The 57,671-nt window shown below is 39.1% G+C and carries 53 protein-coding genes, 1 pseudogene and 1 other annotated feature (1 of these 55 running past the window's edge); of the genes and pseudogenes, 17 read left to right on the top strand and 37 right to left on the bottom strand.

Annotation, left to right across the window (positions count from 1 at the left end; genetic code table 11):
* The 3 genes in view from BMZ99_RS05115 to BMZ99_RS05105 are tightly spaced (at most 4 nt apart) and all read right to left on the bottom strand, a layout consistent with a single transcriptional unit that may run on beyond the window.
* On the bottom strand, positions 1 to 198 hold the start of the coding sequence (locus BMZ99_RS05115) for a [FeFe] hydrogenase, group A (protein ID WP_090933599.1). Its footprint begins 1,485 nt before the window's first position; 198 of the gene's 1,683 nt are visible here — the first part of the coding sequence; the start codon lies at positions 196 to 198; its stop codon lies off the left edge, out of view.
* A gap of 4 nt (positions 199 to 202) precedes the next feature.
* Entirely contained in the window at positions 203 to 2,080 is a 1,878-nt protein-coding gene (nuoF, locus tag BMZ99_RS05110) for an NADH-quinone oxidoreductase subunit NuoF (RefSeq protein WP_281246749.1), read from the bottom strand.
* Positions 2,077 to 2,553 (bottom strand): complex I 24 kDa subunit family protein, encoded by a 477-nt coding sequence (locus BMZ99_RS05105; protein ID WP_090933597.1) that lies wholly within the window; start codon positions 2,551 to 2,553, stop codon positions 2,077 to 2,079. The genes nuoF and BMZ99_RS05105 overlap by 4 nt, the downstream gene beginning before the upstream one ends.
* Positions 2,554 to 2,772: 219 nt before the next feature.
* On the opposite strand from BMZ99_RS05105, the gene BMZ99_RS05100 reads away from it, so the two are divergent.
* From BMZ99_RS05100 to BMZ99_RS05090, 3 genes are all read left to right on the top strand, one after another.
* Positions 2,773 to 3,507, top strand: coding sequence for a GNAT family N-acetyltransferase (locus BMZ99_RS05100; RefSeq protein WP_090933595.1), 735 nt, complete (start codon positions 2,773 to 2,775; stop codon positions 3,505 to 3,507).
* 130 nt (positions 3,508 to 3,637) lie between these two features.
* Positions 3,638 to 4,006, top strand: a complete 369-nt coding sequence (locus BMZ99_RS05095; RefSeq protein WP_090933593.1) for an ArsR/SmtB family transcription factor — start codon at positions 3,638 to 3,640, stop codon at positions 4,004 to 4,006.
* A 10-nt stretch (positions 4,007 to 4,016) separates the two neighbouring features.
* On the top strand, positions 4,017 to 6,590 hold the full coding sequence (locus BMZ99_RS05090) for a heavy metal translocating P-type ATPase (protein WP_090933591.1): 2,574 nt from the start codon (positions 4,017 to 4,019) through the stop codon (positions 6,588 to 6,590).
* Positions 6,591 to 6,697: 107 nt separating this feature from the next.
* Here BMZ99_RS05090 and BMZ99_RS05085 read toward each other — a convergent pair whose 3' ends face one another.
* Both BMZ99_RS05085 and BMZ99_RS05080 read right to left on the bottom strand, forming a co-directional pair.
* Complete coding sequence (locus BMZ99_RS05085; protein ID WP_090933589.1) at positions 6,698 to 7,018, bottom strand: DUF1540 domain-containing protein; 321 nt, start codon at positions 7,016 to 7,018, stop codon at positions 6,698 to 6,700.
* A 12-nt stretch (positions 7,019 to 7,030) separates the two neighbouring features.
* A complete protein-coding gene (locus BMZ99_RS05080) occupies positions 7,031 to 7,573 on the bottom strand; it encodes an NADH peroxidase (RefSeq protein WP_090933587.1) in 543 nt (180 codons plus the stop codon).
* 193 nt (positions 7,574 to 7,766) lie between these two features.
* Here BMZ99_RS05080 and BMZ99_RS05075 point away from each other — a divergent pair, with 193 nt between their 5' ends.
* From BMZ99_RS05075 to BMZ99_RS05065, 3 genes are all read left to right on the top strand, one after another.
* Complete coding sequence (locus BMZ99_RS05075; RefSeq protein ID WP_090933585.1) at positions 7,767 to 8,534, top strand: NRDE family protein; 768 nt, start codon at positions 7,767 to 7,769, stop codon at positions 8,532 to 8,534.
* A gap of 113 nt (positions 8,535 to 8,647) precedes the next feature.
* The gene (locus BMZ99_RS05070; protein ID WP_090933583.1) at positions 8,648 to 9,610 is read left to right on the top strand and encodes an L-lactate dehydrogenase; all 963 of its coding nucleotides are present in this window, start codon (positions 8,648 to 8,650) and stop codon (positions 9,608 to 9,610) included.
* A gap of 319 nt (positions 9,611 to 9,929) precedes the next feature.
* Positions 9,930 to 11,897, top strand: a complete 1,968-nt coding sequence (locus BMZ99_RS05065; RefSeq protein WP_090933581.1) for a methyl-accepting chemotaxis protein — start codon at positions 9,930 to 9,932, stop codon at positions 11,895 to 11,897.
* 145 nt (positions 11,898 to 12,042) lie between these two features.
* Here BMZ99_RS05065 and BMZ99_RS05060 read toward each other — a convergent pair whose 3' ends face one another.
* The 3 genes from BMZ99_RS05060 to BMZ99_RS05050 form a co-directional block, all read right to left on the bottom strand.
* Complete coding sequence (locus BMZ99_RS05060; protein ID WP_090933579.1) at positions 12,043 to 12,273, bottom strand: GlsB/YeaQ/YmgE family stress response membrane protein; 231 nt, start codon at positions 12,271 to 12,273, stop codon at positions 12,043 to 12,045.
* 93 nt (positions 12,274 to 12,366) lie between these two features.
* Positions 12,367 to 12,654 (bottom strand): sll1863 family stress response protein, encoded by a 288-nt coding sequence (locus BMZ99_RS05055; RefSeq protein WP_090933577.1) that lies wholly within the window; start codon positions 12,652 to 12,654, stop codon positions 12,367 to 12,369.
* Positions 12,655 to 12,708: 54 nt separating this feature from the next.
* Positions 12,709 to 13,614: a hypothetical protein gene (locus BMZ99_RS05050; RefSeq protein WP_090933576.1), complete on the bottom strand. Its 906-nt coding sequence runs from the start codon at positions 13,612 to 13,614 to the stop codon at positions 12,709 to 12,711.
* A 403-nt stretch (positions 13,615 to 14,017) separates the two neighbouring features.
* On the opposite strand from BMZ99_RS05050, the gene BMZ99_RS05045 reads away from it, so the two are divergent.
* Positions 14,018 to 14,917, top strand: coding sequence for a DMT family transporter (locus BMZ99_RS05045; RefSeq protein ID WP_090933574.1), 900 nt, complete (start codon positions 14,018 to 14,020; stop codon positions 14,915 to 14,917).
* A gap of 74 nt (positions 14,918 to 14,991) precedes the next feature.
* On the opposite strand, the gene BMZ99_RS05040 is transcribed toward BMZ99_RS05045, so the two are convergent.
* The 3 genes from BMZ99_RS05040 to ald form a co-directional block, all read right to left on the bottom strand.
* Positions 14,992 to 15,492, bottom strand: a complete 501-nt coding sequence (locus BMZ99_RS05040; protein ID WP_090933572.1) for a YbhB/YbcL family Raf kinase inhibitor-like protein — start codon at positions 15,490 to 15,492, stop codon at positions 14,992 to 14,994.
* Between the two features lie 134 nt (positions 15,493 to 15,626).
* On the bottom strand, positions 15,627 to 17,744 hold the full coding sequence (locus BMZ99_RS05035) for an amino acid permease (protein WP_090933570.1): 2,118 nt from the start codon (positions 17,742 to 17,744) through the stop codon (positions 15,627 to 15,629).
* Between the two features lie 268 nt (positions 17,745 to 18,012).
* Positions 18,013 to 19,134, bottom strand: a complete 1,122-nt coding sequence (gene ald / locus BMZ99_RS05030; RefSeq protein WP_090933569.1) for an alanine dehydrogenase — start codon at positions 19,132 to 19,134, stop codon at positions 18,013 to 18,015.
* A 405-nt stretch (positions 19,135 to 19,539) separates the two neighbouring features.
* Between ald and BMZ99_RS05025 the strand changes: the two genes are divergently transcribed.
* Complete coding sequence (locus BMZ99_RS05025) at positions 19,540 to 21,114, top strand: sigma 54-interacting transcriptional regulator (RefSeq protein ID WP_090933567.1); 1,575 nt, start codon at positions 19,540 to 19,542, stop codon at positions 21,112 to 21,114.
* A 33-nt stretch (positions 21,115 to 21,147) separates the two neighbouring features.
* On the opposite strand, the gene tyrS is transcribed toward BMZ99_RS05025, so the two are convergent.
* Positions 21,148 to 22,395 (bottom strand): tyrosine--tRNA ligase, encoded by a 1,248-nt coding sequence (gene tyrS, locus BMZ99_RS05020; RefSeq protein WP_090933565.1) that lies wholly within the window; start codon positions 22,393 to 22,395, stop codon positions 21,148 to 21,150.
* 47 nt (positions 22,396 to 22,442) lie between these two features.
* Positions 22,443 to 22,661, bottom strand: a binding site (T-box leader).
* On the bottom strand, positions 22,659 to 23,174 hold the full coding sequence (locus BMZ99_RS05015) for a MarR family winged helix-turn-helix transcriptional regulator (protein ID WP_090933563.1): 516 nt from the start codon (positions 23,172 to 23,174) through the stop codon (positions 22,659 to 22,661). It overlaps the preceding feature by 3 nt.
* A 235-nt stretch (positions 23,175 to 23,409) precedes the next feature.
* On the opposite strand from BMZ99_RS05015, the gene BMZ99_RS05010 reads away from it, so the two are divergent.
* On the top strand, positions 23,410 to 23,889 hold the full coding sequence (locus BMZ99_RS05010) for a nuclear transport factor 2 family protein (protein WP_090933560.1): 480 nt from the start codon (positions 23,410 to 23,412) through the stop codon (positions 23,887 to 23,889).
* A 66-nt stretch (positions 23,890 to 23,955) separates the two neighbouring features.
* Entirely contained in the window at positions 23,956 to 24,582 is a 627-nt protein-coding gene (locus tag BMZ99_RS05005) for an NAD(P)-dependent oxidoreductase (protein ID WP_090933558.1), read from the top strand.
* 59 nt (positions 24,583 to 24,641) lie between these two features.
* On the opposite strand, the gene BMZ99_RS05000 is transcribed toward BMZ99_RS05005, so the two are convergent.
* The 5 genes and pseudogenes from BMZ99_RS05000 to BMZ99_RS04980 form a co-directional block, all read right to left on the bottom strand.
* Complete coding sequence (locus tag BMZ99_RS05000) at positions 24,642 to 24,986, bottom strand: winged helix-turn-helix transcriptional regulator (protein ID WP_217645050.1); 345 nt, start codon at positions 24,984 to 24,986, stop codon at positions 24,642 to 24,644.
* Positions 24,987 to 25,010: 24 nt separating this feature from the next.
* Positions 25,011 to 25,379, bottom strand: coding sequence for an arsenate reductase family protein (locus BMZ99_RS04995; RefSeq protein WP_090933554.1), 369 nt, complete (start codon positions 25,377 to 25,379; stop codon positions 25,011 to 25,013).
* 402 nt (positions 25,380 to 25,781) lie between these two features.
* Entirely contained in the window at positions 25,782 to 27,404 is a 1,623-nt protein-coding gene (locus tag BMZ99_RS04990; RefSeq protein ID WP_090933552.1) for a sensor domain-containing diguanylate cyclase, read from the bottom strand.
* Positions 27,405 to 27,526: 122 nt separating this feature from the next.
* Positions 27,527 to 28,890: pseudogene (locus tag BMZ99_RS04985) on the bottom strand (amino acid permease).
* A 34-nt stretch (positions 28,891 to 28,924) separates the two neighbouring features.
* The gene (locus tag BMZ99_RS04980; protein WP_090933550.1) at positions 28,925 to 29,389 is read right to left on the bottom strand and encodes an Lrp/AsnC family transcriptional regulator; all 465 of its coding nucleotides are present in this window, start codon (positions 29,387 to 29,389) and stop codon (positions 28,925 to 28,927) included.
* Positions 29,390 to 29,802: 413 nt separating this feature from the next.
* Between BMZ99_RS04980 and BMZ99_RS04975 the strand changes: the two genes are divergently transcribed.
* The 4 genes from BMZ99_RS04975 (at position 29,803) to BMZ99_RS04960 (ending at position 33,537) form a co-directional block, all read left to right on the top strand.
* The gene (locus tag BMZ99_RS04975; protein ID WP_090933548.1) at positions 29,803 to 30,843 is read left to right on the top strand and encodes an energy-coupling factor ABC transporter permease; all 1,041 of its coding nucleotides are present in this window, start codon (positions 29,803 to 29,805) and stop codon (positions 30,841 to 30,843) included.
* A gap of 82 nt (positions 30,844 to 30,925) precedes the next feature.
* The gene (gene cbiQ, locus BMZ99_RS04970) at positions 30,926 to 31,738 is read left to right on the top strand and encodes a cobalt ECF transporter T component CbiQ (protein WP_090933546.1); all 813 of its coding nucleotides are present in this window, start codon (positions 30,926 to 30,928) and stop codon (positions 31,736 to 31,738) included.
* Complete coding sequence (locus tag BMZ99_RS04965) at positions 31,735 to 32,487, top strand: energy-coupling factor ABC transporter ATP-binding protein (protein ID WP_090933544.1); 753 nt, start codon at positions 31,735 to 31,737, stop codon at positions 32,485 to 32,487. The genes cbiQ and BMZ99_RS04965 overlap by 4 nt, the downstream gene beginning before the upstream one ends.
* 132 nt (positions 32,488 to 32,619) lie before the next feature.
* Positions 32,620 to 33,537, top strand: coding sequence for a protease complex subunit PrcB family protein (locus BMZ99_RS04960; RefSeq protein WP_090933542.1), 918 nt, complete (start codon positions 32,620 to 32,622; stop codon positions 33,535 to 33,537).
* Between the two features lie 87 nt (positions 33,538 to 33,624).
* On the opposite strand, the gene gnd is transcribed toward BMZ99_RS04960, so the two are convergent.
* From gnd to BMZ99_RS04940, 4 genes are all read right to left on the bottom strand, one after another.
* Complete coding sequence (gene gnd, locus BMZ99_RS04955; protein ID WP_090933540.1) at positions 33,625 to 35,034, bottom strand: decarboxylating NADP(+)-dependent phosphogluconate dehydrogenase; 1,410 nt, start codon at positions 35,032 to 35,034, stop codon at positions 33,625 to 33,627.
* A gap of 172 nt (positions 35,035 to 35,206) precedes the next feature.
* Positions 35,207 to 35,857 (bottom strand): HAD family hydrolase, encoded by a 651-nt coding sequence (locus BMZ99_RS04950; protein ID WP_090933538.1) that lies wholly within the window; start codon positions 35,855 to 35,857, stop codon positions 35,207 to 35,209.
* Between the two features lie 182 nt (positions 35,858 to 36,039).
* Positions 36,040 to 36,498, bottom strand: a complete 459-nt coding sequence (locus BMZ99_RS04945) for a chemotaxis protein CheX (RefSeq protein ID WP_090933536.1) — start codon at positions 36,496 to 36,498, stop codon at positions 36,040 to 36,042.
* A 2-nt stretch (positions 36,499 to 36,500) separates the two neighbouring features.
* Positions 36,501 to 37,352 (bottom strand): response regulator, encoded by an 852-nt coding sequence (locus BMZ99_RS04940; protein WP_090933534.1) that lies wholly within the window; start codon positions 37,350 to 37,352, stop codon positions 36,501 to 36,503.
* 273 nt (positions 37,353 to 37,625) lie between these two features.
* Here BMZ99_RS04940 and BMZ99_RS04935 point away from each other — a divergent pair, with 273 nt between their 5' ends.
* Entirely contained in the window at positions 37,626 to 39,122 is a 1,497-nt protein-coding gene (locus BMZ99_RS04935; RefSeq protein WP_090933532.1) for an AMP-binding protein, read from the top strand.
* A gap of 127 nt (positions 39,123 to 39,249) precedes the next feature.
* Positions 39,250 to 40,575 carry a hexokinase family protein gene (locus tag BMZ99_RS04930; RefSeq protein ID WP_090933530.1) on the top strand — a complete coding sequence of 442 codons (1,326 nt, stop codon included), beginning with the start codon at positions 39,250 to 39,252 and terminating at the stop codon, positions 40,573 to 40,575.
* Positions 40,576 to 40,656: 81 nt separating this feature from the next.
* On the opposite strand, the gene BMZ99_RS04925 is transcribed toward BMZ99_RS04930, so the two are convergent.
* The 15 genes from BMZ99_RS04925 to BMZ99_RS04855 all read right to left on the bottom strand — a co-directional run bounded on the left by BMZ99_RS04925 (position 40,657) and on the right by BMZ99_RS04855 (position 56,830).
* Entirely contained in the window at positions 40,657 to 42,189 is a 1,533-nt protein-coding gene (locus BMZ99_RS04925; RefSeq protein WP_090933528.1) for an AbgT family transporter, read from the bottom strand.
* A gap of 92 nt (positions 42,190 to 42,281) precedes the next feature.
* Positions 42,282 to 43,472, bottom strand: a complete 1,191-nt coding sequence (locus BMZ99_RS04920) for a M20 metallopeptidase family protein (protein WP_090933526.1) — start codon at positions 43,470 to 43,472, stop codon at positions 42,282 to 42,284.
* A 142-nt stretch (positions 43,473 to 43,614) separates the two neighbouring features.
* Positions 43,615 to 44,937, bottom strand: a complete 1,323-nt coding sequence (locus BMZ99_RS04915; protein ID WP_090933524.1) for a helix-turn-helix domain-containing protein — start codon at positions 44,935 to 44,937, stop codon at positions 43,615 to 43,617.
* A gap of 247 nt (positions 44,938 to 45,184) precedes the next feature.
* Positions 45,185 to 45,400: a hypothetical protein gene (locus tag BMZ99_RS04910; RefSeq protein WP_007937929.1), complete on the bottom strand. Its 216-nt coding sequence runs from the start codon at positions 45,398 to 45,400 to the stop codon at positions 45,185 to 45,187.
* Positions 45,401 to 45,430: 30 nt separating this feature from the next.
* Positions 45,431 to 46,045 (bottom strand): hypothetical protein, encoded by a 615-nt coding sequence (locus BMZ99_RS04905; RefSeq protein ID WP_090933522.1) that lies wholly within the window; start codon positions 46,043 to 46,045, stop codon positions 45,431 to 45,433.
* Complete coding sequence (locus tag BMZ99_RS04900; RefSeq protein WP_090933520.1) at positions 46,042 to 48,159, bottom strand: heavy metal translocating P-type ATPase; 2,118 nt, start codon at positions 48,157 to 48,159, stop codon at positions 46,042 to 46,044. The genes BMZ99_RS04905 and BMZ99_RS04900 overlap by 4 nt, the downstream gene beginning before the upstream one ends.
* On the bottom strand, positions 48,156 to 48,683 hold the full coding sequence (locus BMZ99_RS04895; protein ID WP_090933518.1) for an HMA2 domain-containing protein: 528 nt from the start codon (positions 48,681 to 48,683) through the stop codon (positions 48,156 to 48,158). The genes BMZ99_RS04900 and BMZ99_RS04895 overlap by 4 nt, the downstream gene beginning before the upstream one ends.
* Before the next feature lie 4 nt (positions 48,684 to 48,687).
* Complete coding sequence (locus tag BMZ99_RS04890; protein ID WP_175490479.1) at positions 48,688 to 49,185, bottom strand: HMA2 domain-containing protein; 498 nt, start codon at positions 49,183 to 49,185, stop codon at positions 48,688 to 48,690.
* 226 nt (positions 49,186 to 49,411) lie between these two features.
* Positions 49,412 to 49,987 (bottom strand): pyridoxal 5'-phosphate synthase glutaminase subunit PdxT, encoded by a 576-nt coding sequence (gene pdxT / locus BMZ99_RS04885; RefSeq protein WP_245754824.1) that lies wholly within the window; start codon positions 49,985 to 49,987, stop codon positions 49,412 to 49,414.
* 21 nt (positions 49,988 to 50,008) lie between these two features.
* The gene (gene pdxS, locus BMZ99_RS04880) at positions 50,009 to 50,890 is read right to left on the bottom strand and encodes a pyridoxal 5'-phosphate synthase lyase subunit PdxS (protein ID WP_090933514.1); all 882 of its coding nucleotides are present in this window, start codon (positions 50,888 to 50,890) and stop codon (positions 50,009 to 50,011) included.
* Positions 50,891 to 51,124: 234 nt separating this feature from the next.
* The gene (locus BMZ99_RS04875; RefSeq protein ID WP_090933512.1) at positions 51,125 to 51,817 is read right to left on the bottom strand and encodes an NAD(P)-binding domain-containing protein; all 693 of its coding nucleotides are present in this window, start codon (positions 51,815 to 51,817) and stop codon (positions 51,125 to 51,127) included.
* 218 nt (positions 51,818 to 52,035) lie between these two features.
* Positions 52,036 to 53,325, bottom strand: a complete 1,290-nt coding sequence (locus BMZ99_RS04870; protein WP_090933510.1) for a DUF445 domain-containing protein — start codon at positions 53,323 to 53,325, stop codon at positions 52,036 to 52,038.
* Between the two features lie 15 nt (positions 53,326 to 53,340).
* Complete coding sequence (locus BMZ99_RS04865) at positions 53,341 to 54,582, bottom strand: DUF445 domain-containing protein (protein ID WP_090933508.1); 1,242 nt, start codon at positions 54,580 to 54,582, stop codon at positions 53,341 to 53,343.
* A complete protein-coding gene (locus tag BMZ99_RS04860; RefSeq protein ID WP_090933506.1) occupies positions 54,579 to 54,965 on the bottom strand; it encodes a YkvA family protein in 387 nt (128 codons plus the stop codon). The genes BMZ99_RS04865 and BMZ99_RS04860 overlap by 4 nt, the downstream gene beginning before the upstream one ends.
* 128 nt (positions 54,966 to 55,093) lie before the next feature.
* The gene (locus BMZ99_RS04855) at positions 55,094 to 56,830 is read right to left on the bottom strand and encodes a hypothetical protein (RefSeq protein WP_090933504.1); all 1,737 of its coding nucleotides are present in this window, start codon (positions 56,828 to 56,830) and stop codon (positions 55,094 to 55,096) included.
* 287 nt (positions 56,831 to 57,117) lie between these two features.
* On the opposite strand from BMZ99_RS04855, the gene BMZ99_RS04850 reads away from it, so the two are divergent.
* Positions 57,118 to 57,492 carry a methylglyoxal synthase gene (locus BMZ99_RS04850; protein ID WP_090933502.1) on the top strand — a complete coding sequence of 125 codons (375 nt, stop codon included), beginning with the start codon at positions 57,118 to 57,120 and terminating at the stop codon, positions 57,490 to 57,492.
* The last annotated feature ends 179 nt before the right edge of the window (positions 57,493 to 57,671 follow it).

Raw genomic sequence — 57,671 nt, 5'->3', positions numbered from 1 at the left:
TGGTGTCGAACATGCCGCCTGAATCGAACCCCACTGATCCTCTACCACGCACATACGACAGGCGCCATAAACGGATAACTCCGAGTAGTAACAAAAAGTTGGAAGGTCAATTCCCGCCTTCCTGATTACATCCAGGATATTTCTTTCTCCATTTATTTCTACGGGCATATTATCAATTACCATAAATTCTGTATTCATTGTGTCATGCCTCCTTGATTGCTTTGAAGGCACATGACTCTATACATGCACCGCACTTTATGCATTTATCCGGATCTATCAAGAACGGCTCTTTTAATTTGCCGCTAATTGCCCCCACCGGGCATAACCTGGAACATTTTGAACAGCCACGGCAAAATTCTGCAGCAATATAGATTCTTTTTAATTTTTGGCAAGTTCTTGACGGACATCTCTTTTCTACGATGTGAGCTTCATATTCTTCTCTGAAGTTTCGAATGGTACTGACAACAGGCAATGCTGCAGTTTTTCCCAGACCACACAGTGCCGTCGATGAAATCGTGTCTGCAAGCTCCAATAACATATCTAAGTCTTCTATAGCACCTTGCCCAGAAACGATACGATCCAGGATTTCAAGCATACGTTTCGTCCCCTCACGGCAGGGTATGCACTTGCCGCAAGATTCATTCTGCGTAAAATTCATAAAGAATCTTGCTACTTCTACCATGCATGTATGCTCATCCATTACCACTAGCCCACCAGATCCGATCATCGCTCCCGCCTTTTTAAGGGAATCAAAATCTAAAGGCAGATCAAGCTGTTCTTTGGTCAGGCATCCACCGGAAGGTCCGCCTATCTGAACCGCTTTGAAATCATGACCTCCTCGCATTCCGCCGCCAATATCAAATATCACCTCACCAAGGGTGGTCCCCATTGGAACTTCAATAAGACCTGTATTTTCGATATTTCCTGTCAGAGCAAAAGCCTTTGTTCCCGGACTGTTCTCCGGTCCTATGGCTTTATACCACTTAGCTCCCCTGTGAATAATAAATGGAACATTGGCAAAAGTCTCTACATTATTAAGGACAGTAGGTTTATCAAAAAGACCATGTTCAACCGTTCGAGGAGGCTTAACTCTTGGCATTCCCCGCTTACCTTCAATTGATGCAGTAAGAGCACTTCCCTCGCCACAAACAAATGCTCCTGCGCCTTTACATATTTTTATATCAAAGTCAAAACCTGAGCTTAGTATATTCCGTCCAAGAAGTCCCTTCTCTTTTGCTTCACAAATTGCTGTTTCCAGTCGGCTAACGGCAAGGGGATATTCCGCCCGTACATAGATGTAACCTTCCGATGATCCGCAGCCTACGCCAGCAATCATCATTCCTTCCAGTACCCTGTGAGGGTCTCCTTCCATGATACTCCGATCCATAAATGCGCCAGGATCGCCCTCATCACCATTGCAGACAATATACTTTACACTGGAATTCTGCCCCTTTACCTGCTTCCATTTACGGCCTGTAGGATATCCGCCGCCTCCCCGCCCTCGTAAATTGGATAAATCAATTTCCTTTACAACCTCTTCCCGACTCATATCGAATAAGGCTTTTGTAAATGCTCCGTATCCCCCAATTGCCAAGTATTCATTGATCGATGTGGCATCAATATGCCCACAATGTTCAAGTGCAAGCCTAGTTTGTTTTTTATAAAAAGGAATCTCTTCTTGCGTGGGATACATCACTCCTTCTTTTTTATAAGCCAAACGCTCAATAAAGGTTTCATTAATGATTGATTTTTCTATAATCTCAGCACAGTCCTCTGGCTTTACTTTTATATATAACCATCCCTGCGGTTCTATTCGTACCAGCGGGCCCATTTCGCAAAAACCATGGCATCCGCTCTTTTTGATTCCTATCGATTTGTCATGAGGCTCCTTCTCTAAGGTCACCGTACAAGGTACATTATACTTTTCATTGGATTTTATCAATTGCTCATAAATCTCAATGGCCCCACCGGCCACACAACCCGTTCCGGCACATACCAAGATCTTTTTTATTTGCATACTAAGTGAATCGGTATATGCTGTACAAGCATTTTTAAAATCTTCTCTGTTTAAAAACATCATTCTTCCTCCTTAAGCCTCATAAGAAGTTCCTGTGCTTTATCCGGCGTCATGGCAGGATATACCTGATCATTTACGGTAAGCACAGGTGCTAGACCGCACGCCCCAAGACAGGAAACGGTTTCAATGGTAAACATAAGGTCATCCGTTGTTACCTTGGCTTCCGTAAGTCCAAGCTGACTTTTTAATCGTTCCAATATCGGGATGGATTTTCTCACATGGCACGCCGTTCCATCACATATTTTTATTACATATTTTCCTTTTTGTTCTAGAGAAAAATTTTCATAAAAAGTAGCTATACTATATATTTTGGCCGTGCTGATTCCTAAATTTTCTGAAAGATAAGAAAAGGCTTCCTTGGGCAGATATCTGTATTTTGCTTGTGTCTCCTGCAATATAGGTATGATACAGCTTTTCTCATATCCATATTTCTGTAGAATTTCGTCCATTTCCTTGTTATCTACTACCTCCGACATTTGACTCCCTCCCATATTTACCACTTGACTGATTCCTTATCTGATTTATGAATAACCTATATGAATGTATTCCCACAAAAAGACAATATTCCTGCTCCATCCAATAGAAGATATCTCTTCCAGGAATATTCACTCAAAAATTCTGCATTCGGTGTTACGTATATTGTTTATGTAGCATATAATATATCAGTTCTCGTAAGTTTAATTGGCGGTGATTGCATGAGTAATGAAGATCTGATCAGTAGTCACGATACTTGGGAAATGACAGTCATCCCCGGGGGAATCATTGAATGGGTCGATAGTCAATCATCTATTTTCATATTGGAAGATCCTCTCATTGAAAGCAACACTATTCTGAAGTCGTTTCGAGATCATTCTCTACTAGCTGATCCTCTTAAAATTGATACGTTAAATTCAAATTATACGTTAATTCATAAGCCCTTATCTTATGAATATCAACCGCAAATTATGGGGTTTAATTCTGCGTATGGTCCACTATTACAATTTTTACAAACTGACGCATTTCTTTATGAAGAAAAAGGCAACACATGCACTACCTTATTTTTTGAAAGTAATGCAAATCAGCTAGTAGGGTTTTGTTCAACAAAATGCTCATCGTTAAAAGTTAAAGGAAGAAAAATAATAAGCCTCTGTCCATCTATAGAAGTGGCAGCGTTATGCATTGACGATCACTATCGATATCTGGGCATCGGGCAAGCAATCTTTAATCATACGATCCAGAAAATATTTAAGATTCAAACGCTAGTAGGAGTACAATTGATTACCCTATTCGCTCTGCCAGAGGCAGTAGCCTTCTATCAAAAATTCGGCTTTCGTAAACTGGGAAAAGGAATGAAAGTACTTTACACTTCCGTTCACGAATGTTGCGTCCCTATGTATTTTCCTCTACCTCACATTCCTGTTAAAGAACGATATACTGCAATCGTAAACTAACTCCATGGAATTATCCATGGAGTTTACTAATGCTTTTATTTTTTAATTGTCACATTTAAGCTTGACTTCTCATATAAATAATTTATAATACAACATATGAATATATGTTCATATGTTAGGGAGTGAGAATTTGCAAACAAAAGAATGTCCTGACGATATTTGTGAGCAGCTCTGTGAGCATCCACAGACTATTTGTCTAGCTAAAAAAGAATCGATTTCTGACAATGAAGCACAGCAAGTCGCTGAAATCTTTAAATTACTTGGTGATACCACCAGAGTGAAAATACTACAAGTTTTAAGCAAACGGGAGCTGTGTGTATGTGATATTGCAGCAGTGATCGAAATGGGCCAGTCTGCCGTTTCTCATCAGCTGCGGCTTTTACGAAACGCTCGACTTGTTAGGTACCGCCGTGAGGGAAAAATGGCTTGGTATTCCTTAGATGACGAACACGTCCGTTCATTACTCTCTCAGGGTATCGACCATATTAAACATCGATAGGAGTGAGACCATGGCAAATAAAACTCAATTCATAGGGGAGACAAAACATTCCTGTAACGATAGCTGCTGCTCTGAATCCAGTGCAGCATTGACACAGCCGGAAATACCATCCTGCAGCTGCTGCTCGCCAGAGGATTCTCCCACTGATGCTGATAGGAATCATACGGGACACCTAGATGAAGAAGCCGATGCTATTGAAGAGCATTGCGATTGCTGTTCACACCCAGCTGCTCCAGCTACTGCTAAAAGTGATATTAGCGTAAATAACTTTACCATTACCGGACTCGACTGTGGAGACTGCGCTATTAAATTGGAAAAAGGTCTCAGAAAGCAAGAAGGTATTCTGGACGTGAAGGTCAACTTTGCTACTGCAAAGATGAAAGTGACGCATAATCATACTATAATTCAAGCTGCGGAAATTGCAAAAATCGTTAGCAGTTTTGGATATAAAGCCAGTCTAATAAACGCTATTAATCAACAGTCCCAATTTCATAAGTCTGTCTTTACCGTCTCTGGACTTGATTGCGGTGATTGCGCTAATAAGCTGGAAAAACATCTCTCCACTCTTACTGGAGTGCACTCAGCAAATGTAAACTTTGCTGCCGCAAAATTAACGGTAGAGCATGCAACTACCGATTCTGCTATTATACAGGCAGTCTCACAAGTAGGTTACAAAGCAGAAATGAATACCCAATCGATACAACATGCCAAAATCCAGGAGGAATGGTGGAACAATCCTAAAACCCAAGCTACAATAGGTTCCGGAATTATACTAGCAATCAGCATGATCCTTGATTGGCTGGCTATTGGTGATATCTTCATTGTTCCCTTATATGTTCTAGCTGCCATTATCGGCGGATACAGCACCGCGAAAAGTGGCTTTTACAGCATGCGATCCCTTACTTTTGATATGAATTTTCTGATGACAGTAGCTGTTATTGGAGCTTTTGCCATAGGAGAGTGGGGAGAAGGGGCAACAGTTGCTTTTTTGTTTTCCTTTGGCAACACGCTCCAAACCTATACAATGGATAAAACAAGACAATCGATCCGAGCTCTTATGGAATTAGCTCCAGCGGAAGCTTTAGTTGTGCGTAATGGACTGGAACAAAAGTTACCTGTAGAAGAAATAGTGATTGGCGATCACATTATCGTAAAGCCTGGTGAACGTATTGCTATGGATGGTATTGTTAAAAACGGAACATCTGCTGTGAACCAAGCGACAATTACAGGAGAATCCTTACCGGTAGAAAAAACAATCGGGGACGGGGTATATGCGGGCACCGTCAACGAACATGGTGCATTAGAAATTGAAGTTACTAAAATTGCTACCGACTCTACTCTTGCCAAGATTATGCATTTGGTTGAAGAAGCACAGTCACAGAAGGCTCCCTCCCAACAGTTTGTTGATCTGTTCGCAAAATACTATACACCAGCAGTATTAGCAATTGCTGCTGGAATCATGGTCGTACCTTGGCTGCTCTTCAATCAGCCATTCTCTCCGTGGTTCTACAAAGGTTTGGTTCTTCTTGTTATATCTTGCCCTTGCGCTCTGGTTATTTCCACACCTGTGTCTATCGTTTCAGCTATTGGTAACTCTTCGAGAAATGGTGTTCTTATTAAAGGTGGCGCCTACCTAGAGCAAATGGGCACCATACGGGCCATCGCCTTTGATAAAACGGGTACCTTAACTCATGGCCATCCCCGAGTTACAGATATTATTTCTATAAACAGCAGTCAAGAAGATGTTTTAACCACTGCAGCCTCTATTGAAAAATGGTCTGAACATCCATTGGCTGTTGCAATTGTAGAAAAATCGGCAGGGTTAACATTACGATCAGTAACCAATTTTAAAGCCTTGGTAGGACTAGGGGCACAGGCCGATATAAACAGCCAAACTATATTTATCGGCAATCCACGCTTGTTTGAAGATTTGGGATTGGATTTATCTCCATATCAAAAACAAATCACCGATTTGCAGCAGCAAGGCAAAACTCTTATGCTGCTTGGAACCCAAGATAACCTCCATGGTATGATCGCAGTGGCTGATACTCTACGGGAAAATAGTAAGGATGCCCTTGTACAGCTTCGGGAAGCAGGCATAAAACATATTGCCATGTTGACAGGCGATAATCGACAAGTAGCTGGCTCGATCGCAAAAGAACTAAACATTGATACACTCTATAGCGAGCTATTGCCTCAAGATAAGGTTGCAACTATAAATGAGTTATTAACTAACTATCAAAATGTTGCTATGGTGGGCGATGGAGTCAATGATGCTCCTGCAATGGCTGCCTCTACAATTGGCGTTGCCATGGGGGTGGCGGGCTCAGATACGGCTCTGGAAACAGCCGATATTGCGCTGATGTCTGATGATCTTGGAAAACTAGCCTATGTAATCAAACTCAGTAATAAGACACTATCCATCATTAAGCAGAATATCAGTTTTTCAATCATAGTGAAAGTCATTTTTGTTATTTTAACTTTCACCGGTATAGCAAATTTGTGGCTAGCAGTTTTCGCAGATACAGGTTCATCTATTCTAGTAACATTAAATGGAATGCGTTTAATGCGAAAAATAAACTAATACTGCGCAAAAAATAAATGAAGCTCACTCATACATCAATAAGAGTGAGCTTCATTTATTTGGGGGATCCTTATAAGTAGATGTTTCTTTTCCTATTAAGTTACCTGCTACTCTCTTTGCTGAAAGCTGGAACACTCCGTTTGCGTATAGAACTCGACTCTTTCTCCGCTCACTTGAATCTGGTCAAGCGTACAGAGTCGATTGTCATTATAGCTGCAAGCAGCAACAGTACATTTTAAACAATCACAAGAGCCCATACTTAACGTATTGTTTGTCAGTTCAGAGTAATGCCGGCTGTCTAAAAATGAACCACAACAGGTATCACATTCTTTTTTTGCAGAACCGCCAACAATATCAATACAGTTTGCATAACATTCACCCGATTGATTATGGGAACAGTTCATAACTTTACAATTGATTTTTGCCATGTTAATTCCTCCTCACTTAAAATATCGATCGAGTAAGCCTGCAAAAGCGCACCCATGCCTAGCTTCATCCTTACACATCTCGTGTACAGTATCATGAATCGCATCTAAATTATGCTGTTTTGCCAATGTCGCTAGTTTCTTCTTGCCATCACATGCACCATACTCTGCTTCTACCCTTGCTGTTAAGTTAGCTTTGGTATCTGCCACAACGACCTCCCCTAAGATCTCGGCAAATTTAGCAGCATGATCTGCTTCTTCATAAGCAATACGACGATAAGCCTCTGCGACTTCTGGATAACCTTGCCGATCCGCCTGCCGGGACATAGCCAAATACATCCCAACCTCTGTACATTCTCCCATAAAATTGGCACGTAATCCTTCAACAATTTCTCCAGGTATATCCTTTCCTATGCCAATGCGATGTTCATCTGCCCAAGCTAATTTTCCAGTCATTTCTTTAAACTGTTCTTTACCAGCTTTACAAATTGGACATTTGTCAGGCGCTTCTTCCCCTTCGTGAACATATCCACAAATTGTACAAATAAATTTTTTCATTCCGTTTCCTCCCAGTTTATTTAAAAAGATCATTATCTTTAATGGCTAGTATTTGTTAATTCTCCCAATACAATACCAGCTTGAATTCCTACTGGCAAAAATACAATATTTCCTTGGGATTTTTTTATATTTATCTTGAAGGTGCCAGGTATTTTTTTGGAGAACCTTAACATAAAGGGAGGTCATTGCTAACATGTGCTTAATTCTATTTGCTTACAAATATCATCCCAACTATCCTTTGATTATTGCTGCAAATCGAGATGAGTTTTATTCTCGTCCCACATCCCCAGCCCACTATTGGTCGGATCAACCTGATATTCTAGCTGGAAGGGATTTAAAAGAACTTGGTACTTGGATGGGAATCACTGTTCATGGACGCTTTGCAGCCCTAACCAATTATCGAGACCCTAGCCAGCATACAGTAAATCCACTCTCTAGAGGACATTTAGTTGCCAATTATCTCAAGAATCAGCAATCACCCCAGGAGTATTTGGAAGATATCTGTAAACAAGCTGATCAGTATAATGGTTTTAATCTCCTTGTTGGCGATCTACACTCCTTATGGTATTATGGGAACAAACAAGGACAAGTACATCCCATTGTTCCTGGAGTCCATGGACTTTGCAATCATCTATTGAACACTCCCTGGCCTAAATTAGAAAAAGGTCGTCAGCAATTAATACAATGCCTGACTAAAGAGGAGGTCTGCGAAGACGATCTATGGCATATTCTGACCAATGAAGAAAAAGCCGCTGATGATCTGCTGCCAAACACAGGGGTTGGCTTGGATTTAGAACGTACTCTCTCCCCGATTTTTATTGCAAGTCCAGAATATGGAACACGGTCTTCTACACTCTTACTCATCAGGCAAGATGGCTGGGTCACCTTTGCTGAACGAAAATATCATTCCTCCCAAAGTTCATGGCAAGATTCCACATACAATCTCCAACTCAAGCTATAACAGTATAAAGTCAAAAAAGTATAAGCAACTTATTTTTTTGACTTATAGAAAACTCGGGATTAAAATGTTTGTATCATTATAAATAAATCAATTAAACTGGAGGAAATTTATCTATGAATGCAACCAAAAATAAGCTTGTCATTGTTGGTACGGGTCATGTAGGCTCGGCAGTATTAAATTGTGCATTATCCTTTAATTTTGTATCCGAAATTGCTGTAATCGATATTATCAGTGAAAAAGCCCAAGGTGAAGCCTTAGATTCCACACACTCAATCCCTTTTTCCACTGGCACAAACGTAAATATCCATGCTGGAACGTTTGAAGAGTGCAAAGATGCACGAGTGATTATCATCGCTGCCGGCCCTAGTATTCTGCCAGGTGAAATTCCTGATCGCCTAACGCTTGCTGGCAGAAATGTAGAAGTGATGAAGGATGTAATGACCTCCATCACCCAATATACCAAAGATGCTGTTATCATCATGATCACCAATCCCTTGGATATTATGGTCTATTATGCGCAAAACTTCTTTGGTTATCCTAAGAATAAAATCTTTGGTACTGGAACAACCCTTGAAACGGCACGTTTTAGAAGTATTCTAGCAAATAAGTATAAAGTAGATCCTAAAAATATCCATGGTTATATGCTTGGCGAACATGGTAATTCCGCATTCCCAGCTTGGAGCCTTGTCAATATCGCTGGAGTTCCTTACAATCAGCTAGACAACTATTTCCAGCCTGATGAGTCTCTAGATCTAGAAAAGACTGCTGCTAGTGTTATCTCTGTCGCCTATGATGTTCTCAATCTTAAAGGCTGCACGAATTCTGGTATTGCAATGGCAGCTTGTCATCTTGCCAGAGCCGTTCTATTTAATGAACGTAGTATCTTTCCTGTCTCTACCACTCTCCAAGGAGAATATGGTTTAAATCATGTTGCCTTGAGTCTTCCCTGCCTCATTACAGAAGAAGGTATCGAAAGACGCATTGAGGTCTCCCTATCCGACGAGGAAATAAAAAAACTTCAGCATAGTTGCCAAAGCATCTCAACTGTCATGAAGTCCGTAGGATTGATAAAATAATCTCTCTTATTTTAAGAGATTGCTTTGCTTTATTAGCAATGAAAGTTAATATTACAGAGAAAGCTAATGTCTTTTGCACATTAGCTTTCTTTTGTATCATTTGCATACCTCTCTACTGACTCATAGATACATATTTTTCCTCCCTAAGAAGGATTATTAGATAAAACGTCATATATCTATAGTTATGTAAAATTGTAATCCAGCCATACATATGATCATTTGCATTTTATTCTTCGGCAATAATATATGCGGCACAACGCAGTGCCAATTTAAAAATTGGTTACAATTTTAAAGTTATACTAGACTAGGAGGGAAAAGGATGTCAATTAAAACAAAAACACTCCTTTTACTCGTGGCTGCCCTGCTCGTATCAGGAATCATCGTTGGCAGTACAGGAATTTATATGCTATATAAGCAAACACTGAGCAGTACGGAGTTAGCCATGAATAATCAAACGGAACAGCTTGCAAGTCAAGTAGAAGACCTTTTTGAGGCTTTTGCAAAAAGCGGAAAATCCTATGGTGTTGATAGTGATCTACAATCTAATAATCCTGCGCAAATACAATCTAAAATCAATACCTATTATGGAGTCTCCTGGGGTATTGACCGATTGAATGTTCTGGATACAAAAGGAATTCGAATTGCTATTTCTCCCTACGATGCTAAAGTAATCGGTGATAATTTATCAGATCGAAAGTTTTTTAAAGATACCATAAGTACCCAGAAATCTCAGCTTAGCGATATTATTATCAATCGAGTAACTGGAGTTCCCTCTATTATTCTCACCCAACCGATAACAGTGAACAATCAACTTACTGGAATGGTACTGCAAGCAGTCAACTTAGATACCCTGCAGAATTTTTTAGCTGAAGTAAAAGTAGCATTTTCAGGGGTCGTCGCCATTGCAGCTGATGATGGAACTTTAATCGCTCATACCAACAAAGAGATTATTAAAGAGCAAAAAAAGATTCCTGAGAACTTAATGAAACGCTTCAAGGAGCAGCCTGGACATTTAATAAACGACACAGATATTGCAAATATTGACTCTATGATGCTGGCAATTCCAATAAAAAATACAAACTGGCTTGCAATAGTAACATTACCTACAGCTGAATTTCGTATTGGCTTTTACTCGACAGTCGCATGGATGATTGCTTCGCTGTGCCTCGGCTTACTCATTGTTGGCCTAATTGCTTGGCGATATCTTTTCAAAACATTACATCCCATTGAAACGTTAGTAGTGGAAGCTACTAAAATATCCGAAGGGGACCTTACTCTTACCTCACTTGGATTTGAAACCAATGACGAAATTGGCCGTTTAGCACAAAGTTTTGAAAAAATGACTATAAATTTACGATCACTTATGCGGAAAATAGCTGAGGCTACAGAGCAGGTAGCCTCTTCTGCAGAAGAACTAAACGCAAATGCTGAACAGTCAGCTCAGGCTGCCACCCAAGTCTCTGCATCCATTTACCAAACGTCCCAAGGAACAGAAAAACAAACCGCAACATCTACTACTACTCTTGCCTTAGCTGAACAAATTACCGCTAGTGCACAAAAAAGTGCAAACGATGTCAAACAGGCATCCGATATCACAGATAAGGCAGCTCAAGCCGCATCCGAGGGTAGCCACGATGTAAGAGAAGCAATAACGCAAATGGATCAAATCCAACGAACAGTCAACGCTTCTTCTAATGTAGTAACTGAATTAGGGTATCGTTCAAAAGAAATTGGAATGATTATGGAAACAATCTCTAATATAGCAAAACAGACGAATTTACTCGCTCTCAATGCTGCTATTGAAGCTGCCAGAGCCGGAGAGCAAGGTCGCGGTTTTGCCGTAGTAGCCGAAGAAGTCCGAAAACTAGCCGAGCAATCACAAGCCGCTACTGAAGAAATTGCAGAGCTGATTCATGATATACAAGAAAAAACTGAGCATGCAGTTCAATCCATGACTACTGGTACATCCGAAGCACAAAAAGGTATGGATGCCGTCAATAAAGCTGGCAAAGCATTTAAAGAAATTGAGCAGCAGGTTCAAGATATTGCCGCTATTTCTAAAGAAACAACAACCGAACTTGAGCGCTTAGTCACAAATAGCACACAAGTACTTTCTGCTGCCCAAGAAGTTAATAGCATTAGTCGCGATATTGCAGGGCAAACACAAAATATTTCTGCTGCAACCGAAGAACAATCAGCAGCTATGCAGGAAATCTCTTCTTCCAGCCAAGGATTAGCCCATTTAGCAGGGGACCTGCAGCAATCCGTCCATCAGTTTAAAATATAGCTTGCGCCTTAAAATAGTCTTTTCGGTCATAATACTCATATAAAAAGCTGATTCCGATGTTTGGGATCAGCTTTTTATATGAGTATTCCTATAGGGTATTTTCAATTCCATTTTACCGGCTTCATATTTACAATCTATTTATATATTACCGAACCAGCCCCATAATCCATAATAGTACAATCGCCCCTATTGTTGCCGTTATAATTTCACCAATGGTTCCATAAGCACTTAGACCCAAAAGACTAAACAAGAACCCACCGATAAAAGAGCCTACAACCCCTATAACTAAATCTCCAATTAAGCCAAATCCTCTGCCTTCTGTAAGATTACCAGCTAACCAGCCCGCAATAACTCCAATAATTAAAAACCAAAGCATACTTACCCCCTCCCTCTTGTTCATTAGCGAAAGAAGCTTAACTTCTTTCGCTAATGAAATTTAACTGAAACGTCTCTACTTATGTCATCTGGATTACTTAAATCGAGAAACCGCCTTCTCAATTGAATCCTCTAATTCTGCCCATGCTTTTTCAGTACCTTCTTTTACATCTTCCCACGCATGTTCACTAGTTTCTCTAATTTGTCCGTATTTTTCCACAAACTCATCTCTCTTTTTTTCAAGGTTATCCACTTGCAAAAGATATTCGGATTTCAGATCTGACTGAACCTCAGTAACTCTTATTTTAAAATCAGCCAATTTATCATTATATTTGTCTATATTAGCCTCAATCTTTTCTAAATACATATTACGTTTTTCCACTCCGTATTCCCCCAATCTTTTCATTTCGTCTTTCGATTGCGAGTTACGAAAGACCTACTCTACCGTTTCAATCGAGTGTAATACATCGCCAGTAAAGCCAAGTTTTTTTGTACCGTATATCCAACTCATATCATCGTCTTCCATGCGAACAGGCTTCCCCCAGCTAAGGCGTATTTGTTCTTTCGTCATACCTTCCTCTACAATACCGCTTTCAATCTTATTCCACGCATCTAGGGACCAGCCAAAGCTTATTCTTGGATCCTCAGTAAATAAAGCCTCTTGCCATGGCGGAATTTCTGTCCAAGAACTTACTGGTATATTGGTCCAGCTGTAAGCAATAGGCAAAATTGCCTTTTCTCCATTTATAGAAAGAACCAACCAAATCGGATCTTGAGATTGATTCCCCGTATACACATCAACCACTGTGGCTGGTCCGCCAATTGAAGCTGGCACTGTTGCTGACATTGTGTTTACATTGGGTACATATACACCAGACAGCTCTCTAAACTTAGGATAAACTACTTTTCCCAAGAATTGTTCTTTGGCATTGACCAGATCAGCTGTTAATACCACTCCCTCTAATTGACCACGCATCGTGCGGCCCACCAATTTTTCCCCTGTGTCCTTTACTGTTAGATAAACCAGATATTCATGCTGATTATAGCCGGCTGGAAAGGCTATAAGTTCTGTAACAATTACGTCTTTCCCAACATAACCATCATAGGAGATGCGAACTGTACGATCCCCTTGGAATCCACGCTCTGCCTGATCCACCGGAAAAAATTCGTATCCAGCAGCTTGCTTATCAGCTGGCAAAGCAAGAAAGGTAAAACTATGTCCTCTCCACTGCTCTGTCGTTAAATTAGTTGGAGATGTTTCGCTAGCCCAGGCAGCTCCTGCTACTCCAAATACGAATAGTAAACTCAGTAATAAAATATTCTTTACAGTTAATTGTTTCATCTTATATTCTCTCCTTTCCTTCTTATCTCTTCATTGTTTATTTTGAATGAGAGACATCTATCCGATTGCCTCTTACATCATGTTAGAATTTTTTCAAAATCAGAATTGTTTTAAATACTTCTTGCATAGGTTAAAGTAATCTTGATGACAAAAAACCTCCTGCGTGTACAGGATGTCTCTGTACAAGGCAGATCCAAATTCCCATTTTTCGCGGAGGCTAGTATTTTTATTTATGTTTTACTGCTACTTCTTATCCACATTATAACGATAATAATAATTATTGTCAAATAATAAATTTATTATCGTTTGACAATTCTAATTTATAGAAAGATCGTATTTGCATTGTAAGACGGACTTCTATCCAGTATAGTAGAGTTAGCAAGTAAAATTGGAGGTTTCTTCAATGGATGACAATGGAGATAAAAAAGTCGCTTATGCAGCAGCTGTGTTATACGCCTTTATTATAGGTTTCTCTTTTCTCTTCGTAAAATTAGCGTTGACAGTTTCTGATCCCATCGACACTCTTGCTCATCGTTTCACCGCCTCTTTTCTGGCAATTTTGGTTCCTTTCTTGCTTGGTAAAATTCATTTAAGCTTTACAAAAAAAGATATCGTACAAATTCTCCCTTTGGCACTTTTATATCCAGCGCTGTTCTTCGGTTTTCAAATCACAGGACTGGTGTATACCACCTCTTCAGAAGCCGGTATTATTTTAGCATCTACACCAGTTCTCACAATGTTTTTAGCCTCTTATTTCTTGAAAGAAAAAAATAATTATTTACAAAATTTTTCCCTTGCGCTATCCGTAGCAGGGGTTATCTATATTTTGATCATGAAAGGTGCTTATTTTGAAACCCAGCAGATGCTAGGAACCTCACTACTCTTTCTCTCTTCTCTTTCCTTTGCTGGCTACAGCGTATTAGCCCGACCTTTAACCCAAAAATTTAAACCACTAGAATTGACTTTTCTCATGCTTACCATTGCTTTTTTTACCTTTAATTTATTCGCACTCATACGCCATGGCATGAATAGCACGATTCATGAATACTTTCAGCCCCTATCAGATCCGATCTTTCTTGTCTCGATTTTGTACTTAGGGGTACTGTCCTCGCTAGGAACTTCCTGGCTATCCAATTACGTATTATCGAAGATTGAGGCATCCAAAATGAGTGTATTTGGTAATTTAGCTACCTTGATCTCTATGATTGCAGGAGTCATCTTTCTACAAGAGCACTTAGAGTATTATCATATTATTGGAGCTATCATGATCATTGCAGGTATCCTTGGTACAAATCTACTCTAAACTGCTCTTTAAAATTTTTTAGAAAGGAAAGAGGGAGCACCACTCACAAATGAGCCGTGCTCCCTCTTTCCTTCTTAATTATAATAGATGCCCTTCAGCGTATGATGAGCTAAAATATGTCCTTCCATCGCCTTATAGAGCTCATTCACATAAAAACCATCCTGTAAATCCAATGAACGATCTAATGCAAAGATATGTATTTCATAGGTATGAGGCTTATCAGGAGGCATTGGCCCACCATACTTGGCGGCTTCATATTTCCCTAGCGGCTTTTCAAGTAAAGCGCTAGACCAGCTATTCGTACCTTGGACGAAAGCTTTGGTATTGATACTCGCATTCTCTTCTAGTAAATCACTTGTTATATTAGCAGCAGACCAGTGTATCCAAGAAAATCCAGTAGGAGGTATCGCATCTTTATCTTCCATAATAAGCGCAAACGTTCTTGTATTTCGGGGATACTCTTTGATCATTAAAGGTAAGGAATATGTTGGCATACCCTTAAAAAATTGTTCTCCGTACTTTCCATATTTCTTATCGATAAGTCCATTAACAATACCAGTACTAGTAACAATCATAACAATAATCTCCTTTCAATTCCTTACCAATTAATGTATATCAAATTTGTAAAACAGTAAAGTATAACTTTATCATGCCGTCGAAAATTTGAAAAGCAGATCTTAGATGCTCTTTATTATCGGTCTTGGTTCCATTATATATTCACGTTACTGTTAAACCATTTTTGATATACTGCTTCCAATTCGCCGTTTTTCCTCATATCTGCTATAATCTTATTCATCCTTTCACCGATTGCCTTATTCTTATTGGAAAAAGCAATTGCATAGTCTTCTTGATGGATGACCTGTAGATCCACCGGATAGGCAATCATTTTTTGCGATATGAAATATTCTAATGTTAACTTATCAAAAGCAATTACATCAATCCATCCTTGATTAAAAGCTTGGATCATATCTAAGTTGGACTGAAAAACCTGTATTCTTGCATTACTATTATTACGGATGAACGCTTCACTCGTCGATCCTTGCGGTACACCTGCAACCTTGCCTGCCAAGTCTTTCACACCTTGAATCGGCGTTCCTTGCCTAGCTAATAAGGCTAAGCCACCTTTTTCAATATAGGGTTTCGTAAAATTGACACTCTTTTGCCTTTCTGGTGTTACAGACAAAGAACATATCGCAATGTCAGCATAATCATGATTTACGGCATCAAAAATATATTCCAATGAAACCATTCGATAGTTGACTTTTAAATCTGCCTTTTCTGCAATGATATTAATAAGTTCTATATCAAATCCTGTAAGCTTGCCATTTTGATCCTCATAAGCAAATGGTGCGAATTGCGGTACAATACCTACCGTAATTTCTTCCCGATTATCAACTACTTGTACAAATAGCGTCAGCAGTCCAATGACAAGCAAAGCACCTATACCAACCATATATTTTGTTTTCAATCTTGAAAACAGATTTACGTTCTTTTCGCTCCTATTTAGGTAATAATATAAGGGTAATCCGGCCAGCGTAAGACCAATAGAGATGATACCGTTTAGAAATTGGTAACTCAGCATACCATAAATGACATATATGGCACCACCAATTGCAATTAAAGGCACAACGGGATAGCAAAGCACCTTATAAGATCGTGGTACATCTGCATGTGTCTTTCGGGCAATGATAACACCAATAAACGCCAGTAAATAAAACAACCAAACGGAGAACATCGCAATATCGGAAAGCTTGTCAGCATCTAACAGGCGGCAATAGACGTAAGAACTTGTAACCAGCATCAATATCGCATTTACTGGTGAATTACTATCATTATCAATCTTACTTAAAATAGAAGCGCCGAAAATCTGCCCTCTTTTCCCCATAATATAAATCGTACGGGACAACGTCATAATATATCCATTAAGACCACCCAGGATCGAAATCATAATACCTACTGCAATCAGGTTGCCCCCCATCAGACCAAACATCCTTTGTGCCGCAATGGACGATGCATCATGACCAAGGGCAACCATTTCACTCACTGGAAAAATATTAAACATGGCAATATTAATGCTGATATATACGATAACCAGAAATGATATCCCGCCAATAATTGCCTTAGGCAGCACTTTACTGGGATTCTTGATTTCACCAGCTACAGACGCAACTTGCGCCCATCCATCATAAGCAAATAAAGTTGCAAGAATTGCAACAGAAAAAGGAGCTGCTGTCGCAATGCCCCCACCGCTGGCACTAAATATAGCTACCTGCCCATTCCCTTTCCAAATACCAAATACGGCTAATAATACAATTGGAATCAGTTTGCAAAAGGTTGCTACAGTCTGCAGATATCCAGCTTCTTTTACACCTATAGAGTTCACACAGGCAATAAAGCCTAAGGCTCCAGCACCGACAACGCCATTATAAGAATCGGGAATATTAAATAACAAACAGAATACAGAACTAAAGTATCCAGTAAGTGCTCCAACTAGGGCTGGCCCAAAAATTACACTAATCATCCAGCCGTATAAAAAGGCCACTTTAGGACCATATATTTCTTCCAGATAGACAAAAATGCCGCCTGTACGAGGGAACATAACCCCCAATTCACAAAGTGTCAAACCGCCACTAATTGAGAAGAGCCCACCGATAGCCCAAGCAGCTAAGGCCAAGTTAAAATCTCCTGCCGCTGCTAATACAGCTGGCGGTTTCATGAACGCACCAGCACCCAAAACCATACCGACTACTAAGGACAATGCTGAAATCAGCCCTAGATCAGCTCGCAGTTCTTTTTCAGGTGAATTATGATTGCTTAACTGACTCATAGTAATACCTCCTTGCGCGAATATTCTCCTATTTTAAATGTTATATATAAGTTAAACTACATAATCATACTATTACATCCTAATGGAAGACAACCTGGAAAAGGACCATAAATATTAACCCTAGTATTTATGGTCCTATTACCAGTGTTTAAATGATTCTACCCGAAAAAGCATTCTTTCCTGTTTTTATTTTTTATAATTTCATTTTGCTTTTCTTAAAAAATACCTGATCTAAACCTGTATCTTCTATACCAATAATGGAGATTTATTATTTACGAATCAACTCTTCTAAAGCTACATAGGGTAATTTCAATGCATCTGCTACTGCTTTATAGGTCACATTGCCATCCAATACGTTAACGCCTTTAGCCAGCCCTTCATTATCAAGTACAGCTTGTTTCCAGCCTTTATTTGCAATCTGCAGTGCATAGTCCAATGTAGCATTTGTCAAAGCCAACGTGGAAGTTCGAGAAACTGCCCCTGGCATATTTGCTACAGAATAATGCACTACACCATGTTTGGTATAGGTAGGGTTGCTGTGAGTAGTAGCATGGTCAATCGTGGCAATAGATCCGCCCTGATCAATAGCTACATCTACTATAACCGAACCCTCCTCCATTGTTTTAACCATTTGTTCACTCACCAATTTCGGAGCCTTCGCACCTGGAATTAACACAGCGCCGACTAAAAGATCAGCTTTCTTGACCCAGCTGGCAATATTGTAGCTATTGGACATAACAGTTGTAACTCTTCCGCCAAAAATATCATCTAAATAAGCCAGACGATCGGTTGATTTATCAAGAATAGCAACTCGTGCCCCCATTCCTAAGGCCATTTTAGCTGCATTGGTGCCGACATTGCCGCCGCCAATAATAACGACCTGGGCGGATTCAACTCCTGGTACGCCCCCTAAGAGAATTCCTTTACCACCCCAAGGTTTTTCTAAAAATTGTGCACCGATCTGTATTGACATTCGACCTGCGACTTCACTCATTGGTGATAATAATGGCAATGTATTATTACGCCCTATAATGGTTTCATAGGCAATACCAATTACTTTCTTTTCTAATAAAGCATGAGCTAATTTAGGCTCTGGCGCTAAGTGCAAATAGGTAAAGAGAATTTGCCCTTCATGGAAAAGATCGTATTCTGATTCGATTGGCTCTTTTACTTTAATAATCATTTCTGCTTTATCAAATAAGGTTTTCCTGTCAGTAATAATAACTGCACCGGTCTTTTGATAACTTTCATCTGAGAAGCCGCAACCAATGCCTGCACCTTTTTCAATCATAACGGCGTGACCAGCTTTACACAGAGCTTCAGTACCTGCTGGCGTCAAGCCTACGCGAGCTTCATTGTTTTTAATCTCTTTTGCTACACCAATAATCATTATAAAAAACCTCCATTTAATAATTTAGCAAGTACTATTTTGAGTACTTGCTAATTAGTAATGCAACAAACATGCCAAAACAACAATTCAGACTTTACTAACTTTTCTATATATTCTGTTATATTTCGTTCCAAAAGGTGGTATAAAAGTGTTCCGCATTGGAACATTTTTATACCACTATAGGATCACGCTCCTGACAAGCTCTTTGTTTAATTGACATTTAATTCAAAAAATTTCTTTATTCTGGAGATTTACGATGTTATACTATTTTTAGAAAAAAAGATTGTCCTTATTGAGAGAGCTAACAGTTAGCAATAGACTTAGCCTGTTAATAATGTAGCTTCATCTTTCATATTATTAACAAGAGGAAGAAAAAAAGATTTTCTTATAAGGAGAGTGAAGGAGATGGCTAATCTCTGTTTAAAAATCTGCAATCAGGACCGGGTCGGACTTGTTCTTGATATTTCTCGAGTACTCGCAAAGCAGAATATCAACATTCTTTCTATGGAAGTCTTGCCCGATGTCATGTATTTAGAAATTCAATCTTTGTCCCCTTACGAGGAAGTGCTCCTCAATACTCAATTGGGTGAGATACCGCAGATTGGCAATGTGAATCGAATATCTCGCATGCCTCATCAGGAGCGGGAGCAGGAATTAAAAACAGTAATGGATACAATTGGTGATGGAATTTTAGCAATTAATCAACAAGAAATCATAACCCATTTTAATGCTGCCGCAGAAAAAATGATGAGCTGCAGCAGCGGGAAAATCATTGGATCTAAAATTAGGGATGTTTTTATCTCAAAAGTACCATTACTAGAAATACTGCATAATGGAATGCCTTATAATAATCGCGAAATCATAGTTACCACGGTGAAAGGTAAAAATCATTATCTTACAAGCGGACGTCCTATAAAGGATGCTAACGGTATCGTTATCGGAGCTGTCGCAGTGTTAAAGGCCATGAAAGACGTAGAGGAATTGGTCTATTCCGTAACTAAACCTGAGATTAATAGTTTTGAGGAAATTCTTCATGTCAGCAAAGTGATGGAACATACCATCAACATGGCAAAATTAGTTGCACAGAATGATTCTACCGTACTCATTCGCGGAGAAAGCGGTACTGGCAAGGAGCTTTTTGCTAGATCTATACATATGGCAAGTCCTAGACGAGACAAAGTTTTTGCACCTGTAAACTGTGCAGCTTTGCCAGATGCTCTTCTGGAAAGTGAGTTATTTGGCTATGAAGAAGGTGCTTTTACAGGAGGACAGAAATATGGAAAAAGTGGACTTTTTGAATATGCCAATGGAGGAACGATTTTTTTAGATGAAATTGGTGAGCTTTCCTTTAGTCTTCAGGCAAAATTATTGCGAGTACTGCAAGAAGGAAAAATCAGACGTGTTGGCGGCAATCGAGAAATTGCTGTCGATGTTCGAATTATTACAGCAACCCATAGTAATTTAGAAGAGATGCTTTGTAAAAATCAGTTCCGTGAGGACTTATATTATCGATTAAATGTGATTCCACTTTTTATTCCTCCGCTGCGTGAGCGTAAAGAAGACTTGCCCTTACTCATTGAAAGCCTTTTATTTAAGAAAAATCACCGTTTAAAAAAACATATTAAGCATATCTTGAAGCCCGCTATGGACAAACTGCTGCAGCACGATTGGCTGGGAAATGTCCGGGAGTTAGAAAATGTAATGGAACGTGCCGTTAGCTTTGCTTCTCATGGACAAATCACTCAGGATGACATTATCCTGGATCATATGACCCCCACATCTTCCGCTATTGCCTCACCAACTAGTAATAACCGCAAATTAAAGGAAGTCTTAGAAGAGATGGAATGCTGTATTCTTCACGAAACCATTAATAAGTATGGAACCTCCCGTCAAGTCGGTAAAATACTGGGGTTATCCCATACTGGAGTGCTAAATCGAATGAGAAAATACAATATTCCTAGTAGGGCAGATTCCCTATAAACAGATTACGAACGTAAAAACCTTGATAAATAATCAATTGCATTTTAACTTCCGATAGATGCGCTTGCCAACTTGAATAATCAAATCATCTGCTATAATAATCACTGCATGTATATCCAAAATCTTTTCACCATTCATCTTTATACCACCATTTTGAATCATTCTCCTTGCTTCACTTTTAGACCCCAGCAAATCAAGTACAATAAGCAAATCGATTACTGTTATTGATCTAGAACCCTGCCAGTGAACTGTAGGAATATCAGTTGGAAGTTCTCTCTTTTGAAATATGGATTTGAAACGAAGTTCCGCTTCCTCTGCAGCCTGTTGATCGTGATACATTCTTACAATCGTCCTACCTAAGAGCATTTTGGCATCACGTGGATGTAGAATATTATTTTTTAGATCATGCTGTAACGTTTGTATTTGATCTGGGGAGAAATCTGTAACAAGTTCAAAATACTTAAGCATTAATTCATCAGGAATTGACATGGCTTTTCCATATATATTATTGGGAAGCTCATCAATGCCAATATAATTATTCTTCGACTTAGACATTTTCTCTACCCCATCGAGACCTTCCAACAAGGGCATCAATATTGCCACTTGCTTTTCCTTACCAAATTTTTCTTGAAAATGTCTGCCCATTAAGATGTTAAAGTGCTGATCTGTTCCGCCTAACTCAATGTCATTTTCTAAAATTACAGAATCATATCCCTGCATTAAAGGATAGAAGAATTCATGCAAGGAAATCGGCTTTTTAAGGGCCAAACGCTCTTCAAAATCATCTCTTTCCATTAAACGTGCCACTGTAATTTTTCCTGCCAGGTTAATTACATCCTCAAAATGAAGCTTGGAATGCCACTTTGAATTGTAGTGAAGTTCAACTTCTTCCATTTGTATCACTTTGCTGAATTGCTGGAAGTAGGTTTGAGCATTATGCTGAACCTCTTCATTTGTCAGCTGTTTTCTCGCAATAGATTTACCTGTAGGATCTCCGATCTTACCAGTAAAATCACCAATGATCAACTGAATAACATGTCCATTATCTTGAAACTGTCGCAACTTATTTAGTACTACAGTATGTCCTAAGTGAACGTCTGGTGCAGAAGGATCTAATCCCAGTTTTATTTTTAAAGGCTTCTTAATTAACACTGATTTTGCAATTTTATGCTTAAGTTCTTCTTCAGGGATGATCTCTACTGCCCCAGAAGAATAGAGGGAAAACTGTCTATCTACTTCTGCAAGCTGCTTACCTGTTAATTGTTCCAATTGATTTTTCATCTTTACTTCCTCCAATTGTATTTAGATATAAAAAAACCACGCCCCTAAAAAGGGACGTGGTTTCTTGCACGCGGTACCACCCTACTTGAAGAATCTCTTCTTCCACTCAACGACATAACGGTTCGCTCCGTTCTTTGCTACTCACTTTGTTCACAAAGAAAGCTCAGGGAGGTAATTCACATCTATCTTTGTACCGATTCACACCTTACATCGGCTCTCTGTTTACAGGGAGATACGATACTACTGATTCCCGTCAATGCTTCCTATTTAGTTGATAACTGCATACCTTTTATTACTTTTCGCAACAACTTGGCAAGTGTCTCTTGCTCTTCGCCACTTAGTTCTTTCACGATTTCCACTTCACCTTGATGAAAATCAGGATATAAATCCTGCATAATTCTTATACCCTTTTCAGTAATCGTAACATTGACTAATCTGCGATCCTTTTTATCTACCTCTCTCATGCATAGCGCTTTATTTTCTAATGTTTTTATTACATTGCTTACTGTAGCCGTTGTTATACCGGAAGATGCAGCTAGCTGCCTTGTTTCCAGTGAAGTGCATATCCAAAGATCATACAATATTGAAAAGGCTGTCCAAGACAGATCATACTTCGAAAGTTTTTCTCGCTCCATTTTGAGCTTTAAACATTGACCCGCCCGATAGATGTTCGTTGCCACTGAAATGGCACTTACATTTAGCGGTCCTAATTGAACGTTAGGTAAACGTCGCAGCACATTCAATTCTTCCAAGTCAGAATTAGGATCCATAAATTTCATTATTTCCCATCCTCCAAATCATTAGCTATATAATGATTAGTGTTGAAACAATTCTATCATATCTCGATTATAAGAGCAAGCACATCGTTTATTTGTATTGCTATTTCTGCATTCACTATATAAAAGCAAATAGAAGGTTACCTCTAGGTAAGCAGCTAATAGCAAAGTGCGCTCTTCTCTCTCTAACGATTAAGTGATATCATTATCATAAATCAACATAAGGGAGAAATAAAATATGAAAAAGAACCTTTTATCGATTCTATTAGGTTTTGCTATTTTCGCTGGAAGTATTCTGGCCCAGCAGTCATCTGTTGAAGCAGCCAGCACGCCAAAAGGCAATCTGGCGGAAACAAATAAAAAAATCGTGGAATCCTTCTGGAATGGCATATTCAATCAACACGATGTAAGCTTTATTCATACATATGTTGGAACAGTATACATACAGCACAGTCCTAGCTTCAAAGATGGAAAAGATGCCTTCCAATCCGCTATTTCCGCTTATCTAATACAATTTCCCTACAGCAGTGCGGAAATTAAACGTATCGTCAGTGATAAAGACTATGTATTTATTCACAATAATGTAAAACTGAATCCCAATGATCCAGGCCAGGCAGCCGTAGATATCTTCCGTGTAAAAGATGGTAAAATTATCGAACACTGGGATGTGCTGCAGGATATACCCGAAAAAGCAGAAAATAATAATACGATGTTTTAAGAATCGTGCAAGTCCAGCTATTTCTATATGACTGAAAGCAATATATTTACAAGGAGGTAATTTTTTATGAAAATAGCCATAATTGGCGCTACTGGTCGAGCTGGTTCCCGGATTTTAACCGAAGCAAAAAATCGCCAGCATGACGTTACTGCTATTGTACGTAATCCAGCAAAATTATCTGACCCTGATGTGAAAAGCATCGAAAAAGATATCTTTTCCCTACAGGCGGCTGATCTTGCACCTTTTGATGTCGTTGTCAATGCTTTTGGCACTGATTCCAGTCAGAATCATTTGCACCTAGAAGTTGCTAAGCATTTAGTTTCGCTGCTTAATGGTAAAGAAAAACCACGACTGTTAATTGTAGGAGGAGCTGGCAGCTTGCTGGTTGATGATCAGGGAACAAAAGTATCTTCTACTCCTGATTTTCCGCCCGCCTACCTTCCAACAGCTACAGCCATGGGAGAAGAACTGGTCTTTTTAAGAACACTTGACAATGTAAACTGGACATTTTTTAGCCCGGCAGCAGAATTTGGCCCAGGAGAAAGAACGGGTCAATTCCGTTTAGGCAAAGACCATCTCCTCGTTGATTCTCAGGGAAAAAGTCACATTAGCATGGAAGATTACGCGATTGCGCTAATAGATGAAATCGAACATGCAAACTATGTACGAGAACGATTTACAATTGGATATTAATGATTTATACTCGTTCTAAAAATAGCGTACTGCCTTTAGAAATTGCAGTACGCTATTTTTTAGTCTATTTTTGTATAATGATGTGCCCAAGAATTAATATCTTCTATAATGTTTGCAAACTCAGTTCCTTGCTCAGTGAGGCGATATTCAACAGTTGGCGGTATGGTTGGGTATACCGTCCTATTTAAAATATGATTTTCTTCGAGAATTTGGAGATTATCAGACAGCACCTTAGGACTGATGCCACCGATTAGTCTATGCAGTTGGGAAAATCGTTTTGGTCCGTTAAGTAGTGACAAAATAATCGTGGTTCTCCATTTTCCTTTAATCATGTTGATAAAGCAATCAAAAGGACATTCATACTTGGTTGCATGAAATAAAAACATTACAGAACTCCTTTGCATTTATATAACTTAACCTTATGCTTCTTAGCATGGCGCAGTAAGTATTTCCCACTCCGCTTCCTTAAACCCGATCAGCACCCGATCCTCGGATATCACTAAAGGGCGTTTGACAAGCATTCCATCAGTTGCTAGCAGAGAAAACTGTTCCTCCGCAGACATGTCTGCCAGCTTATCCTTTAGTTCTAAAGATTTGTATAGGAGTCCGCTGGTATTAAAAAATTTGCGCAAGGGTAGGTTGCTTTTTTCCCACCATTTACGCAGCTCGGATGCGTTTGGATTCTGTTCCTTAATATTTCGAATTTCATATGAAATAGCATTATCATCAAGCCATTTCTTTGCTTTCTGGCAAGTAGTGCATTTAGGATACCACATAAAAAGACATTGTTTACTCATAATCGTATCTCTCCTATTTAATATTAAAGATTTCACTTCTAAATGCTGACATCCTGCTGCTTAATTGGATTCATCTATCGTATACTTCTTATTTAATTATAAAACTCCTGCCAAATCCATACTAAATTTGGCAAGAGTTTTTCTTTTACAATTATAATAATTTTTCCATATGAACAATCTGAGCGGTTCCTTCTTCATCAATCGTAATACCAAAGCCCTGCTTTCTCCAAAAGTTAAAACCGCTCCCAACATGCCACTATTCTCAGGGCTTAAATAAGTTGTTTCCAGCTGCCAAACATCGTTATTAATGCTGACCTGGAGTTGAGGAGTCAGGAGTTATTTTAGCTGCTTGAAGAAATGACTATTATTCAGAATTAGCTAATCGCATCCACTCCCAAATCACTAGTCTTTTATAAATTGAAACCGATTTTTACCAGTTCTTTTAACTTCGTATAACGCTTGATCCGCTAAATTAATCACTGTTTGGATGTCATCCCCACCTAACCAAAAAGCACATCCTATGCTGCAGCCGACCTTTACTTTCTCACCTTCAACTATAATTGGCTTGTTAATTTCTTGAATAATTCTGGTAGCGATATTCCCTGCAATTTCTTCTTGCTGATCTTTTTCTACAAAGATCATAGCAATAAATTCATCTCCTCCAAGCCGAGCAACAAATTCACCGGCTCTCACCGTATTTTTTAATCTACGGGCCACTGTTTTTAAGACTAAATCTCCTGCTAAATGCCCCATTGTGTCATTAACATTTTTAAATCCATCGAGATCCATATACAAAACAGCAATCACATCATTCTGCTCCCTAGCCACTTTTGAAACCGTCATGGTAAAGTGATCTAGACCAATTCGATTCGGTAAGCCTGTAAGACGATCGTGATGAGCGATGGCTTCCATTTTAGTTAATTCCGTTTCAGCAGCAGATAAACTATTTACCAGCTCCGTTAGTGATTCTGTTAAAAGTTCTACTTCTTTAATTCCCTTGTATTTCGAAATTTCAACTCTTCCGCCAAATCGAATGCGGTCTGCAGCCTTTGTAAATTCGGTCAGCGGTTTTGTAATGGAACCCGCCATCCCCCAGCCAACCATAGCAAATAGTACGGAAAACACTCCACCGATAAGCCAAATAAATAGCTGCAGATGATATACAATACCATATGCTACTTCTATCGGCTGCCTTACTAAAACGATCCATTCTAGCCCTTTAAAATCCAAGTAGCCTTCTCCAGAAGCAAAGCCAGTAAGATATTTTTCACCATCCGGCCAAGATTCTTCTCGCCAGCCAATTTCTCCTGACTGAGCACGCTTTATACTCTCTAGTTCAAGTTTTTCTCCAAGCATCGCTTTTGGACCAAGAAGAATCGTATTATCAAGACGACTTACAATAAAGATTTCCTCTTTATTACGATCTCTTAATGCTTTAAACATTGATTCTTCAATTTGCCCAGCCCACGACCAGCTCAAATGTGCGGCTAAAACACCAATACTATTATTATCTTTATCTTTAATGGGAAGACTAATATCAACAAACTTCATTGGTTCTCCTGTCGGATTTGGCAGTAATTTTGCCAGCAACACCGCATCATGAACATCCCCAATAAATTCGCCTTTCATTCCTTGCAAATAAACAGGTCTCTTTGCAATACTTTGACCTACTAGAATACCATCTGTTCCTGCTAGTACAACACCCTCCACGTTTGTTAATCCAATCCAAGCAAAAGCTGGATAGTTTTCTTTCATTTTATTTAACAAAATCTCAACTTCGCCTAGATTGGTCGGATTCTTTAGAAGCGCCAGCTCGCTTAACATTCGAATTTCTCCTGCACGCCCCCACATATATTGATCTAAGCGACTCGTCATTTGATATGCCGTATCCGTTAGTGAAATGCCAATCTCAGTCTTTAAATCTGCACTCGCACGTAATCCGGTAAGAAAACTCAACGTTGTTGTTAAAAAAATAATTAATGTAATAACTAAAATAACTACTTTTGCTCGAAGACTTAAAGACACAAAAGCTCCTCCTGTAACACCTTAACTATATCAATAGATACGATTTTCCCATTATAGCAAAGTGCCTACTTTAAAACAATAAAAAAGTAGGCACTTAACAGTATTTTAATGTATTGATATCGTTAATTCTTCTTTGCAGAAGTTTTTAATTTAAAGCCAATATACAAAGAAAGCAACCAAATGGGTGCAATATATAAGGAGAAGCGAAGATCAGGGATAAAGGCCATAATCACAACAACAACAACTAAAAATAGCAAACTAATATACGATGAGATGGGATGCAGGGGCATCTTGAATACTATTGGCTCACCAGTCTTGTCCTTATGCTTTCGGAATTTTAATTGTACAATCAAAATGGTCGCCCAATTAATAATAATCGAAATCGTTGCCAATGCCATAAAGTACAAAAATACCTTTTCTGGATCTAAATAACTGATTACTACTGTAAACAATGTAAACACTGTAGAAAATAAAATTGCATTGATTGGTGCGCCAGACGAATTAAGCCTTCCAAAGAATTTAGGAGCATTCCCCTGCACTGATAAGCCGTATAATATTCTTCCATTGCTATACAGCGCACTGTTATATGCAGAAAGAGCCGCTGTAAGAACTACAAAGTTCAATAAATTAGCGGCAGATGGAATGCCGACATGGGAAAAGATCTGTACAAAGGGGCTGCCAGTTGCTTCAATTTCATTCCAAGGAAAGATTGCTAAAATAACGCCCATAGCACCTACATAAAAAAGTAAAATCCGCCATACCACTTGGTTTATTGCTTGTGGAATTGTTTTTTAGGATTTTCAGCCTCACCAGCAGTAATCCCCACAAGCTCAACACCACCAAATGAAAACATGACTAAGACCAGTGACATCACCACTCCTAATACGCCATTTGGAAAAAAACCGCCATGTTCCCACAAATTGCTTATTCCAACAGGATGTCCATTATTACCAATGCCAAAGGCTATCATGGCTACGCCAAAAACAATCATTCCAATGATTGCCAATACCTTAATAATGGCAAACCAAAACTCAAGCTCACCATAGGCCTTTACATTTACCGTATTAATGAATGTAACAACTACTAAGCAGATAAGTGCTGTTATCCATGTAGGAATATCCGGATACCAATAATTCATATAAGTCCCTACAACTGATAATTCAGCCATTCCAACAACCACATAATTAAACCAGTAGTTCCAGCCAGCAATAAATCCAGGAAGCTCCCCCCAGTATTGATAGGCATACTGACTGAATGATCCAGATACTGGGCAATCTACAGCCATCTCTCCTAATGCTCGCATAATAAAGAATATAATGATACCGCCGATTAAATATGATAACGTAATAGCAGGCCCAGCCATTTTGACTACCGTAGCAGAGCCGTAGAATAAGCCGGTACCAATAGCCCCCCCTAACGCGATCATCTGGATATGACGATTTTTCAGCCCCCGTTGTATTTCTTGATTCGTAGTGTTACTATCCATACTTGTCCCCTTTTCTAAGATGTTTTTGTCTAGATCAATCTTCCGTTGGTATCGATAATGTTCTCTTTTCAGTATTAATTACAATACTGGTTTCCACCCGACTTACCCCAGGTATCGACATAAGTGAATCGATTACAAAATCTTTATACGTTGGCATATCTTTCACAACGATCTTTAAAAGATAATCCTTATTACCAGTAATACTGTAGCACTCAAGCACTTGTGGAAGCTTATTAATTTGCTCCAAGAAGAAATTAGCGGTTTCACGATTCAAAGGGGACAAAATCACCATAATAAAGGCAATTGTCTCCATTCCAAGTCTTCTTTCATCTACAATCGTTGTAAACTGCTTAATAACCCCCAATTCTTTTAGATTTTTGGTTCTAGCAAGACATGCAGAGGTTGAAAGACCAATTAATTTAGATAAATCTAAATTGGATATTGAAGAATCTTTTTGTAAAGCATTTAGAATGGCTCGGTCATAACGATCAAGTGTCATAACAATATCCCTCTCCTTTATACTGAAACGCAATAATATTTCCGTATAAATATATAATGCAATATTTTATTTTGTTTTGTCAATAAATATAAATATATTATTAGGCACAAGGTCTAAATCAGCCTAAAAATATCTTCTGTTTATTTCTTCCATTTTTATTATTATTATTTTCTGCAAGCAGCAGGATAAAACAAGATAACGGCGAATTTGAAGATCATAATCATATATTTTTTACTATTACAAGTCATGAAGACTTGTCAGATGGCTACGGAAGTCATGCTCCAAGAAGTATTTGGGGCTTTTCTTGCGTAGCCATCTTTATATAAGGAAGAAGGGATGCCTCCATTAAATGGTCCTGGATATATATTTCGTACAGATTTATAAATTAAGAAAACAGTAAGGAGTGATCATGTATGCACATGGCAGACGCACTAATTTCCCCAGTGGTTGGCGGAACCCTATGGGCCGCAACTGCTGGATTAGCGTCTTACGCAGCCAAGAAAGTTCAAAGTGATATGGATGAACAAAAAGTCCCTTTGATGGGTGTATTAGGTGCCTTTGTCTTTGCTTCCCAAATGATTAATTTCACTATACCGGGAACAGGATCAAGCGGTCACATTGGAGGAGGCGTATTGCTGGCAATACTGCTTGGTCCTCATGCAGCCTTTTTAACAATTGCTTCTATACTTACGGTCCAGGCGTTATTCTTCGCTGATGGGGGGTTATTGGCGCTTGGCTGTAACATTTTCAACATGGGTTTTATTCCTTGCTATATAGCCTATCCATTTATCTATAAACCACTAGTCGGCACGACTCCCTCACAACGACGTATTATGCTTGGCTCTATCACAGCAGCAGTTGTCGGGCTTCAGCTAGGCGCCTTTAGCGTAGTGCTTGAAACCTTCTTTTCTGGAATATCAGCTCTGCCTTTTTCAACTTTTGTACTGCTCATGCAGCCCATTCACCTTGCTATTGGCCTGATTGAAGGCATTATTACCGCTGTGGTCATTGGATTCATTTATCAAGAAGCACCTCAGATCATTCAACCCAAGGCTTTCAATCAATCATTAGGTGCTACCTCTATAAAAAAAGTGGTTATCGTCTTGTTTATCCTTGCTTTAATCACAGGCGGCGCCTTATCTTGGTTTGCTTCCAGCAATCCCGATGGACTGGAGTGGTCGATTTCTGGAACAAACGGAGAAGAAAAACTGCAAGAAACAGATGAGATTCATGGCTTCTTCGCGGAAATACAGGAAAAGGTTGCCTTCCTTCCTGACTACAATTTTAAGGCTACCTCCCATCCAACGGCAGCTGAAGAAACCGAGGCAACATCAGAAGCAGCTTGGCCTGCGGTAGATCCAGGGACCTCGGTAGCTGGTCTCGTAGGATCTGTAATTACATTGATTTTAGCGTATTTTATTGGCAAAGGGCTACAAGTTGCAGCAAAACGCTAGTATACTATAAGGGATACGATGATACGTCGTGTCCCTTACTTTTTTGGATATGAAAATATTTTCTTCTTTGAGAGAGGTTACTATGATCAAACTAAAATCAACTTGGCTCGATCTGCGTACTATTGATGATCTTGCCGCTCAAAATACCTTCATTCACTCTTTGAATTCCTGTACGAAGCTGGTCACAACGTTAGCCTTTATTCTCTTTGTAACTTCATTTTCAAATTATGAAGTTACAAGTCTTATCCCCCTATTGTTTTATCCCGTTGCGTTAATGTCTCTAGGGAACCTTCCCTATAAACCGATCGCAAAGCGCTTGCTGCTGATTGCCCCTTTTATTGTTTTTATTGGCTTACTCAATCCAATCTTTGACAAGGCACCCATTGCAAAGCTCGGGCCCTTTTTGATAACTGGAGGCTGGCTATCCTTTTTATCCATTACCATCAAACTACTTTTAACAGTAACATCGGCATTAATTTTGGTTGCAACAACGGGTATGAATTCAATTTGCTCAGCCATGGCGCAAATTGGAGTTCCCAAACCAATTGTGATTCAAATTCTTTTCATGTATCGCTATCTTCACGTTTTACTTGAAGAGTTTCTAAAAACCAATCAGGCCTACGACCTTCGTTCTTTCAAGACAACTGGAATTCATTATAAGGCTTGGGGATCATTACTGGGACAATTGCTGCTTAGAACCATGGATCGAGCGCAACGAATCTATCAAGCTATGCTGTGTCGCGGCTTTGACGGAAAAGTCCCTTTACGATCCGCCGCAAGCTGGACAAAAAAAGAGTATGTCTATCTACTTTTTTGTCTATTTTTCTTTCTCTTCTGTCGTTTTATTAATATTCCGCAGACATTGGGAAGATTGCTAACAGGAGGTTTTCAATGAGTCATCACACAATCGATTTAACAAATGTATTCTATACTTATCCTGATGGCACAACTGCTTTAAGGAACCTTTCTCTTCATATCGGCCATGGGGAAGCGGTCGCAATCGTTGGTTCCAACGGTTCAGGTAAAACCACTTTGCTGTCTCATCTAAATGGCGTACTATTTCCCACGGAAGGAGCAGTGAATATTGGCGGTTATCCCGTTGTCAAAGAAACTCTAAGCCATATCCGTCGCACAGTTGGCATGATTTTTCAAAATCCTGACGATCAGCTGTTCATGCCAACGGTTTATGATGATGTAGCCTTTGGCCCCCTTAACTTAGGATATCCGCCTCTAGAAGTGGAAAAACGTGTAATGTCAGTATTAAAAACGGTAGGTGCTTATGCTTTAAAAGACCGCCCTCCTTATCGCCTTTCGGGAGGACAAAAACGAGCAGTAGCCATCGCAGCGGTATTAGCTATGGATCCAGCAATATTGGTAATGGACGAACCAACAGCAGCTCTTGACCCCTTGGCACGCCGCAAATTGATCACTCTTTTGCACACATTTAGTCATACAAAAATTATTGCAACTCATGATTTGGATATGGTACTGGATCTTTGCAAACGGACTATTGTCTTGCATAATGGCACCATTCTCGCTGATGGCCCTACCCTTGAAATCTTTCGAAACAAATTGATATTAGAGCAGGCTGGCTTAGAGCAGCCTTTCTCCATGCAAAACTGTCCGGTTTGCTCTAAATCTTGATAATCAGAATTCTTCAGGAATAAAATAACTAGTAACAATCCAATCTTTTCTTATTTTTCGGATAAAACTCCCTAACATGTATAAGTGCAGTAATGGAAACACTAACAAAAATACATGAAAGGAAGATTATATATGAAAAGTGTAATTCGCAGAAAACAAATAAAGAACCGCTCAAAGAAACTATTAGCTGCTGTTGCAGGAGCGGCGGTCATGTCTTCGGCAATGCTGCCTGGTCTTCCTGTCGCAAAAGTTTTTGCCGCTTCAAATGAAACCAACCAAACTCCTGAAATAGACCAAACCTCTAAATCCAAAAGTTGGTCAAACCCATACAAAATGGATCCTGTGAGAACGGTAAAGGAAAATGCCTATACCTATGGTTTTAATCCCTTTCGTGATAAATTTAGCATATTGGATCAATCTGCAAATAAAGCAACTGTTGAGGTACGAACTAGCGGTCAGACTTTTAAAGTAAACCTGGTTAAGACCCGCAATCAGGGATGGGAAATTACTGCAATACGTGGTATTGGTAATTCAAAGTACCCTGCTACCTATACTCCTGCTAGTTTTTTTACTCACCGTCCCATCACGGGCCCAGTAGTCGTGAACCCTAATGCCACCCAAACGTTATATCAAACCAATGATTTCCGTGAATGGACATGGTATAATAACACCTATCCCGCTGATATGACCTTTGGGGCTTTGGTTCAAGACCCCCGCTTGCGAGGCACAAACTTAGTCCCCGAAGATATCATTAACCAAATGAAAAATGTTGACTTTAGCCATCAAATCGTTGTATATACCCACCTTGGTACCGTGGATTCAACTGGTTACGGTATTGGTATTGAAAAGATCACGCAGTCAGGAAATGATCTAACGGTAACCGTCAGAACAAAAAGTCCTCGCCTTAGTGAGAGTGTAACGACTACCAAAGGTTATGACTATATCGCCATGGAACGTTCATTATTTGATACCCGCCGTCCAATTCGGGTAACCTTTATCAATCAGAATAATACCATGCTAACAAATTATAATGTTACGCTAAATCAATAAAATAATTCCATTAAACCAGAGAGAACAAAGATGAGGAGAATATGAATTCTCCTCATCTTTGTTCCCTCTGGTCAATTGCTTTTAAGCCTATTTTTTTATCCATTCGGTATGGAAAATACCAGGCTGATCTACTCGCTCATAAGTGTGAGCTCCAAAATAATCTCTTTGAGCCTGAATCAAGTTGGATGGAAGTACCGCCCTGCGATAGCTATCATAATAATCCAAGGAAGCACTAAAAGAAGGCGTCGGAATCCCTAGCTCCTTGCATGTTTTTACAACTAAACGCCAATTATTTTGAACTCGGCTTAGCGCCTCTTGGAAGTAAGGCGCCAACAGCAGATTGGGCAAATTAGAATCTTGTTGAAAAGACTCTTTAATCCGATCTAAAAATTGAGCCCGGATAATGCACCCTCCCCGCCAAAGAAGCGCTATATCACCATAGTTCAAGTTCCAAGCGTATTCCTTATCCGCTGCCTTTAAAAGAGCAAAACCTTGGGCATAAGAGCATATTTTAGAGGCATACAGCGCATCATGGATTGCTTTAATAAAGGCTTGCTTATCTCCCTTATACTGATCATCAGGGCCACTTAGGATACCAGATGCAGCTACTCGTTCTTCTTTATATGCGGACATACATCGCGCAAATACGGCCTCTGTAATTGTTGGCGTTGGTACTCCCAAATCCAAAGCACTTTGTGATGTCCATTTGCCAGTGCCCTTCTGTCCAGCTTTATCTAAAATCATTTCGACTAATGGTTTTCCTGTAATTTCATCCTTCTGCAAAAATACATCTCGAGTAATTTCAATTAAATACGAATCGAGCTCCCCTTTGTTCCACTCAGCAAAGACCTCATAAAGTTCTTCTGCTGACAACCCTAATGCAACTTTCATAATATAATATGCTTCACTAATGAGCTGCATATCACCATATTCGATCCCATTATGTACCATTTTCACATAATGACCAGCTCCGTCCCGTCCGACATAAGCGCAGCACGGTCCATCAGCAACTTGGGCAGCAATTGCTGTAAAAATCGATGCAACATCCTGATAAGCAGAAAGTTCAGCTCCAGGCATAAGACTTGGTCCCTTTAGTGCTCCTTCTTCTCCCCCAGAAACGCCCATGCCAATGAAACGAATCCCCTTATGAGAAAGTTCATCGAATCGCCTGCGAGTATCTTGAAAATAAGAATTGCCGCCATCAATAATGATATCTCCTTCATCTAGATAAGGCAGTAATTCCGCTATCATATCGTCTACGGGCTTACCAGCCTTAACCATGAGCATAATTTTCCGTGGCCTGATAAGCATCTTAGTGAGTTCCATTACCGAGTGAGCTCCGCCAATCTTCTTTCCCTCAGAATTTTGCAGCAGGAATTCATCCACCTTACTTACGGTACGATTATATACAGCCACACCAAAGCCTTTATTAGCCATATTCATCACTAGATTTTCACCCATAACAGCCAAACCAACTAATCCAATATCATATAACATCCCTTTTTTCCTCCCTTTCTGTAACAAATCGATTGCCCTTGATACTGTATTATTCTAGTGTAAGTCTAAGGATACCTGCTCATTCAGAAAATTTATTTCATTTTTTTTGTTTTTTTAGGGCATTATATTCATTCATTTTAGATCGCGTTACTTTAGCATCATTCCAGGCAGACTACAATTTTCCTAAGAGACTAGTAAGTTCTGCAACCGATGAGACGATATAATTAGGATCAGCAGCCGCCAACTCTTCTTGACTGCCATACCCATACGAAACTGCAATCACATCAATATGATTTTTCTTAGCGCCATCGACATCATACTTCCGGTCTCCAATCATTACCACTTTACTTAAATCAGTATCATTCTCACCTGCTAGAGCAAATTGGATCACATCGCTTTTCTCAGTCCTTGTTCCATCAAAATTACTTCCCACAATGACAGCAAAGTATTGTTTTAAACCAAAGTGTTCTAAAATCTTCACTGAAAACTCAGTAGGCTTTGATGTTGCTACAATTAGTTTTCTCCCTTGCTTCTTCAAACTATCTAATAGCTCCTCCATGCCTCCGTATACTTTGTTTTCATATAATCCCGTCACTGAGAAACGCTCCCGATAATATGCAATGGCCTGGGCCGCCTCTTGATCACTCATGTGATAAATCTCCTTAAAGGATTCTAACAAAGGCGGTCCGATAAAAGGAGTCAGCACATCTGGATCTTCTTCTTTAATTCCCATTTTCTCTAATGCATATTGAATGGATAAGGTAATACCAACTTTAGGATCTGTTAAGGTCCCATCTAAATCAAATAATATAATTTCATACATAACTGTCACCTTCCTATTTCTCAAACTTACTATATTTAAAATAAAAAGGCCTAAGGTCTCCGCTCTTATTAGCAGAGCAACACTCTTACGCCTTTTTTTCAATCAGCTAATCATAAGTTTTTATTCACTATTTCATAAGAAATCAGAATATCTTGGGATGTAGCCTGTAATTGAATTGTACATTATTCTATGCCAATATTTAATTCAATTACTAATGAGTCAGCAATCATTTCCACTACTAAGAACTTTGCGCTGCTTACTTTCAGTTTGAACTTTTCTCCCACCACTAAGCTAGGAGGGGAAATATCCACTCGTAATCCATCTTTTTCAAAATGAGTTGCAGCATTTCCTGTAACCATATTCGTTAACTCAGAAATTGCACTTTGTGCCAAGTCATCTAAAGTTGCTACAGGCATCCCCATCATCATTTTAGATGCAATAGACATGGCCGTTACTTCTGTAAAATTATACGCGATATTACCTCGCAGCTGATCTGTTAATCCTACCAATACAGTAATTCCCTTACTCTCAACGAACTGCTCCCCTACTGAAAGTTTTCCCTTGACAACATTTTGAAAGCCTAATTGCGGCATAATATTCATAATTGCATCAATAAATGGATTAATCATTTTTACATCCAAGATTATTTCCCTCCTACAAACCCGACATTCATATGCAATGAACCAATGGCAGTCCTTGCTGTGACTGTATTTGAAGTCATTTTAGGATTAATAATAGCAATTGATTCACCAATTATAATGCTCGGCGGTGTAAGACGAATCTCAAATTCTTTTGCTTTTAATACATTATTAATCTCAGAAATACTATGCCCTGCAATAATATTAGTAAATTCAGAAATACTATTAAATACATCCTCATCTGTTACTACAGCATTTCCTAATAACTTCTTAGTGAACTGTTGCGCCACATCCATAGATACATCCAGCATAATCCGTCCTTGCTGGCTTCCTGTGATGCCAATGATCACACCTAATCCATGAGATACTAGAGCCTGATTCATACTATGATCTACGGAAAGAACCTCCATTCCCGTCATGTCTATAATATTTTTTGTAAAGGCTGCAATGAAATATTTCAAGAAATGCTGCTGATCTGCCGCATTGCCCTGTTGTGTAATAATCCTTTCCAAACCAGCAAGGAGATCCTCTGACTTTACTGGCTTCTGAAAAAAGGCTTTTACGCCAATCGCCGTCCCCCGATTGATAATAGCTTCATCCTTCATGGCACTTACTACGATGATTTTACTTGCCGGGTCAATCGTTAACAATTCACGGCAGCACTCCAACCCATCCATGTCAGGCAATGTCAAATCCATTGTTACCAAATCAGGCTGTAGTTCTCGGTATTGATGTATACCATCTCTGCCCGTACCAGCACAACCGCATACCTCATATTTTGATTCTTTTAAAGCATCTTTTATTAATCTCTGACTAAATGGAGAATCATCAACTATTAGTACTCGAATTTTTTTCATCGTCTCACCACCAGCATAAATTTTATGATTAAATTAAATAAGCTATATTACTTTATTCATTCTATATTTTTATCTTTTTACCTGCGCCAGTTGACAAATATAGCAATATATTTACAATAGTTTAACACTTCCTTTTTCTGCTTGCCTACTTCATCATCAGGCATTAGTGACGGTTCTTTCCCTAGACTTTACCATTAGAAGAATTTACGCTACCATAAAGAGTGATAAGTCTAAAATCGACTCCATCCAACACTATTTAGTAAGGAGGCAGCTATGCTTGTACATGAAATAATCCAACAAGACCTCATCCATCATAACCACATAGTATTTTTAGGAGAAAAGCCAGTTACCTACGGTGAATTATCCAATACAGTCGCAAACTATCGAAATTTCTTTTTTCAGCAAGGTATACGACCAGGAGAAAATGTAGGCCTGTGTTCTAAGAATTGTGTTGAATTTATTTATAGCTATTTAGCAATCACCAGCTTAGGAGCAGTCATTGTACCTCTTAATTTTCAATTTGTTCCCCGTGAAATTGCATATATTTTATTTAATGCCAATATAAAAAAATTAATTACCATGACGATACTTGATTTAAATATGGAACTCGCTCAATATGGCTATCAAGAAGAAGTAAGCCAGTTACTCATCACTGATATTTCTCATGCCATCTCTCAGCAATCCTTTCCTGTCCTCTCAATGCCTCAAGCTTTTGATGAAAATGAAGTTTGCACAATCATCTATACTTCTGGAACAACAGGAAACCCGAAAGGTGCGATGCTTACTCATAAAAATCTGGTTAGCAATGCCCAGGCTTTTTCAAAAGTATTCACCTATCAGCATGTGGATCGAATTCTTTGTGTTTTACCCATGTATCATTGCTTTGCCTGGACGGCTGCCGTATTGACCCCCTTATTAAACGGATCGTCAATCTTAATTTTAGATAATTTCTCCATTCGAGAAACCATTACAGCCATAAAGGACAATGCCTTAACCGTAATTTTTGGTATTCCCAATATGTTTCGTCTGCTTGCCCAAAGGGCACAAAAAGAAGACTTCTTTCATGTTAAGCTCTTTGTTTCAGGCGGTTCTTCCCTGCCGCAAGAAATTTCTGAGCAATTTATAAAGAAAATCGGCAAGCCAGTAGTAGAAGGCTATGGGCTATCAGAAGCATCGCCCATTGTCTCTTTAAATCCAATCCATAAGGTAAAATACTGCTCTATAGGCAAACCATTACCGGGTATTGAAGTAAAGATTGTGAATTCGGATAATCAACCCCTTCCCTTAGGCGAAGCAGGTGAACTAATAGTCCGCGGACCTAACGTAATGTACGGCTATTATCGCTTACCAGAAGAAACCTCTAAAGTCCTTCAAAATGGCTGGCTCCACACAGGAGATATAGCCTATATGGATCAGGAAGGCTATCTTTTTATTGTAGACCGATTAAAAGATATGATTGTAATTAACGGAGAAAATATCTATCCACGGGAAATTGAAGAACTTCTATATGCCTATCCTGCAATTGCCGAAGCTGCTGTCATCGGAATTCCCAATAAACAGCATGGTACTTTAGTCCAAGCCTATCTTACAGCCAATGAAGGATTCATTATCGACAAGAAATCCGTTAAATCCTATCTGCAAAAAAAACTTGCTTCTTACAAAATCCCTAAGGAGTTTATCATCGTAGACATTCTGCCTAAAAGTTCGACGGGAAAAATTCTAAAAACCAACTTACGCCAGCAAGCAATGGATATGCAAACTTTAATTTAATTGTATATATTTAACTTTTCTGAGATAATTGCGTAAAAAGTCAGTTAAATTTCACATGTTTATGATATAATTTCCATAAACGCTATCATAGACATGGCGAATCGATTTTTTACTGGAGGTTTACTGTATGAGCAAGTTGTTAACTCAGCTACATGAGCTAGCCACACAACTCACTATTTCCCCTGAGCAAATTTGTGACATCGCTGCTAAATTTCAACAAGCTATGGAAAATGGGCTACGCAAAGCACCTAGTTCATTAAAAATGTTACCCTCTTTTTTAAACAAACCTTCTCGAAAAGAAACAGGAATTTTTCTGGCTTTAGATTTCGGAGGAACCAATGTAAGAGTTTTATTAACGGAATTGCTCGGAGAAGGACAATATCGGGTACATGCACGAGCAGGAAGTCCACTTAAACAAGAAGCAGAACAATACAATCATATCTCAAAACACTCTACTGCGAATCACTTATTTGATTTTATTGCTCAGCAAATTTCCCCTCTTGTAAAACCCGATGAGATATACCCCTTAGGACATACTTTTTCCTTCCCTACAGACCAAAGAGGACTTAATACTGGAACATTAATACATTGGACAAAAGAAATTGAAACAACAGGTGTGGAAGGTGAAGACATTACAACCTTACTGCGCTCAGCCTTAGACAGACAGAATCTTCATAATGTAATACCTAAAGCCATCATTAATGATACCGTTGGCACCCTACTTGCTTCAGCCTATGAAGACCCCTACACGGACATTGGTTCGATTTGCGGCACGGGGCACAATACGGCTTATATTGAACCTTGCGCACCTAACACCAAAAGTCCAATGATTATCAACCTAGAATCAGGTAATTTCGATCAATTACCCTTTACCACTTATGATGCGCTATTGGATCAACAAAGTGAGAAGCCCGGCGAACAACGATTAGAAAAAATGGTCTCTGGTCACTACATTGGCGAGTTAGTGCGAATCATTGCATGCAGTTTATTTGACAGTGGATTACTGGCACAAAGCACCTCTGCAAAAAAAATCCTAACTACCCCCTATATCTTACAGGGTGCTCATATTTCACTCCTATTGGAAGATGACGGTGATAAGAAAGAACAAATTGCATCCTTTTTTGAAAATCAGCTAGGAATTACAAACTCCACTCTTGAAGATCGCCAAGCCTTAAAAAAGATTGCCTCTCTTGTATCGATTCGCTCTGCCCGCTTAGTCGCGGCTACTTATATCGGAATTTTGCATCACATTGATCCAGATTCTTCTCAAAATCATACTATTGCCATCGACGGCTCCCTATACGAGAAATCTCCCAATTATGCTAAAACCATTCAGAATACATTGGATGAAACACTTGGAACAAAGAAGAAATTTATTAGCAGACTTACAAAAGATGGCTCAGGTATTGGTGCTGCTATCGCTACCGCCATTGCGATACATACAGAAAGTTAAAAAATACAAGGGGTCTGTCTCAAATCTAAGACAGACCCCTTTTTTTCGTCTTTGGGCTTTATATTATCCACTACTTCTCATCTATAAGCGCTGCGTAACCCCTGGACCGGAAGGCCAGCCCATAAAATACCAGAAACTAAAGAGCAAGTACCACATCACAAGAAACGACACTGCGTAAGGCAGCATCAACGATAAGTACGTCCCTATACCAACATTCTTTTGATATTTTCCGAGCCCTTCCAAAAACAATGGAAGAAATGGATTAACAATTCCAACGGTATTGAGAGAACCGTCACCTGCACGAAAAGCCATTTGAATAAAGGCGGGATGATAGCCAAGTAACATGAACATTGGAACAAATACAGGTGAAAGCAGTGCCCATACAGCTGATCCACTTGCAGTAAACAGCCCCAAAAACTGAGCAAATAACATAAAACAGATAAATGCCGGCAACCCTGTCATATCAATACTCTTTAGAAAATCAGCACCACTTGTTGCAATTAATGTAGCCATATTCGTCCAGGTAAATGCTGCAATAAACTGAGCAATGGCGAAAGCCATAACCATAAAGCCAGAAAGTCCTTTCATTGCCTCACTCATCTTCTTGATTACATCATCAGCACTCGTAATTGAATCTGATTTAATCCCGAAGGTTAACCCCAGCGTAAGTAAAAACAAGAAAAGAAGTGGCACAATACCTTTCATCAAGGGAGACCCTAAGATTGCACCAGTTTGAGGATTACGTAAAATAGCTCCTTCCGGCACAACCATAAGCAAAAGGACTATGATAAAAGCCGCTGCCGCGTACCCCGTGGCTTTAAGAGCTTCCATTTGCTGAGTTGTCGGTCTTTCCAATGAAATTTCTTTAACAACACCAGTATACTTGCCCAAACGAGGTTCGACAAACTTCTCTGTGATAATCGTCGTAATTAATGTTAGATAAAATACCGAGAAACACATAAAATACCAATTATCGATAGCTGTAACTACGATCTTAGGATCAACAATCTGCGCTGCCTGTGTCGTGATTCCAGATAACAGGACATCAGTCGTAACAATCAAAATATTGGCTGTGAACCCGGAATAAATAGCTGCTAGAGAAGCTGCAAACCCAGCAAACGGATGCCTGCCTAATGAATAAAAAAGCATTGCCGCAATAGGCGGCACAACAACAATTGCCGCATCAGATGCAATATGGCTCATTAAGCTGATAAAAACAATAGCTGCCGTTACACAGCTTTTCGGAATAGAATGAATTGATGACTTGATCACACAATCCATCAAACCAACTTTTTCTGCCAGCCCAATCCCCAAAGTTAATACCATGATCATACCAAGTGGAGGGAAATTAATATAGTTAATAATCATTGAACTCATAATCCAGTGTAGACCTTCTCTACTAAGTAGATTTTGAATCTGAATGACTTTATGAGTTGCTGGATGAATAGCTGTTACATTCATAGATGAGAAAATTGCTGAAATAATTGCAAGAACCCCAATTAGATATAGGAACAGAACTGCTGGATTCGGCAATTTATTGCCTAATATTTCGAGTTTTTTCAAAAATCCGCCTGATGACTCTTTTATATTCGGTTGAGTAGCCATTTGTTTCATTGATGTTTCATCCCCCTCTGTAAAATAAGATTTACATAACAGCAACATATAAGACCAACTAATGGAAATATGATTCACTTAAGGAAATTTCCCTAATTTGAAATCCTGCGATAATGTTCAAGTGCAGCCAATCCTGTTTGATACATAACGCGAACCCCAATCAGCAACGCATCTTCATCAATATCAAAATCAGAACTGTGAAGCACACAGGCTTCTTGATCTGCTCTCCCACAACCGAGCCAGAAAAAAGCCCCAGGAGTCTGAGTTAGATATTTTGCGAAGTCTTCCGATGCCAATACTGGCTTGATTTGTGTATCGACTCCCGTATATCCCACAACTGTCCGTGCAGCGGCAACAACCAAATTAGTTGGTTCCTCCCAATTCTTGAGCACAGGATAGCCAAATTGATAAGACAGATCATAATCCCCCCCCTGGCTGGAGGCGATTCCTTTCAACATTCTTTCAATTTTTACTGGAAGCTCCTTACGAACTTCTTCGCCAAGTGTACGGGCAGTTCCATACAGAGTGACCTCTCTGGCTATGACATTGTATCTCTCACCACCTTGAATAGAGCCGATAGAAACAGTTGCCGTTTCCAACGGATCAAGCTGACGAGTTAAAATATGCCCTATTCCTTGTATCACATCCGCAGCAATGGTAATTGCATCGACTCCGTGCTGTGGCTGACCTGCATGAGCTCCATGTCCAAAAACTTTAATTGTCAATCGATCAGAAGCTGCCATTTGCGGCCCCTTGCGTATACCAATCCGTCCGCAGGGAAGATCCGGCCATAAGTGCATGCCAAAGATAACATCAGCATCAGCCAGAATTCCTTCATTTAGCATTAAATCAGCACCGCCACGCGGAGCATCCTCTTCCGCAGGCTGGAAAATGACTTTAACTGTACCTGTCAGTGTTTCCTTCACATTGAAGAACATTTTAGCCACTCCCAAAATAATAGACATATGTCCGTCATGTCCACACGCATGCATTACACCGTCATTAACTGATCGATATGGGACTTGATTTGTTTCAGCAACCGGCAAAGCATCCATATCAGCACGAAAAGCCACTACTGGCCCCGGCTTGCTCCCCTTGATGACAGCGCAAACCCCATAATGATCACTAAACGTCTCTGCTTCAATTCCCATCTCCTTTAACGCTTCGACAATCATCCAAGCTGTCCGTTTTTCCTTTCTGCTTACTTCCGGAAATTGGTGAAAATTTCGTCGCCATTTGACCAGCTGTTGACCAAGCGCGGGTAAACCGCTTTCATTTTCCATAGGACAACCATCCTCTCTTGACATACAAGTCAATTTTATGATTACGATATTATCTTATCATACATTATGGTCTATTAAAAGAAATTTCCTAAAATAAAACAGAATTAAGTTGATAAAAACTTTTTATCAACTTAATTCTGTTTTATTTTATCGACTGCACTAATTCTTTAAGTAAAACTTTATATATTTTACGCGGACGCCCCTTGCCAACTAATTCTTCCCCTTCTATTTTGGCAAACCCTTTATCTACAAGATTAGACAGCATCCGTCTGGCGCTGCGCGCTGTAATATTTAGATACATAGCCAGATCGTCGGCGGCAAGATTATTCTGTTCAAGTTTATCAATAATCGCCATAAGCCTATTTACAGTAGTTATGCTAATGTTTAACGTATCGGCAAGCTGTCGCAATCCATGATCATTGGTGCGGATCGAATACTTCAGGTGAACTCTAGAACTAAGAGGCCCAATGACGGTATGTTCATCAGTCACTACCATCCAGTGCCCCTTACCCGCTCCCAACCCCAATGCGGCAAAAGAATTTTCTTCAGCAGCATATGCGGTTAGCCCAAATCCAATCCCTCCACTTACCTTAGCGTTTACATTACGTGTTATCTCGTCCAAAATTGGCATTACGGTAAACTCATCAGTAAACTCAGTAAGAATGCCTCGGGTGGAATAAAGTGTAAATTGGCCATCTCCTCGCATAATGACCGATCCCTGCAATTGATGCGCATAATTGACTAGTATTTCATACAGCTTCAGCTCAACTTTCTTTACATTATAGCTTGAGCTAGCTCTCACAATATCCCCATAATCATCAATTACGATATGCTGTACAGCTAATTGACTGCCTTTGACTCGCTGGGCCTCAAATGATTTAATGGCAAACTCTAATGTTGTCCTGATATTGCAGCGAGTTGGCCATATCCGTACTACAGGCACTCCTAGTTTTTGCAAGTTTTTATACGTTGCCAAAAAACAAGTGATTGCAACATCCGTTTTTCCGTTCTTCCATAATGCATAATGCCATTCGGTGACTTCCTTGGCTGTAACAACACCTTTATATTGATTGGCATAAATTCGCGGCAGCGGCAATGCAGTATCCTTAAATGTTTCTACAATTTCTTTTTCACTAAAGGTATCAAAGCTAATACTTTCCATTACAATTTTTTGCGTATGGAGAATCTCAAGCAACGCTCTGTATAAACTGGATCCAGTATGTGGAATATAAAATAATGGCTGATTGCTATTAACAGCTACGGCACGCTGATAAGGAACAATCCCAGAAAATAGCCACATATCAAATTCGTTCATATTCTGCGCCAAAATATCAGCAACTTCTGAAGCATCCTCATAGGCCAATACCATTGGCACTAAATAATCTCTTCGTTCCAAAGCGACTTCATAGGCAATGGCTGCAGAATCAGCAGGTCCAACGATTGCCAGCCGTATCAATTTTTCCATCTTATTTTCTCCTAGCTAAACACACTTTATTATTATAAAAGCTTATGCCAAATTCCATTCATATGATCAGCAAAAGCCCTAATCTTCCTATTTCATATTACACTATTTTCTTAGAATTTGAAAGATTACCATCTTATTTTCACCTCACAGCCAAACTAATAGCAATCTGTTCTTTCGGCTTCTTTTCAAAGAATATTTTGAGGGCTGTCTCAAATTTTCATTTGAGACAGCCCTCTCATAATAACTGTTATGCACCAATGCTTTGTCGCTCAGCAATCAAATCTTCCAAACGCTCTTTTTGTCTCATTAACTCATCCACAGGAACCTCGGCCACTCCTTGAGCTACTGGAGGCTGCAATGTTGAAATACATTTTTGGGAATGCTCTTCCATTAATTTATAACCAAATGCGCCTGCCACTACACCAACTGCTAAGCCAATCCAAAAATCAGTTCTAGCAAACATTTATCATTCACCTCCTTTCAATATTTCCTTTTAATAATTCGTTAAGCCACAGCGAAAAGATGATGTTCCACTTCCTTGACGGTTTTTCAAAGGAGTCCAACCGATAATTTCCATAAAATTAAACAACCAAGTCATGAATAGACCTGCAAATGCTCGATTGGAACCAAGATTTAACACACTTACCAACCCTGCAATACTATCTAAATGCAGGGCTTTAGAAGAGCTATTTTGTCCACCGCAGTGAGTTACTACAGAATATGCTGTAATGCCAAAGGCAGCTGTTTCCAGCATACTGGCCGCTCCGCTATTGGGTGTAACTCTTCGCAAAGCAAAAGCCAAAGCAATCGCCCCTCCAGCCAAAAGCGACCAGAACAAATCATTGCTGCAGTTTTGTCCGCCAACTTTGTATCCCATTTCAGCAAAGATTTGATCAAATACGAGTACTACTTCTGATAACTCTAGGTTGGCAGCCGCATATTCAACAACGACCGAGCGAGTAATTGGATTCCAAATTACTTTATGAATGGCGCGGCTTGCTTCTAATCGCGATAAATGACTAGCAAATCCAGCTGACAACGAAGATGCTATTACAATTCTCACTCTTCCTGGAAGTACATGAACAACCTCATATGCTCTGCTTCTCATTTTTTCTTCTCCATTAGTAAAATGCGTGCGCTATTTAACACCACTCCAATTGTTGCAGCATTATGGATAAGAGCCGAAACCATAGGACTCGTTCTTCCGATAGCTCCCAGCAGCATTGCTGCTGTATTGACAGCAATTGTCGTAGTAAAATTTTGCTGCACAATTTTCATTGTATTCCGACCTAAATCAATCATTTCGGGAATAATTAAAGGTTCATCTGAATTAATCGTCATTGCCGCTGATTCAACTGCAATATCCGTACGCCGCCCGCCCATAGCTACACCTACATCAGCAAAAGCTAACGCCGGAGCATCATTAATACCATCACCAATCATCATGACTTGGGAACCTCTTTGCAATTTTGATACTAATAGAGCTTTATCCGCAGGCAGCACTTCGGCATGATAGGAATCAATATCCAATGTTGCAGCTACATGCTGTGCTACATTCTTACTGTCACCTGTAAGCATTACAATCTCGTCAATGCCAATGCGCCGTAAACGATTAATTGTCCTTTTCATATTGGGTCTGATAGGATCATTAATAACCAGCATCCCTAACAAAATGCCATCACGAGCTACATATACCACGTTATAGCCACAATCAGAATAAGTCTCTCCTCGCTCAACTGCCGATTGACATTCTACATGATTCTCACGCATAAAAGGAATGCTGCCAACTAGAATTTCACCACCAATGATTTTCTCATAATCAGGCACATTTGCCTGAATCCCCTTGGCTACAATCGTCTCTGTCGTAAGATGAGGCGGAACCTCCCATCCTTGCTCTCCTACGTAGTCTAATATGGCTGAGGCTAAAGGATGTGCAGAATGATATTCCGCAGCAGCTGCTAATAATACTAGCTCTTTCTCCTGTATTCCTGGAGCTGGTTCTACTAACATTACTTTAGGAGTACCAACAGTAATGGTGCCTGTTTTATCCAAAACGATAGTATCAATGCTGCCTAATGATTCTACATAATTCCCGCCCTTAATCAACACTCCTCGTTTAGCAGCATGTCCAATCGCCGCTGAAATCGCAGTGGCAGTAGATAATTTTAAGCCGCAGGAATAATCAATAAATAATATATTCAGTACCCGCTGCCAATCCTTAGTCAATCCATATACTAAGCCAGCTGCTATAAAGGAAATAGGAACTAGCTTAGTTGCCATTTGATCAGCAAAATTCTGCACGGGTGCACGTCTGGACTGCGCTTCTTCCACCATATGGACAATACGAGCAAGAGCCGTGGCATCTCCCACTTTTTCTACGATAATTTCTAAAAACCCATTTTTGACTACTGTTCCCGCATATACATAAGCCCCTCTGGATTTTTCTACAGGAATGTATTCACCGGTAATGGATGATTGATCAACCGCTGCTACACCATCTTTTACCCTGCCATCAACACAGATCTTTTCACCCAAGTGTACTCCAATGTGATCTCCGGGTTTTAAACTCTCAACAGATACTCTTCTTTCGTGTCCATCCTCTTCGATCTTCCAAGCATGAGGCTGATCCAAACGCAGCATATCTGAAATATGATTGCGAGCTTTCTCTGCAGTATAAGTTGTCAGCATTTCTGCTGCATTGGCCAGCATCAACAAAGTTAAACTTGACTCCGGTTTGCCAGATATAACCGATGCCAGAACCGCGGTAGCAGTAAGTGTATCCGCATTTGGCTGCCGATCTTTTATTAGTCCTTTAATACCATTGCTGATAAAATTCCGAGCGACAAATAAGGTAAAGGCACTTCTAGCAATATATATGCCATTAAAAGCCATAGGAGAATACATGCGCAGTAACTGAAGACCAACTAACCCCAGTCCTGCAGTAATCGCATCACGCCTGTATTCATTTACCTCAGAATGCTTTTCTTTTTTTCTCAAGCCTGCAGCATTCACCATCTTTTTTGAATAAAATGTGGCGTCTTGAATCAAGCGTCCAATACTCTTTTTGGAAGGAACACCACAAGATCGTACTGTCATGCCCCCCTTATCATCAACATAAGCACTAACGACTCCTGACAGCTTCCGAACCTGTATCTCCAGCATTGCTTTTTGTTGTACACTCATCCCAGCTGGAACAGAAAATATACTATATTGATACGTCATGAGTCTCGTCCTTTCAGTAGTGAATAGGACCACCAAAGCATTTGCGGCCCAGAAGGACGCTGCCCTAACGTCCACATTTTGTTGACACCCCAAGCCATTAGCCATAAAGATACTAGTGTACGCAGATCAAAAGTTAAACCTGTATTTTTCTTAATTTTTTTATTCATACTACTAAAACCACGACGAATATCACTGCCGATTTTTCCATAAGAGCTAGTAGGGCTAGGACGCTGTGCGATATCATCTAAGTAGCTGATAATCCTATCCATTTGCTCATCTTGGCATGTATATTCTAGTAATAGAGTTCCTGTTACCTGATTAATGGCAAAACAATGCAAAATAGAAGCACCTGCTAGCTGCTGCTCCAGTTTTTCAGCGAATTCAGCATTATGAACCAATTCTTCATGATAATAACGACGCCGCCCGCGACTTTTGTGCACCAACTGGAACCCCTTACTGCGATATAATTTTCCGACTTGCTTTCCTGCAGAAATTCCTAGAGCCAATCCGGTTAAATAACTCATCCTCTTATCTCCTCCTGTACTGCCTAACCACCAATTTTTCAACTTCTGTCAGCAATGGATTTCCTTCCACATCATTCGGCGAATACTGAATCAGAACAGAACCCGTCCCTGGATTAATGGAAAATGTCTGAATTTCAGAAATAGAATTCAAATAACTTTCCACCTGCTGCACATTGTCAGGATTGTTGATTAGCTGATTTGAATAAAGCCGTACCCTGCCTGGTACATAATGCAGTACTTCAACATTCTGAGATAAAAATGAGACAGCCGTTTTCTGGTTTAAAAAATTAGCGCAACCAGTAAATAACCCTCTCACATTGTTCACCTCCTTGGATATATTCTTCCTTAAGCTTTTGCGATGCTGCCAAGAATGTATCCCCGACCAAGCAGTAAGCAGAATACCAAAAGCAATATGATATTTTTTATTTAAAGGCAGTGTCAGCAAGCTCCCTGCTAAAGAAATAACTAATCCCAAACTGGGCTTTGAATTGCCTATGTCCATAATAGCCACCATCCTATAGTAGTACTTGTTCATCCTTATAAATTCGATAGTTTTACTAATTATGTCAAAATTCTTCCTAATTTTTCAATATAAATTTCTATCTTGTATTATTCTGTAATGTTTTGCTATTCCCTTCTGAAATTGATTGAATTTATATTTATTTTTAGAATGGTTGATGGCAAAAAAATAATTGAGCAGCCAAACATGCTCAATCATTTTTTTGCCATCAAGCTTTTCTACTCATTTCAATAAAGTATTTGTGGACTCGCTTATCAATAGTCAATTCAGGATGAAATGCAGTGACCAAGATATTATTTTGCCTAGCAAAAACAATTTTCTCTTCTACCCTTGCCATAATTTCTACATTCCGTCCTGCCCTTTCTATATAAGGTGCACGAATAAAAATAGCTTTTAAAGATTCTGCTCCAAGTTCAGACACTGTTATATCCCTTTCAAAGCTCTCACGTTGACGGCCAAAAGCATTACGAACAACAACAATATCCATAAGTCCTAAGCGAGGCTGATCGCTTTCTATAATGTTCTCTGCCAGCAAAATCATACCTGCGCAAGTTCCAAATACCGCCATACCTTGCTTCACTTTGGATTTAATCGTATCCATCAATCCCCACTGTACCATTAACTTGCCAATGGCGGTACTTTCTCCCCCAGGTATGATTAAACCATTAACCTTGTCTAATTCCTCTGACCTGCGAATCTCTACTGCTGTTACTCCACAGCCTTCCAGCATCCAGCAGTGTTCTCTAAAAGCGCCTTGCAATGCTAATACTCCGATCTTCATCATAACCCCTGCCTTCTATCTTGCTTACCAGCCACGATCCTGCATTCGCTCATGATCTGCTATTGCAGAAATCTCAATCCCCACCATAGCCTCTCCAAGATTGCAGGAAATTTCAGCCAAGATCTTAGGATCATTGTAATAGGTAGTAGCTGTTACAATTGCCTTTGCTCTTTTTACAGGATCACCTGACTTAAAGACTCCTGAACCAACAAAAATGCCATCGCAGCCTAGTTGCATCATCAGAGCTGCATCAGCAGGTGTCGCAATTCCTCCTGCGGCAAAATTAACAACTGGCAGGCGTCCTAGTTTTTTTACTTCCATAACAAGTTCTAACGGAGCTGCAATATTTTTGGCAAAGGCAGATACTTCTTCATTCGGCAGGTTCTGCAACTGGCGAATTTCACTCATAACCATACGAATATGCTTTACTGCTTCGACTACATTACCCGTTCCTGGTTCTCCTTTGGTACGAATCATTGCTGCCCCTTCACCAATACGGCGGAGTGCTTCACCAAGATTCTTAGCACCACATACAAAGGGAACTGTAAACTGATGCTTATCAATATGATATTTATCATCGGCAGGGGTTAGCACTTCACTTTCATCAATATAATCAACTCCTAACGACTCTATGATCTGCGCTTCTACAAAATGTCCAATTCGTCCTTTAGCCATAACCGGAATAGTAACAGCCTCCATGATCTTCAAGACAATCGTAGGATCAGCCATTCGGGCAACTCCGCCTGCGGCGCGAATATCTGCTGGAACACGTTCTAATGCCATTACAGCACAAGCTCCGGCTTCCTCAGCAATTTTGGCCTGTTCAGGCGTAGTCACATCCATAATCACTCCACCTTTAAGCATCTCTGCCAGCCCAGTCTTTACACGAAAAGTTCCTTGCTGCATATTGTTATGCCTCCTGTATTTGTTTTTATTTTTAGTCCTAGGATCGTCTATTTTTTGAGGACTTCTAAATTCTAATGCAATTATAAAACAAAATAGACCTCTTTGAAATATACAGAATTATATTTTTCAACAGGTACAGATTTTTAAAAAATCGAACCACAAAGACGCAATGCCGCTGCAGCGGCATTGCGTCTTTGTGGTTCATACTATTTCCTATCTTTTCACCCACTAAACTTATAAGCTTTGTGTCTCGCTTTTATTTTTCACAGATTGTACGATTTCCCTGGCAAAAGGTCCCAGGGTGCCATTAGCATAGGATTTCATCACTCCAGCGGCAACTTGCCCGACAGCACTTTTTATAATCCCTGGATCTGAAATCCCTTTTTTCTTTAAGATCTCCTCAATAGTCACGCCCGCTTCAATTGCTTTCTGAGCAGCTATCGTATTAATGGTATACACTAAATCTGCCTTGCCAACGATTACCTGTCCAGCTAATTGAAAGATTTCCACAGTCTGCCCAACTATCTCTACAGGAAACTGATTGACAATAATGACTGGAGAATGTCCTAATGCAATCTCACCTGCATGACCAATAAACTTAGCACAAATACACTTTACATGGGAATCCGCTATACTGTTTAGCATATCTTGGCTCACATTCGTCGCGATATTAATCACAGTTACGTTTTTTCCTATAGTATTAAATACTTTAATACTACTCACGACTTCCGAATCAGGGAGAGCCAAAATTACAATTCCCAATTCCGCCATCTCTCCTAATGAACTAACAGTAGAAACACTAAGTTCTTCTGCTGCTTTTTCCATCTTCTCTATATTTCGATCAAAGATAACTAAATCTACCTGACCCGCTAACAATCCTGCCAATACTCGTCCCATACGTCCAATCCCTACTAAACCAACCTTCACCTTAACCACTCCCTTGTTATTAATAAAATAACTTTCCAGCAACCTTCTATTAGTATATGACCAAACTCTTAAAATAGAGTTTTATTGATTGTATTATAAAAAGAATCACCTTCTCGTGTATAGAGAGGTGATTCTTTTTGCGACTTCATCAATGATTTCTAATATGACTACCATAATGATCAGTATTGCAATTACAAAACGCTCTTTCATCATTTTCCTTAAAACCAACTTTGGATAATGGGAACGACATAGGGATCATAAACATAATGTAAGAAGAAAAACATCAGTAAGCCAACTATGCCACCTACTATAGAACCATTAATACGAATCCATTGTAAATCATTCCCTGCTTTATCTTCGACAAAACGATTCAACTTATCATTGTTAAATTCCCCTAAAACACTTTGAACAATTTCACCAATGATATAATGTTCTTTTTCGATAAGCTCATCTATCATCTGTTTAATGCGAACTTCTAACCATTCTTGCAGCTCAATATTTCCCTTAAAGAACATCCAATAGTGATCCAATTGAATGTATATCCAATCCATGAGCTGAGAACTGAACTGAGGATTCGTTGTCTTTAGAAAATACTCCGTTATAGGAATTACTGCATCACCTAATTCTAGGTCTGTCGCCAATGCCATTTTCCAATTCTCCACTTGCTCTAACCAAGTATAATTCTTTTCAGATGCTTCAGCTATTGCTGTTAAAAATTCATGAATTTTATTATGTATAATATGATCAGGATTCTTTATCTCTTGCAAAATTGCCAGAATCTCTGCATAAAAGGCATCCGTAGCATCAGAAAGGCTTACACTATTAGTCTGCTCACCTAACCAAATAACAGCTCTTTCTAAGGGTGACCGATTCTTTGCCTGTGTCATTTCTTCTAAATATTGATAAATATTACCTTTTGCCTCATTTTTATCTAGCTGGATGATAAGTTCTTCTACAATGTACATTGTTAAAACTCGAGTACGGTCATTTTCTAATAACCATCTGACAACATTGTCCATTTGTGAAATAAGATCAATGTTTTTTATTTCTTTTCTAATAAAACTATCCATATGGTTCACTAAATCCCTAATATCAAGTTTATTGATCATATCTCTACAGAATCGCTCCAGCGATTTTCTAATGAACTCTCTTCCTCTCTCATTGTCTACAAAACCAATCAGCAACGTGACAAAACAAGTACTCTCTACTCTTTTTTTAATCGATTGTATCGTAAGTAAATCTTGGTCAATGATATTCCTAATGGATCGAATTACTTTTTCACGGTGCCTGGGAATTAATGCTGTATGCCAGGGGAAACCTAACGGTTTTTTAAATAGTGCAGTAATTGCAAACCAATCGGCAATCCCACCTACCAATGCCGCCTCCATTACAGAGAAGAGCATTTCTACAGCCAATATATCTTTATAGCAGTGTCTAAGCCATGCAGACAATAAAAATAGTAAAAATACCAATAATAAGACTTGATTTGCTATGCTTTTATTATTCATTTCTCTCACCTGCATTTATAACCAATAGGTCAATATATATAGTGCCATTCCTACCAAACCGCCAACGAATGAACCATTAATACGGATCATTTGCAAATCATTACCCATCTTGCTATCAATGAAATTTATTAATTTCTCATTGGTGAAGTCATTCAGGCTCTCTTTTACAATTCTTCCAATTTCATCGTGATTGCGATCTAGCCATTCCCCTAAAGCACTTTTAAGATACAAATCAGTTTTTACCCGATCTTCCTTATTTTTAGAGAAATCCGCCAGCATAATCTCAAACTGTGCCATGAGAGAATCCATCCCTCTAACTGCCAGTCTATTATCACGAATCACTTTATGAAATACAGCCACCATAGACCCTGCGATTTTTTCTCCTAGTTTAAATTTATAAATTATATTGAGCTGGAGCCATGACTCGATCCGTTCCCCAAAATCAGCATCATTTCGCATTCTGTCAATAAACTGATGTAATTTTTCCTTCCCGTCTAACCTAAAAGGATGCTGGGGAGATTTCATTTCAAATAATATACTGACCAATCCATGCTGAGCTGCCTTGGCCAATTGTTTAGGGGATAAATCCATCAGCAAGTTAAATAATTTTCGCCTATTCATGCCATGCTCATATTTTTTAGTTACAGCAGAAAAAACGTTTGTCAGTAAATGAACAAACTTTTCATTTTGCGCAGCAAGGATGCATTGTTCAATGATAAAATCGAGTATTTGATCATCATATTCGTGCTCCATAAACCATTGAGCTACAGGAATCGCATAAGGAAGGATTTTAATATTTTCTATATTATTTTCTACAAAATCTTGAATTAATACTTCTAAATCCTCCGGATTCACTTGATAAGCAAAGTCCTGCCAAAAGCGATAGAGCATTTTTTTCACATCTTGCTTACTGCTACTCTCATTTATAAAATATAACAACGTTTCCGTTAAATCATATTGATCTAAGTTCTTCTTTATATTCTCTTTTATTAATATTTCATTCTCTACCATATCAATTAAAGCCTGAAAGATTCTTTCCCGATTTCGAGAAATTATCGCGGTACGGAAAGGTATGCCTAAGGGGCGACGGTATAAGGCAGACACAGCAAACCAATCCGCTAGACCTCCTATCATTGCAGCTCCAAAGCCTCTTGCTAAAAGCCCTCCAAAGAAAGTCTGAGAAAAAGGATAGCTTACTAAAAATCCGCAAGAGACAATCCCCAAGATACAAGTTGCCTTATATTTATTAGCGCTCATAATTTAGAATTAACCTCTTCCAATTCACTTTCATCTACCTCACCAAACCAAGACTCCAATCGGGATTTTGCTCGGGATTTCGTCTCTTTATCAATATAAATTGCAACTACTGCTAACGCCATCATTAACGCACCAAAATCATCAGTATATCCTATAATAGGTAAAAAATCAGTGATCACATCAAAAGGAGAAATAAAATACCCTAGTGCTCCAATAATAACCGCCTTCACCTTTTTCGGAACATTATCTTTTTGTAACGTATAATATAAAAGTAAAACAACATATACTAATTTTTTGCCAGCCTTCAGGGAAAATTTTTTTAGTTTCTCAAATAGTTTTTTATCTGTATATTTTGTCGAGTACTTCTCAAAATCAAAATTCATAGTAAAACCTCCTATAAAAGATACTGATTTATTCTTTTATAGTATCTCTCTTTAATACTACTATAATTTATCTACCATATAAAAGACAAGTCATCCTTCTACTTTTTGTAGCAGGATGACTTGTTTATTTAATAGCTCTCTCCTTTAAAATCAGTAATGCTTAATGTACTTTCTTTCGTATCATTGGCTGTTACGGATATAATATCTCCAACCTTGACTAAAGGAATTTTCGGTGACGTATTCGAACTCCCTACAAAAATACGATTATCTCCCTCAATCATAAAGTAAAAATAGGATTCCCCACCTTTGACGACTTGAGAAACACGGCTGATTTTACCTTGCAATTTCAAGGCTTTATTTTCCTGACTCGGAACAAATTGATTTCCCTTGCTAGCCAACACTTGCTGGTAAGCACGCAAACCGCTTTCAATGTCGGCTCCAACTCCAACCAAGTTGTAATTTTCTACTGAGATAAAAGATACAGCTTTTAATAATCCTTCTTTATCTTTTAATGGAGCAATATAAGTTGGCACACCACCAATATTATATAAAATAGGATATCCGGCACGATAGGATTTCTCCTGTACCTGACCTTCTGCAGATTTTTTAGCTCCGCCCTCATCAGCCCCAGACACCTTATACCATTTTGCTTCTTTCGTGCGCGAGTTAATTAAAATGAAGCCTACAGAACTTCCATCTTTTCCCGATGATGTAATCCCTGTGTACCAATATACACTATCATCATTGCCATAAATGAGATGAAGTTCATTTCCCGTTGGCTTCAATGTTCCCATTTTGGCGAATACGCTATTCCAAAAACCATTTATGTAATCGCCCCAATCCTTAACTTGCTTATATACATAGGACTCAGGCTGAACTCTGTCAATCCAGCGAGGCAGATCATCAATAGTATGACGGCTAATTTCACCTGTCTGAGCATTTACAATCACTGCACCGACTGCATCAGAACCGTGATACCCTACTTTATTTTTATATAATGTTACAACCCAATATGGATTAAGATCATCATCTATTTCAAAGGAAAAATCTGAAATACCAATATTAAAAAATCCATTGAAATATACATATCTAGGTAAATAATCAAATAGAAACCCCTTCATTTGATACTTTAAATATATCTCTTTGCCATTAACTGACTGCACTAAGTGTACATCTTGAGGATTTGTCGCAGATACCATCACAAATCCTTTACTTCCCTTAGTATAATTCGTCAACCATTGAAAGATACCGCGATGTTCTAAGGGTGCGACATAATATAATTTTTCTCGTACCTTTTGCAGCGATAATTCTCCAATTTGCACTTCACTACCTAAAGCAGGCACTTCACCAATGATTTTCTCAGCCAGCTTGCGAGCTGTTTCCTCATCTACAATTCGGATTTGTGATAAGTTTATCGGCTCAATATCAGAAGTAAACGAACTTTCCTTTACCTCCCCTAACAAACCTCTGTAAGAACTGCTATATAGCATTGGAGCGCTTGTTAATATCGGTAGAATCAGCAAATTACTCACACCAACGACTAATAATACAATCCCTACAAAGCCAAGCATTCTATATCGCTTATAATTTTGTCCTTGATTCTGATAGTTAGCAATATCAACAACATGTGGACGTTCCTGAAATAACTGCGGAAATAAATTTTTTAATACTTCCCCCCAAGCCGTTTTAGCAATAAATAGTCTAAATTTATTCAACAAAATCAACGCTGAAATAAACAAAAATAATATTCCCCAGGCTATAACCACATTCGACCAATCCGTAAAACCAAATGCTAATACGGGCATTTCCATAAAGAAATATAAAAAATTAATTACTAAGAATGCTATTATTAAAAATGGCAACACATTTAATCACTCCTTGCAAATTAAAGGTTCATTACTATTTTCTATTCGCCATAAAACAATGTTCATCCTGCTTTCTCCAATCAATCATATGTTTAATGATCTTTAAACTTTGCATCTTGCTTCCTTGACAATGAAAAGCAAGAAACTTGCTTATGATCAATTCGAAAAGGAACTTTCTGAAGCAATTAGCTAATGGATAAAAAATAACATTATGTTATTAACTTTAACATACTAGTAACAATAATTATGTTATAATTTATCTATCTATAATTGAGGTAGGTGTTGTCATGAAAACTGTTGCGTTAATTGCTCATGATCGTAAAAAAGAAACCATGTTGGAATTTGTTGTTAAACACCAAAAAATTCTAGCAAAACACCATTTAGTCGCTACTGCCACTACTGGTCGTCTAATTAAAGAATCTGTTGGACTCGATGTCACCACGTATCTATCCGGACCGCTTGGTGGTGATCAACAAATCGGAGCACGTATCGCCTGTGAAGAAATTGATCTGGTAATCTTTTTAAGAGATCCTCTTACGGCCCAACCCCATGAACCAGATATCACAGCCCTCCTTAGAATATGTGATGTACATAATATACCTGTTGCAACAAATGTAGTCTGCGCTCATTTACTGGTTTCTACACTAAACGAATCACTATAAGAATATTTTTATTTAGATAAAATTATGACCCATTGAAAAAGAAGGAACAGCTGCTTGAATTAGGCTGTTCCTTTTTATTACAAAATTTTAACTATAACTTAGTAACCTGTAACATAGTTATTAATAATATTCGCGGCGGTATAAAATAAGAATACAAAAACATTTACATTGTAACATTT

The sequence above is a fragment of the Pelosinus propionicus DSM 13327 genome (genome assembly GCF_900114615.1).
Classification (GTDB): domain Bacteria; phylum Bacillota; class Negativicutes; order DSM-13327; family DSM-13327; genus Pelosinus; species Pelosinus propionicus.
Note: the sequence above shows the minus strand (reverse complement) of the source record. Positions and strands in the feature narration are given on the sequence as shown.

Bases quoted from the DNA above. Each gene is read 5' to 3' on its own strand.
- BMZ99_RS05100 (WP_090933595.1), top strand. From the start codon at position 2,773: ATGAGTAATGAAGATCTGATCAGTAGTCACGATACTTGGGAAATGACA.
- BMZ99_RS04975 (WP_090933548.1), top strand. From the start codon at position 29,803: ATGCACATGGCAGACGCACTAATTTCCCCAGTGGTTGGCGGAACCCTA.
- pdxS (WP_090933514.1), bottom strand. From the start codon at position 50,890: ATGCAGCAAGGAACTTTTCGTGTAAAGACTGGGCTGGCAGAGATGCTT.
- BMZ99_RS05040 (WP_090933572.1), bottom strand. From the start codon at position 15,492: ATGATTGTTACTAGTACTGGTATTGTTAATGGACTTATCGATAAGAAA.
- nuoF (WP_281246749.1), bottom strand. From the start codon at position 2,080: ATGATGTTTTTAAACAGAGAAGATTTTAAAAATGCTTGTACAGCATAT.
- BMZ99_RS04890 (WP_175490479.1), bottom strand. From the start codon at position 49,185: ATGGACATAGGCAATTCAAAGCCCAGTTTGGGATTAGTTATTTCTTTA.
- BMZ99_RS04850 (WP_090933502.1), top strand. From the start codon at position 57,118: ATGAAAACTGTTGCGTTAATTGCTCATGATCGTAAAAAAGAAACCATG.
- BMZ99_RS05005 (WP_090933558.1), top strand. From the start codon at position 23,956: ATGAAAATAGCCATAATTGGCGCTACTGGTCGAGCTGGTTCCCGGATT.
- BMZ99_RS04865 (WP_090933508.1), bottom strand. From the start codon at position 54,582: ATGAGCGCTAATAAATATAAGGCAACTTGTATCTTGGGGATTGTCTCT.
- BMZ99_RS04870 (WP_090933510.1), bottom strand. From the start codon at position 53,325: ATGAATAATAAAAGCATAGCAAATCAAGTCTTATTATTGGTATTTTTA.
- BMZ99_RS04860 (WP_090933506.1), bottom strand. From the start codon at position 54,965: ATGAATTTTGATTTTGAGAAGTACTCGACAAAATATACAGATAAAAAA.
- BMZ99_RS05000 (WP_217645050.1), bottom strand. From the start codon at position 24,986: ATGCAAAGGAGTTCTGTAATGTTTTTATTTCATGCAACCAAGTATGAA.
- BMZ99_RS05025 (WP_090933567.1), top strand. From the start codon at position 19,540: ATGGCTAATCTCTGTTTAAAAATCTGCAATCAGGACCGGGTCGGACTT.
- BMZ99_RS04950 (WP_090933538.1), bottom strand. From the start codon at position 35,857: ATGTATGAAATTATATTATTTGATTTAGATGGGACCTTAACAGATCCT.
- BMZ99_RS04895 (WP_090933518.1), bottom strand. From the start codon at position 48,683: ATGAGTTATTTAACCGGATTGGCTCTAGGAATTTCTGCAGGAAAGCAA.
- BMZ99_RS04995 (WP_090933554.1), bottom strand. From the start codon at position 25,379: ATGAGTAAACAATGTCTTTTTATGTGGTATCCTAAATGCACTACTTGC.
- BMZ99_RS05035 (WP_090933570.1), bottom strand. From the start codon at position 17,744: ATGAGTCAGTTAAGCAATCATAATTCACCTGAAAAAGAACTGCGAGCT.
- BMZ99_RS04935 (WP_090933532.1), top strand. From the start codon at position 37,626: ATGCTTGTACATGAAATAATCCAACAAGACCTCATCCATCATAACCAC.
- BMZ99_RS04925 (WP_090933528.1), bottom strand. From the start codon at position 42,189: ATGAAACAAATGGCTACTCAACCGAATATAAAAGAGTCATCAGGCGGA.
- BMZ99_RS04940 (WP_090933534.1), bottom strand. From the start codon at position 37,352: ATGAAAAAAATTCGAGTACTAATAGTTGATGATTCTCCATTTAGTCAG.
- BMZ99_RS04960 (WP_090933542.1), top strand. From the start codon at position 32,620: ATGAAAAGTGTAATTCGCAGAAAACAAATAAAGAACCGCTCAAAGAAA.
- BMZ99_RS05010 (WP_090933560.1), top strand. From the start codon at position 23,410: ATGAAAAAGAACCTTTTATCGATTCTATTAGGTTTTGCTATTTTCGCT.
- BMZ99_RS05050 (WP_090933576.1), bottom strand. From the start codon at position 13,614: ATGAAACAATTAACTGTAAAGAATATTTTATTACTGAGTTTACTATTC.
- BMZ99_RS05060 (WP_090933579.1), bottom strand. From the start codon at position 12,273: ATGCTTTGGTTTTTAATTATTGGAGTTATTGCGGGCTGGTTAGCTGGT.
- BMZ99_RS05075 (WP_090933585.1), top strand. From the start codon at position 7,767: ATGTGCTTAATTCTATTTGCTTACAAATATCATCCCAACTATCCTTTG.
- gnd (WP_090933540.1), bottom strand. From the start codon at position 35,034: ATGTTATATGATATTGGATTAGTTGGTTTGGCTGTTATGGGTGAAAAT.
- BMZ99_RS05090 (WP_090933591.1), top strand. From the start codon at position 4,017: ATGGCAAATAAAACTCAATTCATAGGGGAGACAAAACATTCCTGTAAC.
- BMZ99_RS05045 (WP_090933574.1), top strand. From the start codon at position 14,018: ATGGATGACAATGGAGATAAAAAAGTCGCTTATGCAGCAGCTGTGTTA.
- BMZ99_RS04900 (WP_090933520.1), bottom strand. From the start codon at position 48,159: ATGACGTATCAATATAGTATATTTTCTGTTCCAGCTGGGATGAGTGTA.
- BMZ99_RS05065 (WP_090933581.1), top strand. From the start codon at position 9,930: ATGTCAATTAAAACAAAAACACTCCTTTTACTCGTGGCTGCCCTGCTC.
- BMZ99_RS04930 (WP_090933530.1), top strand. From the start codon at position 39,250: ATGAGCAAGTTGTTAACTCAGCTACATGAGCTAGCCACACAACTCACT.
- BMZ99_RS05015 (WP_090933563.1), bottom strand. From the start codon at position 23,174: ATGAAATTTATGGATCCTAATTCTGACTTGGAAGAATTGAATGTGCTG.
- pdxT (WP_245754824.1), bottom strand. From the start codon at position 49,987: ATGATGAAGATCGGAGTATTAGCATTGCAAGGCGCTTTTAGAGAACAC.
- BMZ99_RS05105 (WP_090933597.1), bottom strand. From the start codon at position 2,553: ATGTCGGAGGTAGTAGATAACAAGGAAATGGACGAAATTCTACAGAAA.
- BMZ99_RS05080 (WP_090933587.1), bottom strand. From the start codon at position 7,573: ATGAAAAAATTTATTTGTACAATTTGTGGATATGTTCACGAAGGGGAA.
- cbiQ (WP_090933546.1), top strand. From the start codon at position 30,926: ATGATCAAACTAAAATCAACTTGGCTCGATCTGCGTACTATTGATGAT.
- tyrS (WP_090933565.1), bottom strand. From the start codon at position 22,395: ATGAAAAATCAATTGGAACAATTAACAGGTAAGCAGCTTGCAGAAGTA.
- BMZ99_RS04920 (WP_090933526.1), bottom strand. From the start codon at position 43,472: ATGGAAAATGAAAGCGGTTTACCCGCGCTTGGTCAACAGCTGGTCAAA.
- BMZ99_RS04980 (WP_090933550.1), bottom strand. From the start codon at position 29,389: ATGACACTTGATCGTTATGACCGAGCCATTCTAAATGCTTTACAAAAA.
- BMZ99_RS05085 (WP_090933589.1), bottom strand. From the start codon at position 7,018: ATGGCAAAAATCAATTGTAAAGTTATGAACTGTTCCCATAATCAATCG.
- BMZ99_RS05070 (WP_090933583.1), top strand. From the start codon at position 8,648: ATGAATGCAACCAAAAATAAGCTTGTCATTGTTGGTACGGGTCATGTA.
- ald (WP_090933569.1), bottom strand. From the start codon at position 19,134: ATGATTATTGGTGTAGCAAAAGAGATTAAAAACAATGAAGCTCGCGTA.
- BMZ99_RS04905 (WP_090933522.1), bottom strand. From the start codon at position 46,045: ATGAGAAGCAGAGCATATGAGGTTGTTCATGTACTTCCAGGAAGAGTG.
- BMZ99_RS04910 (WP_007937929.1), bottom strand. From the start codon at position 45,400: ATGTTTGCTAGAACTGATTTTTGGATTGGCTTAGCAGTTGGTGTAGTG.
- BMZ99_RS04965 (WP_090933544.1), top strand. From the start codon at position 31,735: ATGAGTCATCACACAATCGATTTAACAAATGTATTCTATACTTATCCT.
- BMZ99_RS04915 (WP_090933524.1), bottom strand. From the start codon at position 44,937: ATGGAAAAATTGATACGGCTGGCAATCGTTGGACCTGCTGATTCTGCA.